This window comes from Microvirga arvi (assembly GCF_016892765.1).
GTDB lineage: Bacteria > Pseudomonadota > Alphaproteobacteria > Rhizobiales > Beijerinckiaceae > Microvirga > Microvirga arvi.
Window position 1 is genome coordinate 57,672 of record NZ_JAFEMD010000008.1, and the last position, 56,426, is coordinate 114,097.

Genomic DNA, 56,426 nt, shown 5'->3' on the forward strand with positions numbered 1-56,426 from the left:
TACGTCGGTGTGAACGCCGGCTACGGCTGGAGCAACAACGACTTCGACGCAGTCGACATCGCCGATGTGGACGATGACGGCGGCTTCGTCGGCGGCGCCCAGGTCGGCTACAACTACCAGATCGGCTCCTTCGTGGTCGGTCTCGAAGGCGACGTGCAGTACGCTGACTTCGGCGCTGACGGCACCTTCGACTTCGACGGCGACGGCGTCTTCACCGACGACTTCGACTCCAGCGACTGGTTCGGCACCGTGCGTGCTCGCGCCGGTGTGGCCTTCGACCGCGCCCTGATCTACGCCACCGGCGGCTTCGCCTTTGCGGACGACGCGACTGGCTGGACCGTGGGCGGTGGTGTCGAGTACGCCTTCACCAACAACCTGTCGGCCAAGATCGAAGGCCTGTATGTCAGCCTCGACGGCGACGACGACGACCTGTTCCCGGGCTTCGACAACGAGACCGACTTCGGTGTGGTCCGCGCGGGCCTGAACTTCCGCTTCGGCACCTACTAAGAGCCGTCGCCCACAACAGACAGAAAAAGGCCCGGGCAAACCCCGGGCCTTTTTCTTTTGGACGATTCAACTTAACAGAGTCCCCTGACATCGGCGTTCAAGGCGCGAGCGAACAGGTCCGAGCGGCGCCTTTGATCGTGCCCCCATCATGCGACGGGAGTGCCGCCTTCGCGGATTGCGCTACCGAGTATGTTTTCACCGAACGCATGACGGCCCGTTTCGACGGGACGGAGGAGCGGGTGGACTTTGAGCGCTCACGCCGAATCCGCCTTCACCAACACCTGACGGCGCATTGCAAACGCCATATCTGGTTCAATGAGTTCCGGTACGCGAACGCGTCATTCCTCTGCGATGCGTCCTATGGTTCCGACCCGGATTTCCCGATCGTTCACGTCGGGGTGAGCTGCCAATTCAGCAGATCCTGACACCAAGTTGTCGTAGCGACACCAAGAGATCCGGCTTGTCCGGGCTTTTTGGTCTCGTGGTCGCTCAACAAAAAAGCCGGAGCCCAAGGCTCCGGCGAAGGAAGGCTGCTGATCCGCAGCCGGGAGGATCTCTGTCCGTTAGACGGAGTAGTACATCTGGAACTCGACCGGATGCGGGGTCATCTCGAAGCGGGCGACCTCGGTCATCTTCAGCTCGATGTAGCTGTCGATGAAGTCGTCGTTGAAGACGCCGCCGGCCTTCAGGAAGGCGCGGTCCTTGTCGAGGCTGGCGAGCGCTTCACGCAAGCTACCGCAGACGGTCGGGATCTTCTTCAGCTCGCGCGGAGGCAGGTCGTAGAGATCCTTGTCCATCGCCTGGCCGGGATCGATCTTGTTCAGGATGCCGTCGAGACCGGCCATCAGCATCGCCGCGAAGGCGAGGTACGGATTGGCGGTCGGATCGGGGAAGCGGACCTCGACGCGCTTGGCCTTAGGCGAAGTCGTCCACGGAATACGGCAGGAGGCCGAACGGTTGCGGGCCGAGTAGGCCAGCAGCACCGGAGCTTCGTAGCCCGGAACGAGACGCTTGTAGGAGTTCGTCGACGGGTTGGTGAAGGCGTTGAGCGCCTTGGCGTGCTTGATGATGCCGCCGATGTACCACAGGCACTCCTGGGACAGGTCGGCATATTTGTTGCCGGCAAACAGCGGCTTGCCGCCCTTCCAGAGGGACTGGTGGACGTGCATGCCCGAGCCATTGTCGCCGTAGACCGGCTTCGGCATGAAGGTGGCCGTCTTGCCGTAGGACTGGGCGACGTTATGGATGCAGTACTTGTAGATCTGCATCTCGTCGGCGGTGCGCACGAGGGTGTTGAACTTCGTGCCGAGCTCGTGCTGGGCGGAGGCCACCTCGTGGTGATGCTTCTCGACGGTCACGCCCATGGCCTTCATGGCCGCGAGCATCTCGCTGCGCATGTCCTGAGCGGAGTCCAGCGGGGGGACCGGGAAGTAGCCGCCCTTGGTCGGGATGCGGTGACCGAGGTTGCCGCCCTCGTAAGGAGTGTCGCCGTTCGTCGGCAGCTCAGCCGCATCGAGCTTGAAGCCGGTGTTGTAGGGGTCGGCCATGAACTTCACGTCGTCGAAGATGAAGAACTCAGCCTCGGGGCCGACAAAGACCGTGTCGGCGATGCCAGTGGATTTCAGGTAGGCCTCGGCCTTCTTGGCGATGCCGCGCGGATCGCGGTTGTAGGGCTCGCCCGTGGCCGGCTCAAGAATGTCGCAGTTGATCGACATCGTGGAGGCCGCAAAGAACGGGTCCATCTGGGCTGTCGTCGGGTCGGGCATGAGGGTCATGTCGGACTCGTTGATCGCCTTCCAGCCCGCGATGGACGAGCCGTCGAACATGATGCCGTCAGCGAACAGATCCTCGTCGACCATCGACACGTCGAAGGTCACATGCTGCCACTTGCCGCGCGGGTCCGTGAAACGGAAGTCGACGTATTGAACGTCGTTGTCCTTGATCGCCTTGAGCACATCCTTGGCGGTCTGCATGGTCTTCTGATCCTCTTCTGCCCTTGAGAGTAGTCCTCGGCGTTTAAGCCTTGGCTTGGATAAGCGAGTTTAGATCGCGTCGGATCCGGTCTCGCCCGTGCGGATGCGAACGGCCTCTTCGACCGTCGAAACGAAAATTTTGCCGTCGCCGATGCGCCCGGTCTGCGCTGCCTTGCGGATCGCCTCGATGGCGGCTTCGGCCATGTCGTCGTTCAGGACGATCTCGAGCTTCACCTTCGGCAGGAAATCCACGACGTATTCGGCGCCGCGGTAGAGTTCGGTATGGCCTTTCTGACGGCCGAAACCCTTGGCCTCGATGACGGTGATGCCTTGCAGGCCGACCTCCTGGAGAGCTTCTTTGACTTCATCGAGCTTGAAGGGCTTGATGATGGCTTCGATCTTCTTCATCCCGTTCAACCGTTCTGGTTCGAGGTTTTGCCGCTTTTAGCACCCGCAGGAGGCGCCTTTCCATGACTTCATCGACTCAAAGGTGGCCATTTTGCCGACTTCATGAGCATATTCTGCTCAAAATGTGTGCAGTTGCGAAAAAGCTCGCCAAATCCTGAAAAACGCGCCCATTTTGCTCTCATGACAGCCCTCGAACTCGTTCTGACCCCCCTTGAAATGAAGCAGGCCGACCGGGACACGATCGCGAGCGGGATTCTGGGGATCGAACTCATGAGGCGCGCCGGGCATGCAGTAGCCAGTTGTGCCGAAAAATTAGCCTCTCCGAGCGGCAGAATTGTTGTAGCAGCAGGGCCAGGTCAGAATGGCGGCGACGGCTTCCTTGCGGCGGACCTTCTAGCCAAGAAGGGATATCAGGTGAGCCTTGGCCTTTTGGGCGCTCCCGACCGGCTGACAGGCGATGCAGCTGTGGCTGCCAGGAGCTGGACGGGTGAGGTCGGGCGCGTCGAAGACCTCTCCTTTCATGAGGCGGACGTCATCATCGATGCGCTCTTCGGTACCGGTCTCGCGCGCGATCTCGATGGCACTGCGCGATTGGCCGTGGAACGCATGAATGCATCGGGGCGGCCGATTCTTGCGGTGGACCTACCCTCCGGCATCGATGGATACACCGGGGCAGTGCGAGGCATTGCGGTCAAAGCCGCCCGGACCGTGACCTTTGCCGCACTCAAGCCCTGCCATCTTCTGATGCCGGGGCGTGCTTATAGCGGCCTGGTCGAGGTAGCGGATATCGGAATCGACCGGAAGACGCTGGAGGCCAAGGGCGGCACGTTGTTCGCCAACAATCCGGCCCTCTGGAATCATCTGCTGCCACGGCCTGGCCTCTCCTCACACAAATACGAGCGCGGCCACACGCTGGTCGCCTCCGGCGGCGCGACCCGGACCGGCGCCGCGCGGCTGGCGGCGCGGGCGGCGCTCCGGGTCGGCTCGGGCCTCGTGACGGTCGCCTCGCCGCCGGAGGCGCTGGGGGTCAATGCGGCGCATCTCACCGCCGTGATGCTGCGGGGCTGCGACGGACCGGAGGGGCTCAACACGATCCTTCAGGACCAGCGCTTCAACGCCCTTGTGCTGGGGCCGGCGCTCGGCATTCATGCGGGCACCCGCGCCATGGTCGCTGTGGCGGTCCATGCCAGACGCAGCCTCGTGCTCGATGCGGACGCGCTGACCTCCTTCGAAGGGTTGGGCTCCGAGCTGCACGGAGCCTTCCGGCATGCGCCGACGGTGCTCACACCGCACGACGGCGAGTTCAACCGCCTGTTCAAGGGGCACCCTGATCTCCTTGATCCTGAATCGAAAATCGAGCGCGTCCGCCGGGCGGCCGCCTATACGGGCGCGGTGGTTCTGCTCAAAGGTGCGGATACGGTGATCGCCGCCCCCGACGGACGCGCCGCAATCAATGAGAACGGCACGCCCTACCTCGCGACGGCGGGATCGGGCGACACGCTCTGCGGTCTCATCGCCGGCCTGATGGCGCAGGGCGTGCCGGCCTTCGAAGCCGCCTGCGCCGGGGTCTGGATTCATGCGGAGGCGGGGGCGAGCTTCGGGCCCGGGCTCATCGCTGAAGATTTGGCGGAACTGGTGCCCGGCGTTTTGCGCGAACTCCTCAGGTAACCTCGATCCAGGTCCACAGGCCTGCATCGAACCGCTCCATGACGGTCGAGGCGAGAAGCCATTTGCCGGGGTTGTCGGCGACGAAGGCGATGCGGATTGTCTTGCTCTCCGGCACCTGCACGGTGTCGAGGAAGTAGGGTTCCCATCCGTCATCCAGAGCATGAAGCAGCCGGAAGCAGTGGCCGTGCAGGTGCAGGGGCTGCATGAAGGCCGTCTGGTTCGTCAGCGTCAGGACGACAGGGCTGCCGCGTTTCACCTTCAGGAGGGGCGCGCCTGTCGGCTGGCCCAGCCCTCCATTGATGGTCCAGGGAACGTTCGGCGCCTTGGGATCGCCCTTGATCACCACATCCTTGCGGGTGGCGTTCTGCAGCTTGATGGCGTCCGGCAGCTTCGTGTTCGGCGGCAGCGGGGCGACAGCAGCCAGGGCCGGGCGTTTCTCGCCTGCGGTCGCGATCTCGACGAGAGGCAGGCCGTCGCCGATGAGGGCCGTCACGGCGCCCGTCGCCCCAGCCTCGGCGGCGAGATCGACCAGAAGGTCGTAACGGGTGCCGGGCGCGAAAGGCAGGGAGGCCTTGAGGGGCTCGAAGGTGCTGGTGGGCTGCCCGTCGACGGCGATCACATAAGCCTTCAACCCATCCAGGCGCAGGCGCATGGCGCGCGCGCTGCAGGCATTGGCGAGCCGCAGCCGCAGCCGACCGCAGGGCGGCGCCTCGATCCGCTGGGGCGTCGGCTTGCCGTTCACGCTGAGCCAGCTCCCGAGCCGTCCGGCGGGGGCGGCTTCCGCCTTCTCGAAAGGCGCCAGCGATCCGTCGTCGTTCAGGCGCCAGTCGTCGATGAGCAGGGTGATGTCCTGATCAACGTGGGGAGAATTGGCCTCCTCTACGATCAGAAGCCCTGAGAGGCCGCGCTCCTGGGGCTCGGCACTGCCGCCGAGCACGCAAGGCCGGATCAGGAAGGTGCCGGCATCGGGCGGTGTGAACCGATATTCGTGGCTTTGGCCCGGTGCTGCCGATTCCTGAGTGAGACCGCCGACGCCGTCCATGGCGTTAGGACCGCGGACCCCATGGAAGTGCAGGGACAGGGGCAGGGCAGTCTCATTCCGCAGCTTCAATCGCAGCTCCGCCCCTTGTTTGACCCGCACCACAGGAGCGAAGGCTCCGTTGAAGGTCCAGGCTTCGACCTCGCCCGCATCCGGGCGAAGTCTCGTCGCAACGGGCTGCGCCGTCAGCTCCTCGGCAAAACCGCCCGAACCCTGCGCCATGCCGAGCCGGGGCAGGCCGATCAGGGAGGTGGCGAAACCGGCGGTCACGGCGCGGCGGGTGATCATTCAGGAGGGCTCGCGAATGGCTTGATGACGCTCGTACGGGTACAGCTTTGAACGTGAATGGCCAAGTTTGGTTGCCATTTGGCCGCACACCAACTTTTTTGATGCACACCTCGTCAACCATGCTATAGAGCCGCGTCCCGGAAGAGGGGCGCGTTCGCGCGCCGCTCCCGCGCGGGCGTGGCGGAATTGGTAGACGCACTGGATTTAGGTTCCAGCGACGCAAGTTGTGGGGGTTCGAGTCCCTCCGCCCGCACCAATCCCGTCAGGGTTGGATCCGGTGGCTCCGTGCGGCCTGGTTGATGGCATGATGCCGCATCGGCCGGAGCCTGGATTGAAGATTTTTTCGAGTGGATGAAGGCGAACAGTACCATGCAGGTGACGGAAACACTGTCCCAAGGCTTGAAGCGAGAGTTCAAGGTCGTGCTCCCGGCCACCGAGTTGGAAGAGCGCCTGAACAGCGAATTGTCGACCCTCAAGGACCGGGTCCGGCTCAACGGTTTCCGCCCGGGCAAGGTGCCGGTGGGACACCTGCGCAAGGTCTATGGCCGCTCCGTCATGGCCGACGTCCTGCAGAACGCCGTCAACGAGGCCAACCGCAAGATCGTCGAGGACAACAGCCTGAAGCTCGCCAACGAGCCTCAGGTTCAGTTCCCCGAGAGCCAGGAAGAGGTCGAGAAGGCCATGGACGCCAAGGGCGACCTGGCCTTCACGGTTGCTCTCGAGGTTCTGCCGGATTTCGAGCTGGCTGACCTGTCCGACGTGGCCGTCACGAAGCCGGTGGCCGAGGTGAGCGACGCCGAGATCACCGAATCGCTCGAGCGCATGGCCAAGCAGAACCGCTCCTTCGAGACGAAGGACGGTGAGGCTGTTTCCGGCGATCGCGTCGTCGTGGACTTCGTGGGCCGCATCGACGGCACCGAGTTCGAGGGCGGCAACGGCCAGGACATTCGGGTCGAGCTCGGCTCCAACACCTTCATCCCGGGCTTCGAGGACCAGCTCCTCGGCCTCAAGGCGGGCGATACCAAGCTCGTGAAGGTCACCTTCCCGGTGAACTACATGGCCGCTCATCTGGCCGGCAAGGATGCCGAGTTCGACGTGACCGTGAAGGAAGTCGAGGCTCCGGGCGCCCTGACGATCGACGACGAGATGGCCAAGGGCTTCGGCATGGAGTCCCTGGACAAGCTCAAGGAAGCGATCAGCGATGCCATAAAGCGCGACTTCGACGCGCAATCCCGCCGCAAGGTGAAGAAGGACCTTCTGGACGCCCTGGACGCCAAGTACAGCTTCGAGCTGCCGCCGACCCTGGTCGAGCAGGAGTTCACGGCCGTGTGGTCGCAGGTCATGGGCGACATGAAGTCGAACAACCGCACCTTCGAGGATGAGGACACCACCGAGGACGAGGCCAAGGCCGAGTACCGCAAGATCGCCGAGCGTCGCGTGCGCCTTGGTTTGGTCCTTGCACAGATCGGTGAGAAGTCCGATATCAAGATCTCCGACGATGAGGTGACTCAAGCCCTCATCGAGCGGGTCCGTCAGTACCCCGGCCAGGAGCGCCAGGTTTGGGAGTTCTACCAAAAGAACCCGCAGGCCCTAGCTGAGATCCGGGCTCCTCTGTTCGAAGAGAAGGTCGTCGACCAGATCCTGTCCCAGGTGAAGGTGAACGAAGCGACCGTTTCCAAGGACGCGCTCTTCAGCGACGAGGATGAGGACGGAGAGAAAGCCGGCAAGGGCGAGTAACGCCACTTTAAGCGTCTCGTTGCTTGCATGAATTGCACGGCCGCGAATCTGCGCGGCCGAACTGGAGCAGTGAGACAATGAGAGATCCGGTAGCGCTCTTTAACAATACGCTCGTCCCGATGGTGGTGGAGCAGTCGAACCGCGGTGAGCGTGCGTTCGACATCTATTCGCGTCTTCTGCGCGAACGGATCATCTTCCTCACGGGCCCTGTCGAAGACTACTCGGCCTCGCTGATCGTGGCACAGCTTCTGTTCCTCGAGGCCGAGAATCCGAAGAAGGAAATCTCCTTCTACATCAACTCGCCCGGCGGCGTCGTGACCTCCGGCCTGTCGATCTACGACACCATGCAGTTTATCCGCTGCCCGGTCTCGACCCTCTGCGTCGGCCAGGCGGCCTCCATGGGCTCCCTCCTGCTGACCGCCGGCGAAAAGGGCATGCGCTTCGCCCTCCCCAACGCCCGGATCATGGTCCACCAGCCCTCCGGCGGCTATCAGGGCCAGGTCACGGACATCATGATCCATGCCCGCGAGAGCGAGGCCCTCAAGCGCCGGCTCAACGAGATCTACGTCCAGCACACCGGCCAGCCCTACGAGGCCGTCGAGCGGGCCCTGGAGCGCGACAACTTCATGACCGCCGAGGCGGCCCAGGAGTTCGGACTGATCGACCAGGTGATCGCCAAGCGCCCCGAGCCGGCAGCCACTCCGACCTAACCCTTAAAACCTGGGGACAAATTCCTTCCGGGTGCGTCTTTTTGGCAGGCAATTTCGTTTCTATTGATCGCGTGGCTTTCGCGTGATTGCATGTGGATTCGCTGGGGCAGGGCGATTTGGACGTTCAATTCTTAGCGACGGAACATTTTATTAGCTCCGTCGCTCATACCTTAAAGGTGTTGGGCAGGCAGGGGCCGTCCCAGCACGGATTGGAGATGTGATTATGACCAAGGCTGGCGGCAACGACTCCAAGAGTACGCTGTACTGCTCCTTCTGCGGCAAGAGCCAGCACGAGGTTCGCAAGCTGATCGCTGGCCCGACGGTTTTCATCTGCGATGAATGCGTCGAGCTGTGCATGGACATCATCCGCGAGGAGTCGAAATCGTCTCTCGTGAAGTCCCGCGACGGGGTTCCGACCCCGAAGGAAATCAGCCGCGTTCTGGATGACTACGTGATCGGCCAGGAGCACGCCAAGAAGGTGCTCTCGGTGGCGGTCCACAACCATTACAAGCGCCTGGCCCACGCGACCAAGCACAACGACGTCGAATTGGCCAAGTCCAACATCCTGCTGATCGGTCCCACGGGCTCGGGCAAGACCCTGCTGGCCCAGACCCTGGCCCGGATCCTGGATGTGCCGTTCACCATGGCGGATGCCACGACCCTGACGGAAGCCGGCTATGTCGGTGAGGACGTGGAGAACATCATCCTCAAGCTGCTCCAGGCCTCCGACTACAATGTCGAGCGGGCCCAGCGCGGCATCGTCTATATCGACGAGATCGACAAGATCTCCCGCAAATCCGACAACCCCTCGATCACCCGCGACGTCTCGGGCGAGGGCGTTCAGCAGGCGCTCCTGAAGATCATGGAGGGCACCGTCGCCTCCGTGCCCCCTCAGGGCGGCCGCAAGCATCCGCAGCAGGAGTTCCTGCAGGTCGACACCACGAACATCCTGTTCATCTGCGGCGGCGCCTTCGCCGGCCTTGAGCGGATCATCGCCAGCCGCGGCAAGGGCACCTCCATCGGCTTCGCAGCCTCCGTGAGCTCGCCTGACGACCGCCGGACGGGCGAGATCTTCCGCGAGGTCGAGCCCGAGGATCTGCTGAAGTTCGGCCTCATCCCCGAGTTCGTCGGCCGCCTGCCGGTTCTGGCGACCCTCGAAGATCTCGATGTGGATGCCCTGAAGACCATTCTGCAGGAGCCGAAGAACGCCTTGGTCAAGCAGTACCAGCGCCTCTTCGAGATGGAGAACGTGCAGCTGACGTTCCAGGACGAGGCCCTGACCCTGATCGCCAAGAAGGCTATCGAGCGGAAGACGGGCGCCCGCGGTCTGCGCTCCATCATGGAGGGCATCCTGCTGGAGACCATGTACGATCTGCCGGGCCTCGACTCGGTGGAGCAGGTGGTGATCGGGCCCGAGGTGGTAGAGGGCAAGGCCAAGCCGCTCTTCATCCACGGCGAGCGCAACGATCAGGCCGCCAGCGCCAGCGCCTGAAGGCGGGCGAGGGGCAACCCATGAACCGATCCGTTGCGGGCAATCGACTTGAAACGATGAGCCCGCAACGCCACATTATCTCTTGCGCCGATGCCGTCCGCTCATCTCCCGAGGGAAGGCCCGGTGTACCGGATGCAGCCCATAAAAAAAGCCTGAGCACTCCGGTTGTCCGTCTGAGGTCCAGCTCATTCGAGGGGATCCCCGGACGCAGTGAAAAGGAAGTCGTCTCATGACACAATCGAAGCCACGTCAGCCTGTTGTTCCAGGCTCGACCGGAACCTATGCGGTTCTGCCTCTGCGCGACATTGTTGTCTTTCCGCACATGATCGTGCCGCTCTTTGTCGGCCGCGAAAAGTCGATCCGCGCGCTTGAGGAGGTGGTCAAGGGGGACCGTCACATTCTTCTGGCAACCCAGATCGATGCGACGGATGACGATCCGGCGACGGATGCGATCTACAAGGTCGGCACCCTGGCCAACGTGCTCCAGCTCCTGAAGCTGCCCGACGGCACCGTGAAGGTGCTCGTGGAGGGCGCGAGCCGGGCCCAGGTGAAGGCCTATACCCGTACGGACGAATATTACGAGGCCGAGGCCGAGGCTCTCCCGGACTCGCTCGGTGACCAGGTGGAGGCAGAGGCGCTTGCCCGCTCCGTGGTGTCCGAGTTCGAGAATTACGTGAAGCTCAACAAGAAGGTGTCGCCGGAGGTCGTGACCGCGGTGACCCAGATCGACGAGCCGGCCAAGCTCGCCGACACGATTGCCTCGCATCTCGCCATCAAGATCGCCGACAAGCAGGCCATCCTGGAGACCCCGACGGTCGCCCAGCGCCTGGAGAAGGTGCTCGGCATGATGGAGAGCGAGATCTCGGTTCTCCAGGTCGAGAAGCGGATCCGCACCCGCGTGAAGCGTCAGATGGAGAAGACGCAGCGCGAGTACTACCTCAACGAGCAGATGAAGGCGATCCAGAAGGAACTCGGCGACGACGAAGGTCGCGACGAGCTGGCCGAGCTCGAGGAGAAGATCGAGAAGACCAAGTTCACGAAGGAAGCCCGCGAGAAGGCGATGGGCGAGCTCAAGAAGCTCCGCCAGATGTCGCCCATGTCCGCGGAAGCCACCGTCGTGCGCAACTATCTCGACTGGCTGCTCGGGATTCCGTGGAACCGCCGCTCGAAGATGAAGAAGGACCTGAAGGCCGCCCAGGATCTGCTGGATTCGGATCATTACGGCCTCGACAAGGTCAAGGAACGCATCGTCGAGTACCTGGCCGTGCAGCAGCGCGCCAACAAGCTCACGGGCCCGATCCTCTGCCTCGTCGGTCCTCCCGGCGTGGGCAAGACCTCGCTCGGCAAGTCCATCGCCAAGGCCACGGGCCGCGAGTTCGTGCGCATGTCGCTCGGCGGCGTCCGTGACGAGTCCGAGATCCGCGGTCACCGCCGGACCTATATCGGCTCAATGCCCGGCAAGATCATCCAGTCGATGCGCAAGGCCAAGACGTCCAACCCGCTCATCCTGCTCGACGAGATCGACAAGATGGGCATGGACTTCCGGGGCGACCCATCGGCGGCGCTGCTCGAGGTTCTCGACCCTGAGCAGAACTCGACCTTCAACGACCATTACCTGGAGGTCGACTACGACCTGTCCAACGTGATGTTCGTGACGACGGCCAACACGCTCAACATTCCCGGCCCGCTCCTCGACCGTATGGAAGTGATCCGCATCGCGGGTTACACGGAGGAGGAGAAGGCCGAGATCGCCCGTACGCACCTGATCCCGTCGTCCACGAAGAAGCATGGTCTGGCGGAGAAGGAGTGGAAGATCGGCGACGAGGCTCTGCTCATGCTGATCAGGCGCTACACCCGCGAGGCGGGCGTGCGTAACCTGGAGCGCGAGCTTGCCAACCTCATCCGCAAGGCCGTGAAGGAGATCCTGATCTCCAAGGTCAAGGCGGTCGAGGTCACCACCGAGAACCTGCCCGAATTCCTGGGTCCGCCGCGCTACCGCTACGGCGAGGCCGAGACCGAGGACATGGTCGGGGCGGTCACGGGCCTGGCCTGGACCGAGGTCGGCGGCGAGCTGCTCACCATCGAAGGCATCATGATGCCGGGCAAGGGCAAGATGACCGTCACGGGCAACCTGCGTGACGTCATGAAGGAATCGATCTCGGCTGCGGCGTCCTATGTCCGCTCCCGGGCCGTCGATTTCGGCGTCGAGCCGCCCATGTTCGATCGTCGCGACATCCACGTGCACGTGCCGGAAGGCGCCACGCCCAAGGATGGTCCCTCGGCCGGCATCGCCATGGCGACCGCCATCGTCTCCGTCATCACGGGGATCCCGGTTCGCCGTGACATCGCCATGACGGGCGAGGTGACGCTGCGAGGCAGGGTCCTGCCCATCGGCGGCCTCAAGGAGAAGCTTCTCGCGGCGCTTCGCGGCGGCATGAAGAAGGTCCTGATCCCCGAGGAGAACGCCAAGGATTTGGTCGATATCCCGGCCAGCGTGAAAAACGGCCTCGAGATCGTTCCGGTCTCGATGATGGATCAGGTTCTCCAGCATGCTCTGGTGCGCACGCCTGAGCCGATCGAGTGGGACGAGGCTACGGTTCTCAAGGGTCCGAAGCCTGCCGTAGAGGACGACTCGACGGGGGTCGTCGCCCACTGAGGCACGAGCTTGACGTAAGGACAGGAGCCCCCGAACGAGAGTTCGGGGGCTTCTTTTTGATAAAAACTGTCAAAAAACGACTGATTTCAGCCACTTCGGGGGTTGCCTACAGACAAGCTTTGCGCCAAACGAGTGGTCCCTGAAACGGTGGACCATTTCTTTTTGCGGCCATCGTGATCACTGGAGGATTAGACATGAATAAAGGCGAGCTCGTTGCGGCCGTCGCCGACAAGGTGGGCCTTTCGCGTGGCCAGGCTGGTGACGCGGTCGACGCCGCCATCGAGGCGATCACCGGCGCTCTCAAGAAGGGCGACGAAGTCAAGATCGTCGGTTTCGGCACGTTCGTGGTGACCAACCGCGCTGCTGGCGAGGCACGCAACCCGCGCACCGGCGAGAAGGTCAAGGTTCCCGCTTCCAAGACCCCGAAGTTCCGTGCAGGCGCTGGCCTGAAGGAAGCCGTCAACGCGAAGTAATCGCTTTTTGGCAGTGTTCGGTTGCCAATAAAGGCCAACAACGCTTGCGTTGTTGGCCTTCTGTTTTTATGTCAGGCCTCTCGGGCGGTTAGCTCAGTTGGTAGAGCATCGGTTTTACACACCGCAGGTCGGGGGTTCGAGCCCCTCACCGCCCACCATTCTCCGATTTTAATCTGATCTTTCGGCGATCGCTCATCGGGACGAGTCTCAACGCCAGAGTTCCGCCATGAAAGGCTCAGCTTGAGCCGTGGGATGGAACGCCGCACCCCGAAACAATCCGTTCTCCGGAGGGTTGGACAAGATCCCTCCAAGGATTGCTCCTGAGACTCGCCCGCTCCAGACCACCTGGAGCGGGCTTTTTCTGTCGTCCGCCGCCTCAGCGCATGGTCTTCTGCATCTCTTCGAGCATGGCGATATGCTCGCGGATATGCCCGCGGGCCATCTTGGCGACGTTCATATGCTCGCGGTTCTGCGGGTTCGACTGGAGATAGCGCTCCTGGACCTGGAGGAGGTCGCGGTGGCCCTGCAGCTGCGCTTCCAGGTACATCTTGTCGAATTCGGCGCCGGCCTGCTGGTTCTGCATCTTCTGCATCATGTCACGGGCACCGGCATCCATCTGCATGGGGGGCATGGTCGTCGCCGATGGCTGGCCCGCTTGGCCGCTGGTAGTGGAGCCTGTCGCCGCGGTGGCAGCCGGCTCCATCATGGAGCGCAGAACTTCGGAGAGGGTGGTCTGCTCCTGCACCTCGAAATTGGCGAAGCGCTTCAGGTCCTCGTTGCGGACCTTGTTCATGGCGATGCGGCTCGATTCCAGGGCCACCATGCCGAGCTGCATGGTCTGCTGCATGTGCTGCATGCCGGCCTGACTCATCTGCCCGCCCATGCGGTTCATGGGCATGCTGCCGGATGAGCCTGAAGGCATGGCAGGGGAGGAGCCGCTCGTCTGGGCAAGGGCAGGGCCGACAACAAGCGCGGCGGCCAAGCCGCCGAGAAGGGCACGACGATCCATCAATATCTCCTGCTGAAACATTCCGGCTCGGCCGCGACACGCTGAGGAAGCGCTCGACTCTGGGCCACCGATGGGATGCGAACGTCGCTGAAGTCGGATTGTTTCAGCTGGACCGCAGATGGATCAAGAGCTTATGAAAAGAGGCACGAGATGCCTCTGCGGAGGCCATGTGCGGCCTATTCTTCAAAGCGGCTCGCGGCGTCACGGTCGCGCTCGTATCGCTTCGTGAGCGGAAACGGCGGCAGCCAGGACTCGCGCCGCACGGTCCAGAGTTCGTAGGTTGGCTTCAGTTGGTCAGGGCCATCCAGGGATCCCAGGTTCACTTCGATCTCGTCGGCTGTGCGTGCGAAAACGGGCGAGCCGCAGCGGGGGCAGAAAAACCGCCCGGCATAGTCGCGTGTCTCACCATCGATCGTCACCGCATCCTGGGGGAACACCGCGGAAGCGTGAAAAAGTGCCCCATGATGCTTGCGGCAGTCGAGGCAGTGACATAGGCCGACCCGGTATGGGAGCCCGGACGCCACAATTCGGACGCCGCCGCACAGGCAGCCGCCCGTGAATCGGTCCATGCTGCGTCTCCTATGAAATCAAGCAGGCGGAACCTTTGATACGAACAACACTGTCCATCTCGGGCCAATATGCCTTGGCCGGCGCTTCCCGTTTCATCTTAGCTTAGATGCGAACGATGCCAACCATACCCAAGCACACGGCGTTCGCCGAGGCGGCCCATGCCTTCCAGAAACTGTTGCGCTTCAGGCGGGCAGCCGGATGACCGAACCTTGCGGATGTCTTGCGAGTTTCGTTGGCATTCTGGGGTGCAAATGAGAACGGCGCCCGAGGGCGCCGCATCCAGATCCTGCTTTGTTTTCAAGGGGTTTAATGGTCGGAGCGAGAGGATTTGAACTTTATATGCGGTGCGTCTGTTCAGTGTGTATGTTCATTGGCCGCTTGTCCTTGACGACTCCTGCCCAGCCCCCGCCTGGGAAGAGGCAAGCTGCGAATCAGGGACCGACGCGGAACCCGGCGGGAGCGCGGGGCTCCACGGTTCGCTTCTTCCAAACTCGGCATGAACCTCATGATCTTTGATCCGGATCTTGAAGAGGCGGAGCCGGAACATCGCGATCCCAAGCAGCACGACAATGGCGAGCAGCAAGAGAGGTGACCAGTTCGCCTCAACCAGTTTCACCGCTACTTCAGCCATGGTTGTCCTCCGAAGCGTCGTCACGGTGGTGAACTCTTGTCCTGTACGGAGCCCGTGGCAGGGCCGCGATCAGGCGGTTGGCGGCCAGCTTGCAGTCGAAGATGACCTTCACCGGTTCGGGGCCGATTTCCTCGGCAGGAGCCTCATCGAGAACGGCCAGGCTATCGACGCGATACAGCTGTTGCCCACTGACCACCACGAAGCGGCCAATCCGGTGCCCTGGGCTTGTTCCGACAAGAGGACCGGTCGCGCCTCCCCACCGTGAGGCACTTGCCTCCGCAGCGAAGTGGAGCATCGGAAGGCGACACATGTGAGCCGCCGTTTCCGCGTTGAAAAGGTCATCCTTCGTCAGCGGTCGAGGCTGCCCAGGCTCTTCAGAAGATGCCGCGGTAAGGCGCTTGATGCGGAGGCCGGCGTCCGAAAACGACTTCAGCGCCATCATCTCGCACAGGTCGTCGAAGGTGAAACGGGAGTGCTGTCCAGCCGGGCCGGCGCGCCCGATGATCCCCCGGCGGCGCCAATCGCGCTGCAACGCCGTGGACACTCCAGTCGCATCGCTAGCCTCGGCCGGGGAATACTCCTCCTGCTCCCTCGTAATGATCATTCCCATCACCTGAATCCAATCCGTGAGAACTCTCACGGTATGTAATCACGGCCATGAACCGTGTCAACTCCCACGGTATCGGTTCGCAGGGTTTCTTGCTCAGGGCTCACCAGGGATCAGGCCCGCCTGATCCGCTCCACCCCCGTCACGGCTCTTTCCCTGGCGCAGCCGTGCTCGCCGGCAAGGGCCGCTCCTTCGTCGCTCTACGCCCTTGCCGGCTGTGCGCGTCAGCGCTGGCGGGACGCCGCGACGGCGGCTCCGGGGATCAGGCTCAGTTGACCCCGAATACGGACGGGACGTCCGGGGCAACAAAGGTCCCGAGGCGGCAAGGGCTTATTCCACGGGCTGTGGGCGCAAGGGTCTCCTCGCACTGAAGGAGGACCTTGTAAAATCTGGTCAGTTGCGATTCGGAAGCCAGCGCCCCGCAGCTCTCCTTGCTGGCCGCAAAGAACCTCATGACCTCCCTGCACGCCGACAGTCCCATCACGCACAAGGAAGAAGACCGGCTCCATTACCACCCATTCGCCCGTGCTTTAGCCAAAGGCATCGTCGAGCGGGCCCCAAGCGACGGCTTCGTTATCGGGGTGCAGGCGCAGTGGGGCATGGGCAAGAGCAGCGCCATCAACCTCGCCCTGGAGGCCATCGACGAGTTGGAGAGAGGCAAGGAGCCTCGCCAGAAAGTCAAAGTCCAAACGTTCAACCCCTGGCTGTTCTCCGGTCTTGAAGCTCTCGCCCGTGGCTATCTCTCGCAGCTGGGGCGCGTCATCGATGAAACCCTCGAACAGGGTACGCCACAGGCGACCCGCAAATTCGTCGAGCGCATGATCAAAGGCGGCGCCGAGGTGGCCGGCGGGCTCGCCGCCTTGGGCGCCGTGGCTGTCACGGGCGGCGCCGCGGTCGGCCCCATTGCCACGGCCGTCAAATCGACAGTCACTGGCGCGCTCAACCTCGGCGCGCACTACATCGACACGCGCTCACTCGACGGCATGGTCAACGACCTCAAGGAGCATCTCGCCAAGATCGACACCAAGCTGCTCGTGATCGTTGACGACCTTGATCGCCTCCAGCCCGACGAGGTTCGGCAGGTCCTCACGCTGGTGAAGACCTTCGGCAACCTACCGAATGTCATCCACCTCCTTGTTTACGACCGGGACATCGTGGACCGCGCCTTGGGCACGTCGCAGGCCAGAGAGGACGAGGCGCGGACGCTGCCAACGTTCCTGGAAAAGATCGTGCAGGTCGAGCTCGACCTACCGCCGCCGAGCAGCACCGGCCTCCGGGGGATGACCGTTGACCGGCTCACCACGATCCTTGGCCCCAATCCGCCCATGTCCCAAGAGCATTGGTGGACGGTTTCGCACGTCGCATTCAAGCATTACCTCACGTCTCCCCGGGACGTCATCAGGCTCTGCAACGCGCTTTCGGTGGCATGGCCGGGAGTATCCGGGGAGGTCTATGTTCCCGATTTCGTCGGCATTGAATTGATCCGCCATTTCGAGGATCGGACCTACGAACTTCTCAGGGACAACAAGGCGTTCCTGACGGGCGTCGGTGGGCCGATTGGCGACCAACCCCGCGAGGAGCTGGCTGGGAGGATCAGGGACAGCATTCCGGAAGGACGGCGCGGCGACGTCATCGATCTCTTGGTGCAGATGTTTCCACAGGTCAATGATCTGCTGAAGCCGAGATCCTGGGGCGGCCGCGGGCAGGCCCCTTCCGGCTCCGGCCGACGGATCGGGGCGCACCGGGGGTTCGACGCCTACTTCCGGTTCGCTCCTGCTCCAGACGAGATCACCGTCGAGGAATTGCGGACGCTTGAGGAACGTTTGACAGATGCCGATTTCCTCAAAGCTTCGATCCAAGGTGCGATGGGCCGTCGACGTGCCGCGGACGGCCTATCCTATGCTGCGCCTTTGCTGGAGGAGTTGCGCGCCATCGTGCGCCGGAAGGACAGCCTTGACCCGGGTTTGTTCAATGTTCTCCTGGAGCTGGGTGATGACCTGATCGCTCTGCACGATGAGGTCGAAGACTTCCACACGATTGTCAATCGTGAGCGGCTTGTATGGCTTCTTGAAGATGTCGTGGGCCGCCTGCCGGAGGACACCCGGTTTGGTGTAGCCTCTGCGGCTATCGCCGGTCCAACGGCTGGGTTGCATACGGCTGCCACGCTGGTTTTCGAGCTTGCCCGCCCCTTCAATCTGCCTTGGGCTGGCCAAAGCGATGATGATGGGCAACCACTCCTGACACTTGACCAGGTAGAGCAACTCGGACGGAGCCTGGTCGCGCGCATCGATGCCGCGGCCGAAGACGGAACGCTTGCCACCCGCCCGCAGATCGACCTCGTTCTACGCGTCTGGGCTGCGTTTGCCGGACCAGCCACGCCCCGTGGGTGGGTTGCCTCAAAACTTGGAGAACCCGGGGCCCTCCTCGACATCGTATTTGGGGAGATGGCGAACATATCCTCATCCGCACCACCCTACCGCTACAGGCAGCTTCAGAGGCTGCCTAATGCGGAAGTTTTTGATGTGGAGGCGATGATCGCGGCGCTTGAGGAGCACATGGCGGAGGGGCGGATTGACAATGATGCGCGCCCTGACGTCGAGCGCTTCATCAATCGGGCCAGACGGTTTCTGGGAGGACAGGTTCCAGCGCAGATTGAAACCATAGTTGATGACGAAGATGCCGACGATGACGCAACAGGGTGAGCCGGGCGTGGCAGGTTAATGTCTGGCGAGAGGAGGAGTGCCGTTATTGATTTCCTTGGGTCGAAAACGCTCGGAATGAGGCGGCAGCCATTCGTGTGATGATGGTCGGCGACCACTCACTCCCTACGCCGACGGCATTGGAGGCCATCTGAAGCCCACCTTACGGGCTTCGGACGCCCACGGACGGGTCAGGGCAATCTGGATCGCCTCTGGATCCCCGATCAGTACGACCTGCTTCTCGGCCCGCGTGATGGCCGTGTAGAGCCAAGCCGGATTGAGAAGTACCGTGCGGTAGACCGGCACGATGATGCGCTCGGCTTGTGAGCCTTGGCACTTGTGGCAGGTGACCGCGTAGGCCAGCGCGATGTCGATCAGGCTCCCCTCGGACGCGTCCGGATCCGAAGGTCCCTCGGCCGAGAACGTGATCTCCCGCTCATCGAACCGAGCCACGACCCGACGGGCGCGCTCGTCGGCGGAGACGACCCGGCCCATGCTACCGTTAAAGAGGGCGAGGCTGTAGTCGTTCCGGAGGTGGATGCACGGGTCGCCCGAGCTGAACCACTCGCCCAAATGCCCTTTCACGCAGGCGAGGTTCTCTTCATCCACGCGCCTTCTCTGAAACAGCCGGTTGAGGGTTGAGACGCCGGCTGGACCTTCGTTGGTGGCGGTGACGATCAGAAGATCTGAGCCTTCGAAGCCGCCGAGGTCCGAGGCGACCTTTTCGACGGTGGCGGCGATCTCATCCACGCCTGCCTCAACAAGGGAGACGCCATCGGCCAACCCGGCATACGGCGAGAAGGCCGGCCAGGCCCGATTGCGGATGGCCGCGGCCACAGCCGGGATCCCCGATGCCTCCGTCTGCCGGTGCACGACCGTGAGACGGGCCGTGATGGCTGGATCCTCAACAAGCCGATGGTAGACGAGGCCGAAGGAAATTGGAGGCAGCTGCGCGTCGTCGCCCACGAGCAATAGCTTGGCGGTCTCAGGGACGTGCTGAAGCAGCCTGTAGAGGGTCGAAAGGTCGACCATGCTCGCTTCGTCGATCACGAGGAGCGTCCTGTCCTCAAGCGCCGCCAGATCTTTCAGAGCAGCCTCGATCTCCCGCACTCGGCCCGGCTCCGCATCATGGATCTCGGCCTCCAGCTTCCGGCGCTGCTCCAGTTCGGCGAGCAGCCGGGCGAGCGTCTTAGCCAGCCGCCCCGAGGCCCGGCTCAGGCGCAGGCTCGCCTTCCCGGACAAGGCGGTGAGGACGACCGAGCCGCCGAGGGCCTCCCAGGCCGCGCAGATCACCTTGGTCGTATAGCTCTTGCCGACCCCGGCGCCGCCCTGGAGGCAGGCGACCGGGTTTGCCAAGATGCGGAGGACGGCCAATATCTGTTCCGGGTGCAGGGATCCGGTTTCGACCAGACTCCCCTTCTGGAACGCCTTCAGCTCGCTCCGGGAGGGCATCGCGCCGGCGGCCTGGATCCTGGCCAGCATCGCCGAGACAGCGTCCTCCATGAGGGCGCATCCGGGGAACCGGAAGCCGTCCTCGTCGGGGAGCACCGCGCCGTTCCGGACGCCGGCCTCGACAGCCGTCGAGACAAGCTCCCCGTCTGGGGTGGCTCCGAGCCGCTTCGCGACTTCCGCCCTCAGGGCGTCGGGGTCGATCATGGTATGCCCGCCCTCGGCGATCCGCGCCTTCACCACCGCATCCACCGCCCCAACCAGTCGGCGGCGGTCGCTGCGCGGATCCGTGATGCCGGCCTCCCCCAGAACCCTTCTCCCAAGGAGGTCGACCTTGGGCCATTCGGCCAGTGCAACCAGGCTGTAGGGGTTCGCCTCCAAGTGAGCGACCGCATCCGAGCCCAAGATCCGCATCAGGCGCCTGGCGAAGCGGAGGCTGTCGACGCCGCGGGCGTCCAGCCACTCGACCGTTGCCACCTCCGCGGCGGCTTGTTTCCAAGCGCCCACGGCCATGGCAGCCAGCCGGAGCGCCATGACGGGCCGGTCACCGTCCAGGGCGGCCGCGATCCGGGGCACGTTCTCCTCGCTGCTCAGGATGGCGCCGAGATCGTGCCCGTCCTCCGCGAAGGCGGCCCAGAGCCGCCGGGCGCGCTCCGGGCCGATCCCGGGCACCTGGCCGGCGATGAAGTCCTGGATGAGGCGGCCTGAGGATTTCCGGCGGATGCACCGGGAGGCCTCCATCTGCTCCCCATACTTGCTTGTCTGGAAATCGCCCTCGACCTCCCAGAGCTCGCCTATTGATGGGACGCCAGGCAGAACCTTGGACAGAGCACGGATCCTGATGCGCGTGCCATGCCGTGGATGCTCCTCGTCCTCGACGGTACCGGAGAAGATGCAGCCGATGGCGTTCTCGCTGACGATCCGCTGGACGACCACCCGCATCAGGTGACATCCCCCGTGCGGACGACCATCCCTGTCTCCTGAAGCAGGCGAAGCTGCTCGGTCAGGGACAGGATCTGGAGGCGTTGGCGCTCGATCACCGCCTCGCGTTCCGCCAAAAGGCGGGCGTGGTCGTCACGCTCGCCCTGGGCTCGGACGAGGCGGTCTTTGACGGCCTTGTCGGCCACGTCGGACAACGCCCGGCTTCCGATGGGCTTTACGCCCTGGCGGGCGGCGATGGCGTTCACGAGCGCGGCCAGGGACGGCTTCTTGTAGAAATGTTGCTCTTGGGCTCGCGGCAACCCACAGACCGTTACGGCGAGCTCCCGGACATTGACCTTGCCGTCATCGGTCAGCGGCAGGGTCGGGCGACGGTTGCCCTCAGGCTGGGCATGCCACCGAGCATCGAGTTCTTCGAGCTTCTCCGAGACCAGCGGCTCCAGCGTTTCCAGGATGGACCGACGCGCCATCAGTTCTCATCTCCTTTATCGCGTACCACGGTGCTCCGACCGACGATCTGGTTCGGATGCGACCGGCGCAATTCGATGAGTTTCCCTTTGCGCCCAGCCTTGGCGAGCTTCTTCTGCAAGTCCCAGGCCACGTTGATCGCATCCTGCAGCCTCGTTGCCAGCACGGCTTTCTCGGATTTCAGGATTGCGTTCTCCCGGCGCAGGTCGCCGATGATCTCCCGTGCATGCTTGCGGGGCGCTTTCGGATTTTCATTGACCACGGCAACTTCCGCTGCCGCTAACACCTCGGCACGGATCTGGGGGTAAGCGCACTTGTTCGAACCGATGAGGGTGCGGCTGCGGCGGGCCTCCTTCGCAACGGTCGCAACATTGATGCGCAGTTTTCCTTCCTCCTTCAGCTTTCGGAGATCAGGATGGATCGGGCTGCCCCTCCTCAGCCGGTTGAGGGCGTCAAGAAGATCTCGGGCTGCGTCGTCCGACTTGGCAATCGGGCTCTCAGGAAGACGCGGCATGCTCCCTCCGGTTTCTCTTGGTTCCACTGATCATGCTCAGCCTTCTCAGGATGGTCTCTGAGGTGCGGACGCGTTCGGCCGCCACAGCCGCCGCAGCCCTATCTCCTGCGGCGAGGTTTTCGGTGTGCAGGACGATGTTGTCGGCGTGTCGCTTGGCCCAGAAATCGACGTGGACCTCGGAGATGAGGAGGTTGGAGCAGCTGCAGCACACGTTTGGCTGCCGTTGACCATAATGAGGCTGCCTTGCCTGTAGGTCGAAATCGCCCTTGGCCTGGTGATGGCAGCGGGCCGTCTCCGCCCGGAACAGACACTTGCCCCAATCCGCGGGCCATACCCGGACATCATCATCCCTGAGGGTTTCGGCCAGACGTTCGATCTTTTGCTCGTCAGTGCCCTCGCTGCCGATGAGAGCCTGGATTTGTAGGGCTTGGGCTTCGACCTTTTCGGCCATCTTTCCGGCAAACGCCGCCGTGTCGTTGATGGCCTCGAACAGGAACCGGGCAGCTTCGCGGGTGGCGACGTCGTTCATGACGCCCAAGAGCGCCGCGTCATTGCCGAGATAGCCCTGCTCAGTCATGGCCAGGGACATGTGCTTGAAATGGTCCGAGACCGCCGGCAGAAGCCTCCCGTCGGAGCCGACGATGTAGAGGCAGAAGGACTTGCGCCACTGGTGCGTCGTCAAGTTCCAGGACTGGTAACCTGCCGGCAGGTTCACAAAGTGTCGAACGAACTCCTTCTGACCATCACGGAGGCTGTCACTCAGGATCCGGCTCACGTTGCCGTTGCTTCGTGGCATGCCTTGGGACTGGCCTAGGGTCACGATCAGGTCATCGGTCTCGCCTAGGGGTCGCCAAGGGGCATAGAGATTCTGAAGTACAGCGAGCGCTCGGACGGGTGGGGGCACATACTCCGTTCCGGCTGGACGGGATCCCGCCACCCACTCCACCTCGTCCCACTGATCCCGCTGCTTGAACAGGCGGCCCTTGATATAGAAAATCTCATTCAACCCGCTCAGAGAAGGGCGCACCTCGATGCAACTCGGCCAAGCACCAGGGTGGTGTGCGGCTCCAGCCTTCAGGCCCGCTATCTCGCTGATCCGAAGACCGACCAAGCCTTGCACAACGATCACGCAGGCATCCCGCAGGTCTTGGATCAGCCGCCGGTACCGCTGCAGGGGCGCTCTCTTTCTGTCGACGGTTCCCAGTTTGACAAACCAGCGCGTTTCGGAGCCATCGGCCAAGCCGGGGTGCCATGGACGGCCAAGAGAACCACCATCGTCGAACCGGAAGCGCTCCAAGACCTTGTTCAGGTGATAGCTGTAAGAGTTCGACCGGTTCTGTTGCGACCGCTCATTCGCGGAGGCGAACTGCTCTCCCAAGCGCGCAAGGTCCCGGGCTGGGGCCTCTAACCAGGAAAGAGCTTCGCTCATCACGGCGGTGAAGACGGGATCCGGAACGGGAGGGATGAACCCGGCAACCTTGCGGGACAATTCATCGGCTACCTCCTGGGCCGCGCGGCCGCCAAACGGGTGCCGTCGCATCACAGCCGCCGGGTCGCTTGCGAAGAGCGGGGACTGCTCATGGATGCGGACAAGGACATCGAGATACCGAGCCAACGTCTCAGCCGTTATGCCTTCGTCATCGTCGCTCGCCGCCTTTTCGCGCGCGAGATGGTCGCAGAACTCCTCCGCGGCGTCTTCGTCCAATTCGGCAAACGTCCGGTAGCCTTCCAGCGCCATCCAGCGCAGGAGATACCTCACGCCGGTAAACAGGCTGCCCAGGCCGGTGTCCTTGGGGTTCTTTCCCCGCTGACTGTCGACCCGAATGGACCAGAGCAGACGTCTGCCGAGTTCGAGCAGTTCACTCCATTGGGCGTCGGTCGACATGCTCCCGTCGAACATCTCGAAGCTCCAGATGAGCGCGATGTCCTTCTTGCCGGCAGTGGTGGATTTGAACCGCCAAATTGGTTCGCCCCAGAGACTGAGGTCGGAAACAGGTCTGCTCGCGGCATCCCCCGGCGTCAGCAGATGGAGGGTTCGTTCGGTAAGGCGGGCTGATCGTGTGGCCATGGCGGTCATTCGAGCGGAGGGATGGGCGGCAAGGTGATGGCGGCCGCCGCGCCGGCAGCACCTGGTGCGAACGCGGGCAGCCAAACCTCGTCCAAGGCGGCGAGCTGCGGCTTCCAAACCTCCAGCCAACGGGTCGGAGCGACTTGGGTCCTGGCCTCCTCAATTTTCTGGCGAAGCTGCTGAAGGCGTATGAATGCCTTGGGATCCTGCGCATTGACCCAGGCTAGCGGGCAACCTGGACATGCTCCGTAGGCCGAGCACAGCTTGCCCTCGACTTGGCCCGGGATGGGCGAGAAGCTAGGTTCAAAGCACCCGAAGCCCGGCGTGGCGGCTGAGTTCATCCCGGGGGACAGTCCTCCGCCCCGAGTGTCCGCTCGCCCTCCGGTGGTTATGAAACGTTCACGCCACGCCATTGCCTGCGCCATGGCCTCCCTGGCGCGTTGCTTTGCGGGGCCGGATTGGTAACTGCGGTCCGTAGTCGTGGTGCTGGCATGCCCAAGGGCAACCTGCTGCGCCTTGATGTCTCCGCCCGTTATCTGGTGGACCAGGTCAGAACCAGTCGCCCGCAGCTGGGAAAGGGTAAAGGGGGGTAGCCGATGGTCTTCGATGAAGCGTTGGAGAGCGCCTTTCCAGGCCTGATCCCCCGCCGCGCTGCGGTCGTCCTCAAAACCGGAGAAGGGTTCACCGCGCATATGCCAGAACAGGAACACTCTGTCTCGATGCTCCAGCGGAACCAAGGGGCGCGTGATTGTGCTATACTGTTCCAATGCCTTTAGGAGCATGACCGGGCTTTCCGGCGCCGTCACGGCCGCGGCGAATGACCGGTAGTGGACCCGTCCGGCTCGCCTCTTCTGCGCGCCGATGCGCCACCGGTCCTTTCCGTAGATCGGATGGTCACGCTCGATCTCCGACCAGCGGAGGGTCAGCAGCCCCTGCGCATTGAAGGATCCATCGATGGCGAGAAGGACCGCGAAGGGAACAAGCGACCTTGGCGTGAAGTGCAGGTGAGCGCCTGTTTCGGACAGCAGGCCGTAGGGAGCCGTCATCGACCGGGCGAGACCGGGATCGCTCCGAGCGAGTTCATCGCGCTGTAGTATCCGGCCACCATAGCGCGCGAGTATTGTTTTCAGGCGCACCCGTAGCTCCCCGAAAGCGCCGGGTTCCGCGGTTCCCTTGGCGGGTACAAGGATGCTTTGGTCGGCCGCGACCTCCGCCCCAATCTTGAGCTTGCCAATGATCTCGGGAAGCTCCCCGATGCAGGCCTTCCTGATGCTGGCCAAGTCCAACGCCGACAGCGCCTCCCGCGATTTAACGACGAGGTGGCGTCCCGGCCAGGGATTTCGGCGGAATTTCAGGTTGGCATGGACCTGCGCCTTGAACGCGCGGGATCCGTAGCAATGTTTCATGAATTCCCGCAGCGCGTTATAGCGCTGGGCCTTGGTGTTCGGCGACCAAGGTGATCCTTCCTTTTCTCTATCTGACGGTTTGGAGCGCTGCTGGTCCAGCCAGGCCTGGTACTCATTGATGACCTCCGTCGAGATGTCACCAAGGCCCCTGACCGGGGACAGGCCCATGTCGTCCCGGAAATCCAAGTAGGTCCGAAAGATCCTCAACGCCTCACTGACCTTCTCCCGCCTGCCAGCGACCACATGGGCCCCCCATGAGGCCAAGTAGTCTGCGACCGCCAGCGCCAGCGGGCGCCGGCTGAGCCAAGCTGTGAGATCGATCTCGTGAAAGCCTGGGCGGGAGGGCTCATTCTTCAGCCGCACGATCAGGGACTGGTCTGTCTCGATCACGCCGAACGCACGTCCAACCTCGGCCAGGTGGCGAACATTGGACTCCCCGGCAACCGACGGACGCCGCGTCAGGTGCGCTCCGAGGGGACGCTTCCCCTCCCTCGCGATGGGCTTAGGGGGCTTCATCCAACTGTCTCTTGAGCGCGTGGGCAAAATCGTCGGAAATCTTCGGCTCAGCCACGTTGACGTGGCGACCATAGATGTCCGTGGTGGTGCTGAGGTGTTTGTGCCCAAGGAGGGCCTGTAGCTTCTTCCAAGGTGACGGATTGCCCGCCCGGATCTGACCCCAGTAGAACTGGACGGCGAACGTGTGCCTCAAGTCGTGAAAGGTGTGCTTGGGGACCCGGATGGGCTTCAGGATCGGCCTATCTGTCTCGGGATCGACTGCTGGCGCACCCGTTTCCGGGTCGATCTCATATCCTTCCAAGACCCTCATGAGCCCGCACCGGCGCACGGCCTTTGTGAAGGCGCGCATCGCGGTCGCCTCTGAGATTGCCTCGCCCACGTCGCGCCTCGACGATGTCACGCCGTTGACGAACAGAGCGCTCGGCTCGCGCCCGGATCTGAACTTCCCGCGATTGCGGGCGTCCTCCATCGACTGGTTGCGCTCGCCGTCAATGTAGGCAAGGAGAGATGCCACAAGGAACGAGTACATCGCGACCGTTCGAGCAGCGTTCCCCTTCGTGACGGTGATCGTCAAAGGGATGGTCTTCCAACGGTCCTTCGGATCGACCTCGTGCCGAAGGTCCAGGATCTGGTAGACCGTCAGCTTGCAGACCTCCTCCACGCGCATGCCGGTGAAAAGGGACGTTTCGGCGATCAGGCGATCCCGGACCGGGCGCTTGTCATTGTTGTCGGGGGTGCCCGGCGCCGGACCGAGAGCGGCTAGGATCGTCCGCAGGTTGCCGATGCTGATCGGATCAACGTCTTCGTCGGCCTGACGCGAGTGCCTGGAGCTCCTCTGGCGTCCGTTGGTCTTCCCCCCGACATGCGGCAACATTCGCCTGTCCAGATAGAAGTGTCCCTTTTCTGCGGGATCACCTGCGATGGGGTCAGCGACGAGCTTCTGTCGGTGGGCCCATCGGTAGAACTCGTTGATGGTGCCAATCCGGCGTTCGATGGTCGCCGGGGCGAACTCCCTTGATGTCTTGACCGAGACGCCTTGCGTCAGAGCTTCTCTGAAGGCTTCGATGTCTTCGTTCGTGACCTCGTCCCAAGCCAGTTTGCTGAAGTGGAGGTACGTCCACCATTGGGCCAGATCGTCTGCGTAGGACTTCTGAGTGTTGTGCTGCTTGTAGCCCTTGCAACGGTCGATGAGAAAGAGGTTGGCAGGCTCGACTGGGTGGAAGGTGGCCGTGAAGAGCAGCACGAAGCCTTGGCGGGTTCTCCTACCGTTGATGAGTTCCGGCGGGAAATCGGGCGTCGTCTGGTAGGCGACGGCTCGGATCCTGTGAATGACAGCGGCGTTTGTGTGAGTTTCGTCCAAGGCCAACCTCGAATTCAAGACCGAGGTTGTCCGAAGGCCTTCACTCCTTGGCCCTGTAATACACGCCCCTTCGCTTGCTTCGAGCAACACTGACTCGACTCCGTTGAGAAAACGCTAACAAAGGTCGCCCTTCGCCCCAGAAGGTCACCTCCATGGGGCGTGAGTTATACGTTCCGGTGCGCCGCCCCGCTGTCTTGCGCGGGGGCAGGTTCAGGATGGATTTGCGGCTAGTACCTCAGTCGGCCCGAGCCGCCTCCATCGGGGGCCGCAAGTTCCCTGAGGTGCTCCATGGCCAGTTTCATGCTGTGGGTGAAGCCATCCTCCCAGTGCTCGTGGATGATCTCGCTGGTGGCCTCCGCGCGGTCCCACGCGGCGGCATGTGCATCCTCTCGGTCGTCGCTCAGGACAGGCGTGAGAAGGGAGAAGGTTCGCGGATCAACCGCCTGCAGGGCGACGAGGCTTCCATCACGTCCGATGGCGACGGCTTCAACCGGCTGGAGCTCTAAGGCCTCTTCGAAGGCACGGCGGACGCCTCGGGGGAGATCCTGGGCCTCCAGTCGCGCCTCGACGGCGGTTCGGTTGATGAGGTCGAGGGTGGATCCGTCCTCGCACTGGAGACGGAAATGCCCTGGCCCCAACTCATCGAGCCCAACATCGGCATGCTTCGGCATGAACAGGCTCCCGACACTCAGCGCGAAGCCAATGTCGATGTGAACGCCATCCCTCACGTACAGCACGGGGCCCATGTCGTCCCGGAGAACCCGCGGCGGCACCATGATCCTGGATTTGGCTTCGTACGCGATGAGGGCATTGGCTCCGAGCAGACTCAGTGGGCCGTCTCGACAGAGGAGCCCGCGAGCCCAGAGATTGCGCAACCCTTCAACCTGACGAGCCGGAATACGACCCAAGCGCAGCGCCTTCGCGACCCGACCGGCATCCTCAACCTCGGGCGCAAGGGCCGCGAGCCCCGCCTGCACCTCGCTGCGCAGGCGCATGAAGTCGGCGTACATCTGTTCGGTTTCAGCGGAGCGGCGGCCAAGTGAGCGAGCGGTCTTCTTCCCAGTCTCCGGGTCAGGACGGTAGCGGGTGAGGTACTCATATCCGGCCGCAGGCTTCCACTGCATGCCCCCGACAATCTGGTCGCGTTGGCGCAGGAGCTGGCCGTATCGGGTCCATAAGGCGTTCACAACCTCCATGTGAAGGCGCTGTTCCCGAGACATCAGGATGAGGTTGATTGCCATGCCCTAGCTACCATTGTTTCCAACTTGAGTTCGAAACTAGGGATTTTGGTATCAAAAACCAGATGACTCAGCCGTAAGGGGTAGGGATGCTGCTCTCGGGCACAGGTTCGATCCCTGGGCGGTTATGTCCGCCCAATATCTCCAGGTTGCAGGGCAAAGGCTTTGAGGACCATCGCAAGAACGAGTTGGATTGTGGTGGTCAGCGCAGGCCTAAGGGCGGCTTCGTGGGCCACCTATGGCCGCGGAGAGTGTCCAGTCCCTTCAGCAATCGGCTGGCTCCGGTGAACAGCCGCTTTTTCCGGAATGCCTTACAGCGCAGAGGTTTGACGCCGACTGAACAGTGCAAAACAATGCTTGATAAGATGCCACCTTGGTGCGCTCCTTGCGTCTTTCACGAAGGCGACTGCGCAAGCTGCGCCAGGAACGAAGGGAGGCCGGAACGCGAACATTCCGGCCTCCTGCAGAGCGGGCGAAACAAGCTAAGTGCTTGAAATCGCTTAGGAATTTTTGGTCGGGCAGAGAGGATTCGAACCTCCGACCCCAAGTCCCCCAGACTTGTGCGCTAACCTGGCTGCGCTACTGCCCGTCACATCCGCTCTGAACACCTCACCAACGCATATAATGAACCTCCGACCCCTAGTCCCCCAGACTAGTGCGCTAACCGGGCTGCGCTACGCTCCGACGCCTTGAACGGCTTGTGTCAATTAGCTCCGGCAGTTGCCGTGTGCAACCCCTGAAATTCACTTTGGCCATCAAACTCGCCAAAACGTGGGAGAGGGGGTCTAGCGTACAAGAGGCGACTTTGCGATGCGAACCCGTGCTGTGGTGGGGCCTGCCACATTGATCCGGGCCGCCTCGAAGGAGGGCGGGGCGGTGCGGCCGGTGCCATTGCTGAAGCCGTAGGGTTCCTGCGGCAGGCCTTTAGGATCGCGGTCGAGGCTGTTGTTGCCGTTGAGATCCTGGAACACGGCGATGGCATAGGAGCCTTCCGCCACCTCAGGAAACACGATCCGGAACTCCTCCGCCGGAGATTGTACGGTCTGGCTGTATCGGCACGAGCCAAAATCCAGGGAGCCCAAGCATATGCCAACCATCACGGCTCCCTTTCCCGGGCTGGCGCCTTCCACCTGAACGGTGAGGGGGGCCGCCTGCGCTGCGCTCAAGATGAGCAGGGCGGCGAGCAGTCCGGTGATCGTCCGAAGCATGGTTTTCGCCCCCTTATTGGTCCTTCGCGCCTACAAGCCGACCTGCACAAACCTGGCGTAGCCGTTCAAGATTGCGAGATGCCTTTGTACCTCCATCCTATCACATCCGCGCGCGCTCTTTCCGAAAGCGGAAATCGGGATAGGTTCATGAGCGTGGCGAGGCCTTTGTTGGCAAGGGCCGTGGGTCTGCACCTAACATCCATCCGATGGAGGCACACATCTTCGCACGCGAGAGCCCGTCGATGCTCCAACCGCAGCAGCCTGCACATCCGGGGTCGACGGTCGCGGTTCTCTCCGATGTCCATCTCCGCTTCGGCACCCGAACGGTTCTGGAGGGATTGAACCTCTCCCTGGCGCAGGGAGAGATCTTTGCCCTGCTCGGCCGCAACGGAACGGGCAAGACGACCCTGATGCGCCTTCTGACCGGGCAGATCCGACCGACATCGGGTGCGGTTCAGGTCTTCGGAGCCGATCCGGGCCATGAGGCCGCGCCCCGCCGGCTGATGAGCCTGGTCCCGCAGGACATCGCCCTCTATCCGCGCCTGACCGTCCGGGAGAACCTGGAGGTCATGGCTGGAATGGCGGGGATGCGCAGGGCCGAGATGTCCGGGCGCGTCGATGAGGCCATGGCCCTGACCCATGTCGAGGACCGGCAGAACGACCTGGTCGAGCATCTTTCCGGCGGCTACCGGCGCCGGGCCAACATTGCCGCAGCCCTGCTGACCCGACCCCGGCTCCTGCTCCTGGACGAGCCCACGGTCGGAGTGGACGTGGATGCCCGATTGTCCCTGCACCGAACCCTGAGGCGCCTGCGGGACGATGGCATGGCGATTCTGCTCACGACCCATGACCTCGACGAGGCCCGTGCCTTGGCGGACCGCATCGGGATCCTCGCATCCGGCCGTCTGGCCGAGGAGGGGCCTGTGGGCGAGATCCTCCAACGCATGTTCGGAGAGAGACGGGAGGTTGTGGTGACGCTGAGCCGCGAGCCGGATCATGGCGTGCAGGCCGTTCTGCAGCGGCTGGGCTTGAACCGCACGGACAATCCCCTTGAATGGGCCTCCTGGTCGACGGGCCCGGAGAGTTTCGCATCCTTGCAGGCCGCTCTTCGCCGGCATGACATCGGCCTGCACGAGATCCGACTGCGGGAGCCCCGGCTCGAGCATGTGCTGGCCCATGTGGAGGGGGTGCGCGCATGATCTTTCCGGCGGCCCGTGTCATGTTCCTGACCCTGCTCAGGGATCGCGGTGCGCTGGCGATGGCGTTCGTGCTGCCGCCGCTCATCTTCCTGATCTTCGCCGCCATCTTCTCGGCGGCTGGCGGCGACCAGCTGCGGCTGCATGTGGGAATCGCCGATCTGGCGCGTACCCCCACGACCTCGCGCCTCGTCCAGGTGATCCTCGAGGAGCCGACCCTGCGCGTGACCTACAGCAAGAACGCGACGGCCGGGGATGTCCGCGGGCTCGTCAAGGACGGCGCCGTCGATCTGGGTCTCATCATTAGAGGCGATCTTAATGCGCGCGAGGCCGGAGCTCCCGTCCTTCTCGTCACCCACGAGGCGAGGGCGATCGCCGGTGCGATCATGGCAGGCCATCTGCAGCGGCTGCTGGCGGTCCACATGCCCGATGTCGCTTTCGCCCAGGTGCTTGCGGATCTGGAAGCGATCGGAGGGATCACATCCGAGCAGCGAGCCTGGATCGACGAGACGTTTAAGGAGAAGGCGGACGAGACGCGCGGCGATCCGCGTTCCCGGACCGCAGGACTGGTGGCGAGCGAGTCGGCCCTGCCGCGAACGGCAGGATGGGCCGTATCCTATTACGCCGGAGCCGTCGCCGTGATGTTCCTGCTCCTGGCCGGCATCCAGGGAGCCGTCGGCCTCATCGAGGAGAGGCGCCTCGGGGTCTATGACCGTCTGCTGGCCGGGCCGGGAGGCATCGCCGCCATCATCCTGGGCAAGTTTCTGTTCCTCGTGGCGCAGGGAACCGTGCAGGCGGCCCTCGTGTTCCTGACGGCCTATCTCCTTTACGACGTCGATTTCATCGCCGCCTTCATCCCGTGGCTCATGACGACCCTCGCGGTCGCCGCGGCAGCATCCGCCCTAGCCCTAGGCCTGTGCGTCGCGTGCTCCTCGCGCCAGCAGGCGCAAGTTCTGTCCACCTTCGCGGTCCTCATCGTATCTGCGGCCGGCGGCAGCATGGTGCCACGCTTCTTCTTGCCGCCCTGGCTGCAGGAAGCGGGCTGGTGGACGCCGAACGCCTGGTCGATCCAGGCCTATTCATCGGCGCTGACGCCCGGAGCGTCCTTTTCGTCGCTTGGTATGGCCTGGGCGATCCTGATCGCGATGGCAGCCCTGGCGCTCCTGTTCACGCTCGGCGTCTCGCTCAGGCGACGCTCCGTCTGAGCCGACGTCTCAAGCCCGCTGCCGGCGCCACGCGTCGAGATCGTCCAGGGACAGGTTGGAGCCGCACAGCACAAGGCCGATCACGCTCTCATCGGGCAGGGAAGGGGCGATCGTCTCGGCCGCGGTCAGCACGCAGGCGGCGGCCGGCTCGCAGAGGAGCTTCTCCTTCTGCAGGATCCAGCTCACATCCGCGATCACCGGTTCGTCCTCTACGAGGATGATCTCCTTCAGGAAGAGCTTGGCGCCGGCAATCGTCCTGTGGGTTGCAAACGGTGCTCCGAGGGTCCGTGCAATCGAGGTCGGGCGGATCGTCACCGGCTCATCGGCCTTGAGCGCCTCGGTCATGGTCGGCGCGCCTGTGGTCTCGACGCCATAGATCGTCAGCGAGGGCCGCTTCGCCTTCAGGGCTGCCGCGACACCCGACATGAAGCCGCCGCCGCCTATGGAAACGAAGACGTGGGTGAGATCGGGGATGTCCTCCAGGAATTCGAGCCCGAGGGTGCCATGGCCCGCGATGATCGCCGGATCGTCGTAGGGATGGACGAAGAGCCGTCCCTGGCGCTGGTAGTCCTCCGCCTTCGCGAAAGCTTCTGCCGCGTCGTCACAAAGTTCGATGCGGGCTCCGTACTTGGTGGCGAGATCGACATTGAACCGAGGGGTGACCTTCGGCATCAGCACAAGCGCATCGAGACCGAGCGTTCCCGCCACCCGCGCGACCGCGATGGCGTGATTGCCGCCCGACACGGTCACGAGACCGCGCCGGCGCTCCTCGTCGCTCAAGGTCAGGACCTTGTTGAAGACGCCCCGGACCTTGAACGAGCCTGCAAGCTGCAGCGCCTCCATCTTCAAGGCCGTGCGCCGGCCGAGCCGAGCCGAGACATCCGCACTCTCGAAGGCAGGCGTACGCCTGACGCGTCCGGCAATGCGGCTGCGGGCGGCTTCAATGTCGGCAAGCGTCACGTCGAAGGTGGTCATTGTGTCTCCGTCGGAGCGGAATTGGAGGAGGGGCGGATCATGGTCGCGCGCAGCGTGCCGCGTCAACAGGCGCGGCATCGGTTGATGGGCGATAATCCGGCTTGACCCGTCACACCATAGGATCGGATGCTCGCGCCTGACCCTGGGAGAATTCGCACATGCCCTTATCGCCCCGCGAGATGCTCGCGCGTCTGGTTGCCTTTCCGAGCGTTTCGACGAGCAGCAATCTCGACATCATCGGGTTCTGCCGCGACTGGCTGAACAGCCATGGGGTCGAGAGCCATCTCGTCATGAGCCCCGAGGGCGACAAGGCGAATCTCTATGCCAGCATCGGGCCGCAGGTGGAGGGCGGCATCGTGCTCTCCGGCCATACGGACGTGGTGCCGGTGGAAGGGCAGAACTGGACCACGGATCCGTGGATTCTGACGGAGAAGAACGGCCGCCTCTATGGCCGCGGCTCGACCGACATGAAGGGCTTCGACGCCCTCGTGCTGGCGCTGGTGCCGGAGATGGTGAAAGCGCCCCTGAAGCGGCCGATCCATATCGCCCTGTCCTATGACGAGGAGATTGCCTGCCGGGGAGCGCCGTCCATGGTGCATGCCATGGTCCGGTCGATCCCAAAGCCATCCGCCGTGATCGTGGGCGAGCCGACGCGCCATGCGGTGGTGACGGGCCATAAGGCCTCGGTGCAACTGCGCACCCAGGTGACCGGCTATGCGGTGCATTCAAGCCGGATCGACCAGGGGGTGAGTGCCGTCATGAACGCTGCCCGCCTCATCACGTGGCATGAGGACGTGATGGAGGAGAACCGGCGCCGGGCCGACCCGGCCAACCGCTTCGAGCCGCCTTATACCACGGTGCATTGCGGCATGATGGCAGGCGGGATCGCCGCCAATGTGGTGTCCTCGTCCGCTTGGTTCTTCAGCGATATCAGGGCCATACCCACGGAAAGCCCACAGGATTATTCGGAGCGCTATCAGGCCTATATCCGCGAGGTCATCGAACCCCGGATGAAGGCGATCGCTCCCGAGACCGGCGTTGCCGTGGAGTTGATCGCCGAGATCCCGGGGCTCAGGCCCGAGACGGAAGGTGAGGCCGAGCGCCTCATGCGCCGCATCACCGGCGACAACGGCACCCACGTGGTCTCCTACGGGACGGAGGCCGGGCTGTTCCAGCGGGTGGGCTGGTCGACCGTCGTCTGCGGCCCAGGTGATATCGCCCAGGCCCACCAGCCGGACGAATATATCGAAATCAGCGAGTTGGAGGCTGGAGAGCGCGTGTTGCGCCGCATCATCGGCGAACTCTGTGCCTAAATGCTGAGCAGGGAGGCTGAACTCGGGACTAGACCACCAGCCACTTTCCTGCCTAACTTCATCCCGGACGGAAGCAACACGGCGAGAAGCCGGTCTTCCGACAAGAAGAACCTCGCGCAAAGACGCGGGGCTTCCAGAGGAGAAAGACACAATATGACGATGCGTTCGAAATTTTTCGTCGCCACGGTTGCGACGCTTTTGGCCGGCGCAGCGCTTCCGGCCATGGCCGTGACCCTGCGCTATGCCAACCAGGGCGACCTGAAGTCGCTCGATCCCTACACCCTCAACGAGACCACCACGATCGCACATCACGGCCATGTCTACGAAGGCCTGACCAAGCGCGATAAGGACATCTCCATCATTCCGGGCCTCGCCGAGCGCTGGGAGATCAGCGAAGACGGCATGACCTGGCGCCTCTTCCTGCGCAAGAACGTGAAGTTCCACAACGGAAACCCGTTCAACGCCGACGACGTGATCTTCTCGGCCAACCGGGTGAGAGCACAAGGTTCGAACTTCCAGACCCGCGTTCCGAGCGGCTCCGAGTGGGTGAAGGTCGACGACTATACGGTCGATGTGAAGCTCAAGTCGCCGAACCCGATCATGAATGCCCAGTGGGATACCTGGTACATCATGGACAAGGAGTGGTCGGAGGCGAACAACAGCGTTGCGCCGACACCCGCCGCCGCGACGACGCCCAGCTACGCCTCTCTGAACGCCAACGGCACCGGCCCGTTCAAGATCGAAAGCCACCAGCCCGGCGTGAAGACCGTCTTCAAGCCCAACAAGGATTGGTGGGGCAAGGTCGAGCATAACCTGGACGAGATCGTCTTCACCCCCATCGCATCCGATGCCACCCGCGTCGCCGCGCTGCTCTCCGGTGAGGTCGACATCATCGAGCCGGTTCCGCTGCAGGACGTTCAGCGCGTCAACAGCACCGCCAACGCGAAGGTTTTGGCCGGCCCCGAGCTTCGCACCATCTTCCTCGGCTTCGACCAGACCCGCGACGAGCTTCTGTTCTCGAACGTGAAGGGCAAAAACCCGTTCAAGGACAAGCGCGTGCGCGAGGCCTTCTACAAGGCCATCGACATCGAGACCATCAAGTCCCGCGTCATGCGCGGCATGGCCACGCCGTCCGCGCTGATGATCGCGCCGCAGCTCTTCAGCCTCTCGAAGGATTTCGAGCGTCCGAAGTACGATGTCGAAGGCGCCAAGAAGCTTTTGGCAGATGCCGGCTATCCGAACGGCTTCGAGGTCGGCATGGACTGCCCGAACGACCGCTACGTCAATGACGAGGCGATCTGCCAGGCCGTAGTCGGCATGCTCGCCCGCGCGGGCGTCAAGGTGAACCTGATGGCCCAGCCCAAGGCGCAGTACTTCGCCAAGGTGCTGAAATCCGGCAACTACAACACCTCGTTCTACCTGCTGGGCTGGACGCCGGGTACTTTCGACAGCCACAACGTGCTGTTCGACATCGAAGGCTGCCGCAACGATCCGCAATCCTCACGCGGCGAGTCGAACCTCGGCAACTTCTGCAACAAGCAGCACGACGAGCTGACCGACAAGATCCTGGTCGAGAGCAACAAGGAAAAGCGCGACCAGCTGATCAAGCAGGCCTACCAGATCACCTTCGACGAATACGGCTACATCCCGCTGCACCAGCAGGCTCTCGCCTGGGGTGTGTCGAACAAGGTGACGATGACCCAGCGCGCCGATAACCAGGTGCTGCTCTACTGGGCGCAGAAGAAGGAATAGTCAGCGCCTGATCGCTTGTCCCGGGCAGTCCGCTGCCCGGGACGATTCTTTCGAAGGTCTCGGGTGGCGGTGTCACTCGAGGTGCAGCGATCCAGAGATTGTACATGTTTGCTTTCATCATCCGGCGAGCCCTCCAGGCCATCGGCGTTCTTCTGGCCGTCGGGATCATTTCCTTTGCCATGTTCCGCTTTGCCGGCGATCCGGTAAACCAGATCGTCTCCCTCGACACGCCGGCCGCCGAGCGGGAGCAGGTCCGCCGCTCTCTCGGCCTCGACGACGCGGTTCCCGTGCAATTCGCGCGATACCTCGGCCAAGCCGTTCGCGGCGAATTCGGCGTATCCTACCAGTTCCGGCAGCCCGTTTCTGATCTCCTGGCGGAGCGAATGCCGGCGACGCTGGAGCTGGCCCTCTGCGCTACGCTCTTCGCCACCGGCTTCGGCGTGCTGATGGGCGTCTATTCAGGCCTGAAACGGGACAGTCTCCTGGCGAAGGTGTTCCAGACGATCTCCCTCATCGGCATCTCGCTCCCGACCTTCCTGATCGGCATTCTGCTTATCTATCTGTTCGCCGTCACTCTCGGCTGGCTCCCGTCCTACGGGCGCGGCGATACGGTGCGCCTCGGCTGGTGGTCGACAGGGCTCCTCACCACCTCAGGCCTCAAGGCGCTCATCTTGCCGTCCATCACCCTTGGCCTGTTTCAGATGACCCTGATCATGCGCATCGTACGGGCCGAGATGCTGGAGGTGCTGCGCACCGATTACATCAAGTTCGCGCGGGCGAGGGGGCTGACCACCCGAGCCATCCATTTCGGGCATGCGCTCAAGAACACGCTCGTTCCGGTGATCACCATCGTGGGCCTGCAGTTCGGCTCGGTGATCGCGTTCGCGATCATCACCGAGACCGTGTTCCAGTGGCCGGGCATGGGTCTTCTGTTCGTGCAGGCCGTGCAGAATGTCGATATCCCGATCATGGCGGCCTACCTCATGCTGGTGGCCCTGATCTTCGTGGTCATCAATCTCGCCGTCGACATCCTCTACACGATCGTCGATCCCCGCCTGAGAACGTCGATCCGGCAGCCGGCCTGAGGAGGGATTCATGGCAGACGCAATCCAAGCGGCCCCCGCGCCTCACACCGCACCGACGACCTGGGCCGGCCGCTTCTTCGACAGCGACGTCTGGGCGAGCTTCAAGCGCTCGAAGCTCACGATGGCGGCGGCCTTGCTGACGGCCCTTTTCATGGCCTCCGCCATCCTCGCCGGGATCCTGTCGCCGCAGGACCCGTTCGACCCGGCGCAGCTGGAGTTGATGAACAGCCGTCTTCCGCCCATCTGGGATGCGGAGGGGCAGATGCCCTTCATGCTCGGCACGGACGAGCAGGGCCGCGACATCCTTTCGGCTATCCTCTACGGCCTGAGGATATCGCTTACGGTCGGAATTCTTGGTGTCGCCTTTTCCGCCACCCTTGGGATCACCCTGGGGCTCGTCGCCGGCTATATCGGCGGCACCGTTGATGCCATCATTATGCGCATTGCCGATGTGCAGCTGACTTTCCCGGCCATCCTGATCGCCCTTCTCGTCGATGGCGTGGTGAAGTCCGTTCTCGGCGGTCAGCTCGATGAGATGACGACTTTATCGGTCCTGGTCTTCTCTATCGGCCTCAGCTTCTGGGTGCAGTACGCCCGCACCGTGCGTGGCTCGGTGATGGTGGAAAAGAACAAGGACTACATTGCCGCCGCCCGTCTTATCGGCCTTCCCGCGCCGGTCATCATGCTGCGTCACGTTCTGCCGAACGTCCTGGGGCCGGTGCTCGTGATCGCCACCATCAACCTGGCACTGGCCATCATCACGGAAGCAACACTCTCATTCCTCGGCACCGGCATGCCTGAGACGATGCCGTCAATCGGCACGCTCATCCGCATCGGCAACAACTACCTGTTCTCCGGCGAGTGGTGGATCGTGGCCTTTCCGGGCATCGCGCTGGCGGTTCTCGTGCTGGCCATCAACCTTCTGGGCGATTGGCTGCGTGACGCGCTCAATCCGAAGCTGCGATGAGAGAGGCGGCACCCATGACTCAACCTGTCCTCTCCGTCCGTGACCTGCGCGTCGAGTTCGTCACGCGGCGCGGCATCCTCAAGGCTATCGACGGCATCTCGTTTGATATCGGCAAGGGCGAGGTACTCGGCGTTGTGGGTGAATCCGGCGCCGGCAAGTCAGTGACGGGCTCCGCCGTCGTCGGGCTCATCGACCCGCCGGGCCGCATCGCCGGAGGCGAGATCTGGCTGTCAGGCATGCGCATCGACAACCTGCCGCCGGAGGAGATGCGCCGGGTGCGCGGCAAGCGCATCGGCATGATCTTTCAGGATCCGCTCACCAGCCTCAACCCGCTCTACCGGGTCAGCGAGCAGCTGATCGAGACCATCCGCACGCACACCAATCTGTCCGCCTCCGGGGCACGCAAGCGGGCCATCGATCTGCTGGCGGAAGTGGGCATTCCGGCGCCGGAGAGGCGCATCGACAGCTATCCGCACGAGTTCTCCGGCGGCATGCGCCAGCGCGTAGTGATCGCCTTGGCCTTGTGCGCGGAGCCGGAACTCATCATTGCCGACGAGCCGACGACTGCGCTCGACGTGTCCGTCCAGGCGCAGATCATTTCGCTGCTCAAGCGCCTCGGGCGCGAGCACGGCACGGCGATCATGCTGGTCACGCACGACATGGGCGTGATCGCCGAGACCGCCGACCGCGTGGCCGTGATGTATGCCGGCCGCATCGCCGAGATCGGCCCCGTGCGGGATGTGGTGCAGAACCCGCTGCATCCCTATGCCAAAGGCCTGATGGGTGCGATCCCGTCGCTTGAAAGCGATGCGAATCGCCTCGTGCAGATTCCGGGCTCCATGCCGCGCCTCTCGGCCATTCCACCCGGCTGCCCCTTCAATCCGCGCTGTCCTTACGTCTTCGACCGCTGCCGGGTCGAGCGTCCGGAGCCGATCCAGCACAGTGAGCACCGTGTGGCCTGCCATCTCTACGATCAATCCCCCGTCCGGTCGGAGGCCGTCGCGTGACCGAGCGTTCCTATGTCGAAGTCAAAGACCTCCGCCGCGTGTTCGACGTGTCCAAGCCCTGGCTCAACCGGGTGCTGGAGGGCGGCGAGAAGCAGTATCTGAAGGCAGTCGACGGCGTTTCCTTTTCGATTGCCAAAGGCGAGACTTTTGCGCTCGTCGGCGAGTCCGGCTCGGGCAAGTCGACGGTCGCGCGCATGGTCGTCGGTCTGCTGCCGCCCAGCGGCGGCGAGGTGGTGATCGACGGCGTCTCCATGTCCAGCAAGGCAGCCCTGGCCGAGCGCCAGCGCCTGCGGCGGCGCATCCAGATGATCTTCCAGGATCCCTATGCCAGCCTCAATCCACGCTGGCAGGTGGACCGCATCGTGGCCGAGCCGATCCGGGCCTTCCGGCTGATCGAGAGCGAGAAGGAGATTGTCGCGCGGGTCGGCGAGCTTCTTTCGCTGGTCGGCCTTCACCCGGCGGACGGCGGTAAGTATCCGCATGAGTTCTCCGGCGGCCAGCGGCAGCGCATCGCGATTGCCCGCGCACTCGCCTCGAATGCGGAGTTCATCGTCTGCGACGAACCGACCTCTGCGCTCGACGTGTCCGTTCAGGCCCAGATCCTGAACCTCATGCGCGATCTGCAGGATCGCCTCGGCCTGACGTACCTGTTCATCAGCCACAACCTCGCCGTTGTCCGTCACATGGCGAGCCGCATCGGTGTGATGTATCTCGGGCGCATCGTCGAGATCTCGAACGGGCGCGAGCTCTTCGCACAGCCCAAGCACCCCTACACGCGCATGCTGCTCGATGCCGTGCCGGATGTGGGCATGACCGGACGTCAGCGCATTCCTGTGAGCGGCGAGATCCCGAACCCGATCAATCCGCCCTCCGGCTGCACCTTCAACCCGCGCTGTCCCTTCGCCAACGAGCGCTGCAGGGCCGAGATCCCGCCGCTCCTCGGGGGAGTGGCCTGCCACGCCATCCATGAAGGGCGTCTGTCGGTGGATGCCGCTGCATAACGACGAAGGCGGCTTCGGACCGCCATCGGCAGAATTAGTTGACGCAGTCAACAATATACCCGAAGCTGTTCGGCAGGGAGGGGCTCATGTCTCATCTGCCAGAACGGCCCACGGACGACCAGATCGGGAAAGTCCGGAGCTTCAATCGCTTCTATACGCGCCAGATCGGATTGCTGAACGAGGGGCTGCTCGAAAGTGATTATTCCCTCACCGAGGTTCGCATTCTCTATGAACTGGCTCATCGCGACCCAGTGACCGCGGCGGAACTCGGACAGGAGCTTGGTCTCGATCGGGGCTATCTCAGCCGCATGCTGAAGAGATTCGACAATCGGGGCCTCATTCAGCGCTCCCGATCCGGGGAGGACAGGCGCCAGGTCTTCCTCACCCTCACCGATGCCGGTCGCGCCGCTTTCGAGCCCCTCAATCGGGCTTCAGCCCAAGAGGTGGCAGCCATGCTGTCCGCACTCTCCACCAGGGAGCGGGAGGGGCTGGTGCAGGCCATGGCAATCGTCGAGCGCCTGATCTGCAACGCGCCGGAACCTGAGATCCCTTACATCCTCCGTCCGCACCGGCCTGGAGACATCGGCTGGATCACGCATCGGCAGGGGCTCCTCTATGCTCAGGAATATGGCTGGGACGAAACCTTCGAGGCGCTCGTCGCCGAAATCGCAGCCGCCTTCGTCAAGAACTTCGATCCGGAATGGGAGCGCTGCTGGGTTGCGGAACGAGGCGGCGACATCGTCGGCAGCGTCTTCCTCGTGCGCCATTCGGACGAGGTTGCGAAGCTCAGGCTGCTTTATGTGGAGCCCTCGTCCAGGGGGCTCGGCATCGGGCGGCGGCTCGTCGGCGAATGCATCGCGTTCGCCAGGGCCAAGGGCTACAAGACCCTGACCCTCTGGACCAACGACGTGCTCGTGGCAGCGCGCACGATCTATCAGACCGCCGGCTTTCGGCTGGTGAGGGAAGAGGCTCACCGTTCCTTCGGCAAGGATCTTATCGGGCAGACCTGGGATTTCGACCTGTGAGGCGCACCGAAACGCTTGCCCTGATGGCAGCCGCAGCGACGGGCGTGCAGGTCGGCGCCGCTCTGGTGGCAAGCCGTTTCGTGATCCATGACATCGGCCCGGCGTCGCTGGCATTCCTGCGTTATGCCATCGCCGTCTTCTGCCTGATTCCGTTCGTTCTCATGTCTGCCCGGACGCGGTTCGTGCCCCGTGATCTTCTTGCGGTGATGGGGCTCGGCATCGTTCAGTTCGGCATTCTCATCGCGCTTCTGAACCTCGGCCTCCAGTTCATCTCCTCCACGCGCGCGGCACTTCTCTTTTCCACCTTTCCGCTGATGACCATGGTCATCGCAGCCCTGCTCGGGCGCGAACGCCTGAGCGCCATGAAAACCGTCGGCGTGACCCTGACGGTCATCGGTGTCGGCATCGCCCTGGGCGAGAGGCTGCTGACGGACAATGCGACGGGCGAATGGATCGGAGCGCTCCTGGTTCTCGCAGCGGCTCTGTGCGGAGCCGTGTGCTCCGTGCTCTATCGGCCTTATCTTTCCCGCTATCCGACGCTCCCCGTCGGCGCCTGGGCGATGCTGGCTTCCGTCGTGTTCCTATCGGGTCCGGCAGGCATGGAAGGGCTCTTCACCCAATGGCCCGATCTCAAGCCTCAGGGCTGGATGGCGGTGCTCTTCATAGGCTTCTCGAGCGGCATCGGCTACGTTCTTTGGCTCTGGGCACTCAAGCATACCACGCCGACGCGGGTGACCGTCTTCCTCTCGCTGAGCCCCATCACGGCATCGCTGCTCGGCGCGCTCATCCTCAACGAAACCTTCACCCTTGGCATCCTCGTCGGGCTCATCGGCGTCGTGAGCGGGCTGTGGCTTGCGACAAGAACCAGCCCGATGGAAACGCGGTGAGATGGGGCTCGGGCATTCGTCGCCTCGAAACCTGGCACCGTATATGACGGCTCTGATGTTGGTTTCTGTAGGGGCGGTCTTTTCAGATGAGCTCCTATAAATCTCGAACAAGAAAAGGTGGCGATCGCGGTACTTTAGAATTTTTATAGATTACGATCTTACAACGATTGCGGCTGCATGAGATTTCACCGCAATTTTCTTTATAAACAACAATTTTAGGCTTGGCCATAAACAAGCTTTGCCTTTTGTAATGCCTCGATCACAACTCTGTGGGTTGATAATACGTTCGGAAACCATCGGCAATGAGCGCGTTGAACCTGTGTTCCTATGGCGAGAAGCCATGCCCGAACCAAGCACAGGAGACTTCTATGAAGAGGATCGCACTCATTGCTGGCGCTGGTCTGATGGCCCTCGGGGGCATCGGCTCCGCGGCTGCGCAACCGGCTTCCGGAACGCCGAACTCACCGTTCCCGTATGCGGCTCCGCATGAGATCCGTTGGATCAACGGCGTGCCGTGCCGCACCGTTCTGATGCCTAACACAAACACGCGCGTGCCCGTCGCCTGTGCGGGTCCCGTCGCCGGTGTTGCCGGCCCCGTAGCTCCCATCCCTGGCGACGTGGTTTCGACCGGCAGCATCGCTCCCGCTCCCGTAGGGCCGATGATGGGCGCTCCTGTGTCCGGCACCCCGGGCTCCCCGTTCCCCTATGCGGCTCCGCATGAGATCCGTTGGATCAATGGTGTGCCGTGCCGCACGATCTTTGCTGAAGGTGCCCGGATTCCGGTTGAATGCGCGCAGTAAGTGCATTGTCGCTGAACAAAAGGCGTGGGTCTCGTACCCACGCCTTTTGCTTTGGCGAATATGGACCGCGCCGAACCGCTTGCGGGACCATCATCGATCCATTCGAGTTCGTGCATCACTCCGCCGCCTGCCTGAGGGGCAGGAAACCGATGGCCTGACGCTGCGGGCCCTCCTGCTTCAGGGTGCGGACCATATCCTCGTATTCCCGCTCCATTTCGGGTGTGACCGACGGGCGTGTTTCGCGCAGGGCCTGCTCGAAATGCGCCATGGTCACCTGCTGCGCCTCAAGGGACTCGCGCAGGGCCAGCAGGCCGGCACGACGGGTCAGGTCCTCGAGGTCCGCTCCGGTATAGCGGTCCGTCCGCTCGGCAATGCTGTCCAGATCGACGTCGGGAGCAAGCGGCATGCCCTTGGTGTGGATGCCGAGGATATGCCGTCGGCCCTGTGCGTCCGGAACGGAAACGTAGACCAACTCGTCGAAGCGGCCCGGCCGCAACAGGGCGGGGTCGATGAGGTTCGGCCTGTTCGTTGCCGCCATCACGACGACGCCCTGCAGTTCCTCAAGGCCGTCCATCTCGGCGAGGATCGTGTTGACCACTCGCTCCGTGACCGCGGGCTCGCCGAGACCGCCGCCGCGGACAGGGGCAAGGGAGTCGATCTCATCGATGAAGATGACGGTCGGCGCGACCTGGCGGGCGCGAGCGAAGAGACGGGAGACCTGCTGCTCGGATTCGCCATACCACTTGGACAGAAGGTCTGAGGATTTCGTCGCCACGAAATTGGCCTGGGCCTCCCGGGCGACCGCCTTGGCCAGCAGGGTCTTGCCGGTGCCGGGAGGGCCGAAGAGCAGAAACCCCTTGGCCGGGCGGATACCGATGCGGCGGAAGGATTCGGGGCTCTTCAGGGGAAGCTCCACGCCCTCGCGCAAGCGGGTCCGCGCCTCCTCCACGCCGCCGATATCGTCCCAGGTGACGTTGGGCACCTGGATCATGATCTCGCGCAGGGCCGAAGGCTGGACGCGCTTCATGGCATTGACGAAGTCCTGGCGATTGACCTGCAGGCTCTCGAGCACGTTGGTCGGAATGCCATCCCTCAGATTGACCCCCGGCAGGATGCGCCGCAGGGAGTCCATCGCCGCCTCACGGGATAGGGCTGCGAGATCGGCGCCAACAAAGCCGTAAGTGATGCGCGCGACCTGATCGAGATCGACATCCTCAGCCAAGGGCATGCCGCGTGTGTGGATGCCGAGGATCTCGCGGCGACCGAGCTCGTCCGGAACGCCGATGACGATCTCGCGATCGAACCGTCCTGGGCGGCGCAAAGCCTCGTCGATCGCCTCACGCCGGTTCGTGGCACCGATCACCACGATGTTCTGGCGTGGCTCCAATCCATCCATGAGGGTGAGGAGCTGCGCCACGATGCGCCGCTCGACCTCGCCCGTCACCTCCTCGCGCTTGGGCGCGATGCTGTCGATCTCGTCGATGAAGATGATGGCAGGCGCATTCTGCTGCGCCTCCTGGAACACCTGACGCAGGCGCTGCTCGGACTCGCCGTAGTGGCTGCCCATGATCTCTGGACCGGCGATGTGGTAGAACTGCGCTTCCGTTTCGTTGGCTACGGCTCGTGCCAATCGGGTCTTGCCGGTGCCTGGAGGGCCATAGAGCAGCACGCCTTTAGGCGGATCGATGCCGAGGCGCTGGAACAGTTCGGGATGGCGAAGCGGCAGCTCCACCATTTCGCGCAGCTGATCCACCGTGTTGCCCAGGCCGCCGATATCATCATAGGTGACATCGGCGCGGCGGGCTTCCCTCGGCTCCTCGAATTGCGGGCGAAGCTCGATTTCGGTTTCCGCCGTTACATGAACAATGCCGCGCGGTTGGGTCGTGACCACGACGAGACGAATCTCCTGCAGACCGTAGGCCGGAATGTTGAGCAATCCGCGCAGCTCCTCCGGCAGGCGCTGATCCGCCGAACGCTGCGAATAAACGGAGGTCGAGATCACGTCGCCGGCCGTGAGCGGACGCTGATGGAAGGTGCGCTTCAGGGCATCGCCCGAGCCCTGCAGGCGCAGCCCCTTCTGGGCCGGGGCCAGCACGACGCGGGTGGCTGGTCGGACGTCCGCTCGCTTCACCTCGACGTGGTCGCCGCTGCCGACGCCGGCATTGACACGCTGAAGGCCATCGAGGCGAACGATGTTGAGGCCTTCGTCCTCGGCGTAGGGTGTGACGGCGATGGCAGTGGTGTGGCGCTTGCCGATGATCTCGATGGCCTGGCCCTCCTGCACGCCGATCTCGGCCAGGGTCTGCCGGCTCATGCGTGCTATGCCCCGGCCCGAATCGTCAGGCCTGGCATTCGCGACTTGGAGCCGTACATTCTGCCCATCCTCTGCCATGGCATCGTTCCCGTCGTTCCAGTGGTGGCTCATGCGGTGGCATGTGCAGGGAAGGGCCGAGGGCTCAGGTCTTCCGGGTGCCACGCGTCGGAGGTTTCGCAAAAGCGTCAGGCAACGAAACCGCAGGGCAAACGCAAGATGCCTGGAATTGTTGCAGACCCGCGGGGCAGGGCTGCGCCCTACGACGAAGCGTCTTTGGACGACGTCCAAAGCTTTTGGAGCGAGAGCTCGATCTCGTCATCGGCCGGTGGCCGGCTGAGCGGAGGCCTGCTCATCGTCAGAAAGGGGGCAATCGTCGGAAGGCGTAGAGCCCCTTCGGTCGTTTCCTGTGCTTCGCTGCCGCTCGAAGGCGGGTCGATCAATTCCCAGCTGTCGTAAAGATCCATGGCCGAGTGGCCGGGCAGGTCGGGGCCTAGATAGGGAATGATCTCGATCCAGGGGCGTCCGCTTGGACGCGGCGTGACCTTCGTGACCCGTCCGAAGAAATTCGTCAGGGGACAGCGGACGAAGTCGCCGGGAGCAGGAAGACGCGTTCTTTCCCGCTCCAGCTCCGCTTCGGCCTGCTCCAGTTCCGCCCGCAGACGCGCGATCCGGGCTTCGAGTTCCGTCGCGCGTTGCGTGCAGGAGTGTTCATGCTCCTGGCTCAGGGTGGAAACCAGAGCCAAGCTCCTGTCGGAGCCAATATCCGTCACAGGGAATGCCCCCATCGCGGGCCCTCCATACTCCTATGAATTTTGGAGCATCTGGCTCAGAGAACAAGACGCGCAGAAGGCTGAGCGGGAACTCAAGCTCGGCGCATGGGAGTTATAGGATAGGGAAGCGGGTGCATCGGGGGCTTTATGGTTCTTCAACGCCGCAGAGTAAGGCGGATCCTCGGCATCGCGGCTCTGATGCTGACGTTTGCGCCTGTTGCCTGGGCTCAGGTTCCAACCCCGCCGCTGCCGCCTCCACGGCCGGACCGCCCAGTGACTCCAGAGCCCGAGGGACGAGCCGAGAAGCCGCCATCGCAAGAGACCCCTGTCGAGCAGAAGGCTGCCGAGGGCGACAGCGCCAGGACGGCCTGTCTCGACCGCCTCACGCAGCTGGGGCTGCGGTTCGAGTCACGCCCTCCTGTGCAGGACAACAGCTGCAGGATCGAGAATCCGGTCCTGGTGTCGGCTCTGCCGGGCAGTGTCGAGGTTGCTCCTCCCTCCCTCATGGCTTGCCCGGTGGCCGAGAGCCTTGCCCGCTGGATGGGCGAGGTCGTTTCTCCCGAAGCCGAGCGTCAGTTCAAGTCGGCTCCAAAGAAGCTTTTGATCGGGACCTCCTATCAGTGCCGGGACCAGCGCAATGGCGCCAAACTGAGCGAGCACGCGTTCGGCAATGGCGTCGATGTCATGGGCTTCGAATTCGCCAAGCGCCCTCCGCTGGCGGTCGCCGCGCAGCCTGAGAACTCGCCGGAGGCGACCTTTCAGTCCGCCATTCGGAAGGCGGCCTGTCCCATCTTCAACACCGTCCTCGGACCAGGCTCCGACGCGGACCATGGCGATCACCTCCATCTCGACCTGCGCCAGCGCAAGGGAGATTACCGGATCTGCCAATAGATTTCGGGAACAGGGATGAGGCCAGCGGTTTGTTTGTTCACGACAATGCCGTGGAGTACCTCATGAAACCTTTTGCCTATGCCGCCCTCGGCTTCTTCAGCCTTCTAGGGCCTGTTCTCGCTGCGCCTCAAGAGCTTGATCTGGAAACCGTGAACAAGGCCGAGTGGACCGACAAAAGCGGCAAGGGGAAGGAGATCGACCCGGCCCTCATCAAGGTGCAGGTCTTGCTTGACCGAGCACGCTTCTCGCCCGGCGTCATCGATGGGCATAACGGCGAGAACCTTCGGAATGCCATCAAGGCCTTTGAGAAGGCCCGCCAGCTCAAAGCCGACGGCGCTCTGGATAAGGAGGTCTGGACGAAGCTCAACGAGACCTCACCCGAACCGGTCCTGACCGAATACACGATCCGGGAGGAGGATGTGAAAGGTCCCTTCGTCGAGATCCCCGACAAGCTGGAAGATCAGGCGAAGCTCGACCGTCTTGGTTATTCCGACCCTGAAGAGTTGCTGGCCGAGAAGTTCCACATGGACGTGGATTTGCTCAAGGCTCTGAACCCTGGCAAGCCTTTCGACAAGGCCGGTACGGCTATCGTCGTCGCTCATGTGGACGCGAAGGCCGAAGGCGGCAAGCAACCGGACAAGGTCGCCAAGATCGAAATTGTCAAGAGCGAGCACGTCCTGCGCGCCCTGGCCAAGGATGGTGCCTTGATAGCGGTTTACCCGGCCTCCATCGGCAGCGAGGAGAAGCCCGCACCCAGCGGTTCCCACACCGTCCGGGCCGTCGCCAAGAACCCGAACTACACCTACAATCCGGATTATGCCTTCAAGGGCGTGAAGGCGAAGGAGAAGTTCGAGGTCAAGCCGGGCCCGAACAACCCGGTCGGGAGCACCTGGATCGACCTGTCCATCGAGTCCTTCGGAATCCACGGCACGCCCGATCCGGAAAAGGTGGGCAAGGCCTATTCACAGGGCTGCGTGCGGCTGACGAACTGGGATGTGGAGGAACTTTCCAAGATGATCGAGAAAGGGACGCCGGTGGAGTTTATCGACTAGGACCGGGGCTCTGGTGGCTGAGCTCAATCGTCGTTGGCGGAGTTGAGCTGTTCCGGTCTCAGGCCTTCGTCCACCTCCGCATCGTGGGCTTGGACGAGCCATTCCAATTGCTCCTGGACGAAGTCGGGATCGCTGTGAAAGCGCATGGCGCAGGCGACCAGGAAAATAGCGATTTCGGGCAGATCGCTGTCGCCCATATCCGGAAGGATCAGCTCGAGATCCGTCATGTTGCCGGAGGTCAGGATGGCGGCCTCATTGGGAGGAATGATGGTTCCGCTGTTGTCAGAATCTTGAGTCATGAAGCTTTTCCCGAGCCTTTCGTTTTGTTGCTGTGCGTCTTGGCGCTGGCTTCGTGGGTCATGTGTGTTGTTCTAAGGCATGCCCTTGCGAGGTAAAGGCTGTACCGGGGCAGGGAGGCGAATTGCATACGCAGAAGCCCTGCGGCAGATGTGCTGCCGCAGGGCTTGAGAGGGGAGTAAGGATCAAAGAGCTACGGATAGGTGCAGACGTACCGCATCCCGTTCGCCGCAAGGAAGGTTCCACTCGCAGGGTCATATGAGCGGTACTTGCGGGCGCAATAGGCCGCGACCTGCGGGTCGGTCACCCCGGGAGGTTGAGGAGCGGCTGCCTGGGCCTGGCTGGAGATCGCGCCCGCGATCAGGGCACCTGCCGCGAGGCCAGCAACGCCGGCAGCAACGGCAGCGCCATTGTTGCGGCGATAGTAATAACGGTCATGGTAATATGGGCGATAGCCACGCCGGTAGTACTGCGCATAGCTTTCGTTCGGATAAGCCTCCTCCACCTGGGGGAGGGCGCGCGTCTGGACGGGGGTTGCGCTGGCCGGGATGGCGGAAGCCAACATGGCCACGCCTGCCAGGGCCGTCATGAACTTTTGCATAGTCATCTCCTCTTCCGATTTGCCGACGGCAATTGGTATTGATCTGACAGCACTATAACCTCTGCGGCCAAGCTTGCAAATATCAACAAGGGTGATCTCAAGGTGGATTCATCAGACATACGAGGATGTTCGTCTTTGACGTTAGAGTGCAATTGATCATCTAGAAGAACTTATGATTATCTAACATAGATAATAGATAAATATTATGATTTATGCTCATAATTAACTTATAAGCTTTGGAATTTTTAGTAAAATTACGTTTATTAAATGCACAAGAAAGGATTTTGCATCAACGTCAGTGGCAAAATCTTTTCTCTCGCAGCCTTCTGGATTTTTCGAGCAAAATCAGAGAAGATGCAGTCGTTCTATTATAATCTGTCGCAGAACGGGAACCCATGCGTGCTCTCATTGGCACAATCTATTTCATGGTCGCGATAAGCCTGAGTGGCCTGTCCTATGCAATGGAGCCCTTGCCGTCACCCAAGGGACCTGTCGTGCTGTCAGTTTCCGGTAAGATCGAGCAAACCAATGGCGCCGGTGTGGCGCTGTTCGACATGGATATGCTGGAGGCGCTCGGCAAAGCATCGTTTGCGACGAAGTGGGAGTTGTCAGAGTCACCCCAGCTTTTTGAAGGGGTTCCTCTTAGGGCGCTCCTGGAAAGGGTAGGGGCGCAGGGCAAAAGCCTGAGAGCGTCTGCCTTGAACGACTACGTCGCAGTCATTCCCACGGAAGATCTCAAGTTCGAGCCGATCCTCGCGACAAAAGTGGATGGACGTGTGCTAACTATGCGCGACAAGGGACCTCTGTGGATCGCTTATCCAAGAGACGCTTACAAGGTTCTACAGGACGCCCGGTACGATTACCGCTGGGTCTGGCAGCTCAACAAGCTTCACGTCGAGTAGACATGCGGTTCAGCTTTCACAATTATAAGACCGCTGTGGTCGCACTTCTTGCGACTGCAAGCCTCGTCGTGTGCCTCGGTTTTACTGTCGCTCGACTATTCGAGATGGAGCACGAATTTCGGAATGATGGGTCCTTCACCACAATTTGGTATGTGACCCAAGCTCAATTCGAAGCAGCCGTTCTCGCGGAGAACCTAGCCCGTGTCGCTACGAACGAGAGCTTCACCACGCCGGAGCAACAGCCGGGCTTTCGAACCAACATCCTGATCAGCCGCTTGTCGGTTCTGCTAGAGGGGCGCCAAGGCAAGCTGATGGACAGTCTCGGCGTCGCGGGCGACCTCAAACATGCTTACCTTCAGCTCACGATGGCGGAACCGCTCCTCAGGAACGGGATCGATGCTCAGGCTGCGGTGTTGCTTCGCGATCAGATGAAGCAACTCGCATACAAGCTCAGGGACGCTGCCAATCAGATTGTCCTGCTCAGCCACGATCAGGCAGCGCTGAAGCGCACCAGCTATTTGCAAGTCGTCTTCGAAGGTTTCGCCTTTCTGATGGGCATTGTCCTGAGTGCAGCTTTCCTTCTGGTGCGTCTCTTCAAAGGGGTTCAGGAGGCGAGTCAGGCCAAGCAATTGCTCAAGCAGGAGCAGGAGTTGTCCGATTTGGTGATCAGCAATATCAGCAACCAGGGCATCGTTATGTTCGACAGCCAACTCCGATGTCTGCTGTGGAATCCAGGCATGGAGGATCTGCTGAACGTCAAGCCGGATCAGGCCATCGGTCAGCGGATGGAAAACCTGGATCAGTTGTTCGATAAGCCTGAGATCATCGACGCCCTTACCCGGGCGACCGAAGGAGCCAGCTCGATCCTGGAGCATGAAGCGCTGACTTCGGAAGGCCATGAGCGCTGTCTGGAGATCAACTGCTTCCCCGTCTACATGGCCGAACGGAAGCTCGGTATCGCCTTCGTTCGTGACGTGACGGAGCAATGGCTCGCGCGCAAGCAGGCGGAGCGGCAGAACTTCGATCTGGAGATCAAGGTCCTTCAAAGGACTGCGGCTCTGCGTCAGGCCGAACGGCGTCTGATTGCCGCCATCAATTCCGCCTCGGAAGGCTTTGCGGCTTTTGACTGGACCGGGAAACTCCTTTTCGCCAATGAGCAGATCTGGGCAGCCGCTCCCATATCCTTGTGGTGCACCGAGGACATGAGCCTCCCCGTGTTCCTGCGGTGCTTCTCCATGTGCGAGGGGGGTGACGAGCGGCTCCTCAACGCCCAGTCGCCCTTCGAGGAGCTTGAATATGATCTGCTGGTAAGGAAAGACACTTGGCACCGGCTCTCCCTCACGAAGGCCGACGGAGCTACGATCTTCGTTCGCTTGACGGATATCAGCGGCTACAAGCAGGCCGCGAAGGCGCTCGAGTCGGCTCTCGAACGCGAGCGCGAGACAACGAATGCCTATAGGAGCTTCGTCTCGATGGTGTCCCACCAATTCCGGACACCGCTTGCCATTCTGGACTCGAGCGCCCAGCGCATCCTGCGGCGTGGTTCCGCTCTTACCCAAGACGAACTCGTCACCCGAATTCAGAAGATCCGCAACGCGGGAACCAGACTCACCCGCCTCGTCGACAGCGTTCTGAATGCGGCCAAGCTCGATGCCGGCACCATCGAATTGAACCCGGCCTCCCATAACCTTGTCGACCTGGTGATGGACATCTGCGAGCGTCAGCGGGAGGTCAGCGCCCAGGCCGACATTCACTTTGATGTGCCGGAGCTTCCTGCGCGCGTGTATTGCGACAGCATGCTCATCGAGCAGGTCGTCGTGAACCTGCTTTCGAATGCCATCAAATATTCCGGCACCTCTCCAGTCATCGAGATCAAGATCTGGATGGAAGGCTCCCGCGCCTATTGCTCGGTGCGTGACTGGGGCATCGGGATTCCTGCGGACGAACTGCCGAAGATCTTCGACCGCTTCTACCGTGCGCGCACGGCTTCCGGCATTGCCGGTACAGGCATTGGCCTGAACTTCGCCCAGCGGATCATGCACCTGCATGGGGGCGATATTCAGGTCGAGAGCTACGAGGCGGCAGGCTCCCTGTTTACCTTCGACCTACCTATAGCCAATGCGGATCAGGCGCAGCAGGCTGCATGAGTGACCAAATCCCATGACAACACAAAAAACAATTCTCTGCGTTGAAGACGAAGAAGACCTGCGGGTCGACATTGCCGAGGAGCTGGAGGCCGCCAGCTATCGCGTGTTTCAGGCAGCCAACGGCAGCGAGGCGTTGGCTCTTCTCGAAAAGCACCGCCCGGACCTCGTGCTTTGCGACATCACCATGCCTGGCCTTGGCGGCTACGACGTTCTCAAGGCTCTCCGCGAGCAGGAGGGCATGGCGGATGTACCCTTCATCTTCCTCACGGCTCTGGCCGAGCGCAACGATGTGCTCACCGGAAAACAGGCCGGAGCGGACGACTATCTCGTCAAGCCCATCGATTACGAAATCCTGCTCGCGACCGTTGCCGCACGTCTCGATCAGGTGGTCCGTGTACAGACGAGCGCCGTGCACCGCGCCGAGGAGTCCTGGCAGGAGATTCTGAAGGCATCCAAGGGGCGCACGGTCGAGGCCCTCTACAAGGCGACCTTTGCGTTCGACCGCTTCCTGGTCGGCGTCGTGGTCGTCGACGAAGCAGGGACCGTTCGGGTGATGAACAAGGAGGCGCAGCGCATTCTCTCCGAGGAGGATGGTCTTGGCGTCTCGCAGGGTGTCCTCAAGGGTTCCGTTGCCAAGCAGAACAGCAAGCTCTATGCCTCCATCGAGAAGGCCTTTGAGGAAGAAGCCCTCGACGAGATCATCTCCTTCCCGCGCGTGTCGGGTGGAAGACCCTACCTCGTCCTGATCCCCGGCCAGCGCTTCTCGATCGACGACCGGCCGGAGGCCGTCGTTCTGCTCGTCATCGATACGGAGCAGCGCGCCAAGGTTTCCGGGGACACCCTGGTCCGGCTTTACAACCTGACACCGTCCGAGACGCGGGTTGCCCTCATGCTCATCGACGGCAAGCGGCTGGATCAGATCGCCGAGGAACTCGAAGTGGCTCAGACCACCGTCGTCTTCCACCTCAAGAACCTGTTCCGCAAGACCGACACCAACCGGCAGGCGGATCTGGTGCGCGTGCTTCTCTCGGTGCCGTTGCGAACCGCTGGTGACTGAGCCTGTCGCAGGACCCTTGTTAAGATGTTGCTCACCATTCCGGCAAGTTCGGCCCAGGCCCAAGCTTTGCCACATTCTGTTCAGCTTTCAGAGAGGATTTGAACAGTATATCTCAGGACATGAAGAAGGGGCACGTAGCCTCCTTTCGTCGGGGTGATGATCATGAAGATCTTCCGTCTTGTTTCCGGTACAGCCGCGGCTCTGGCGCTGGTGGCTGGCCTGGCTGTCGCCGAGCCGGCTGCAGCGCGCGATCGCCTGTCACCCGGTGCCGCCGTGGCTCTCGGGGCCTTGGGCGGTCTTGCCGTCGGTGCCGCCGTCGGCGCGGCTGTCGCTCAGCCTCAGCCTCCGGTTGTCTACCGTGCTCCACCTCCGCCGCCGCCGGTATACGTGGAGGAGCGTCGGGAGCCGGTTTATTACGAGCGCCCGGTCCGCGAGCGGGTTTATGTGGAGCAATGCTCGACCGAGCGCTACCGGGAGTGGGTTCCCGGCTGGGGCTGGGAGCACCGCACCCGCAGGGTGTGCCACTGATGCATGCGATCAGGCCCGCCTTCCGGCGGGCCTTTTCTTTTGGCCAGTTGAGAACCGGGATTCTGCTGCCGCGTTGATCGCATGAGACATCATGCGAGCTTCGGCCATGACCAGCACACCGAAAGACCAGCCTGCTTCCGATCAGACGAAGCTGAACCCCGGCGATCAGGCCGAGCCGGGTACTCCCGGTGCTGGCGAGAACGTGTGCCCGGAATGCAAGGGCAGCGGGCGCATCGGTGCTAAGCCATGTCAGACCTGCGGCGGCACGGGCACGATCATCGAAGGCATCGGCGGAGCTTAAGGACTCAGGCCTTGTCCGGCTTCGCCATCCAACGGATGAGCGGCATCAGCGGAACGATCCAGATCAGGCCGAGAACGATATAGGCCAGGGTCTGGACGAGTTTGGGCGCCTGGGTGATGCGGCCCTCGGCGATGACCATGGCGAAAAGCGCATAGAAGATGATGTAGGCCAGCATCACCACTGTCCCGATCAGCTTGCGTATGCGCATGCCCATGGCCGAAATCCTCACGCTGACGATCTCTCATCATCCGGTGCGTCACCGGCATGAATTGCCTCGACGAGGCACAGCCTCTATCTGACGTCCGTACCCTGGGTTCAAGCCCTAATCGATGATGAGAGTGAGCATGGCTGTCGCAGCCTCCACCGAGGGCATGCCTCTGGCGCGCGTGTCCCAAGCCCGATCCCTGACGGCCGTCCGCATCTGGATATATGTCCTCGCTGCCTTGGTCGTGCTGATGGTCGCCGTCGGCGGCGCCACCCGCCTGACCGGTTCAGGCCTTTCGATTACGGAATGGAGGCCGGTCACAGGGGCCATCCCGCCGCTGACCGAACAGGCTTGGCTGGTCGAATTCGAGAAATACAGGCAGATCTCGCAATACGAACTCGTCAACAAGGGCATGACCCTGTCCGAGTTCAAGTTCATCTATGCCTGGGAATGGGGCCACAGGCAGCTGGGCCGCCTGATAGGACTGGTCTTTTTCCTGCCCCTGGCCTGGTTCTGGGCGAGGGGTGTAATCAAGGGCAGGCTTGCTCTGACACTCCTCGGCATCGGTGCCTTGGGAGGCCTGCAGGGCGCCATTGGCTGGATCATGGTGGCCTCGGGCCTGGAGCCGGGCATGACCGCCGTCGCCCCCATCAAGCTCGCGCTGCATCTCACGATCGCCAGCATCATCCTGGCCTGTCTCGTCTGGGTGGCGGCTGGGCTCAAAGACCGCTCCGCTGCCGCGCCGGAGGCGCGTACCGGCATGGCGCCACGCATTCTAGTCGGCTTGATCCTGTTCCAGATCGCGCTCGGCGGCCTCGTCGCGGGATCGAAGGCTGGTCTGACCTACAACACCTGGCCATTGATGGATGGCAATCTCGTTCCGCCCGCCTCGGCCCTGTTCATGGTGAAGCCCTGGGTCGAGAACTTCGTCGACAACGTGGTCCTGGTTCAGTTCAACCACCGCCTCGTGGCCTATGTCATCGTTGCTTTTGCCCTGTGGCATGCCTGGACCATGCGCCGTCAAGCGCGAAGCTCGAGGGCTGCCAGCCGGGCGACGGCCATGGCCGGCTTGACGCTGGCCCAGATGGTGCTTGGGATTGTGACCCTGCTGCTCGTCGTGCCCCTCTGGGCCGGCTTGGCGCATCAGGTCTTCGCCATGGCGGTTCTTGCCATGGCGGTGGTCCATGCCCGTGTGAGTGCCGCCTGACATAAGAAAAGGGCGGCCCATAAGGCCGCCCCGTAACCTGAACCGCTCTTATCGATTAGCGGATGACCTGGACGATGCGGCGGGTGCCGGGCTCGACCAGAACCGGGGTGTCATTGACGACCGTGTAGCGGTAGTTGCTCACGCCGTACTGGGCCGGAACCTCATAGTACTGCACGCCGGAAGCCGGGAGGGTCGCACCGACACGAACCTCTTCCTGATAGCGGTAGGACGGAACGCCCTGGGTCACCACATACTGGCGGAACTGCGGCTGCTGCTGGTCGGCAAGGCCGCCCACGATCGCGCCCGTCACGCCGCCGACTGCCGCGCCGATGGGGCCGCCGACAATGGCGCCGCCGACGGCACCGGTGGTCGCACCGGCCGCTGCGCCGCCCTGAGCGAAGGCGCTCACCGGGGCGAGAACCGCAAGAACAGCGCCTGCAAACAAGATCTTCTTCGACATTTGTCAGCTCCTTACTTGTGAAGTCTGGAGCTTAACGGCCAAGCAGGGGGGTGGTTCCGTCCCCCGGAAGCAGTTTCAGCACACGAATTGTGAATAAGACAGTACGGATTTTACAGGTCATCGTGCAGCTCCGGGCCGAAAGCTTGAGGTTGGTCGCATCGCGGCAGGGAAGTCATGCCAGCGCCTGCGCTCGTCTATGAAGCTGGCGAACCGTCGAGCGAGCTTGGCCTCTGGCAAATCAAGACGAGGGATGCCAAGGCGGAGATGTATCCATCTGTTATTGACGACCGTCGCAGCCCTGAGGAAAGCCTGTAAGCCGGCTCTCCTGTGCCTTAAACCCTGCATTCTGGGGTGTTTCACCGAGAGAATGACAAAAAACACGGTGGGAAGAGGGCAGGAATTAGGAAATCAGTACTTGCTCTGATACAGGTGAACAATATTAAGATGTCTTCAACCCTCAAGCGCAGTGCTGCAGGAATAGGCTGATAAGGAGTCAGGCATGAATGTGCTGGTCTTTGCTTCGCGGAAAGGCGGCTCGGGAAAGAGCACGCTCGCTGCTCATCTCGCAAGTTATATCGCCAACCCTTCACGCCCTACGTTGCTGATCGACAACGATCCGCAGGGGTCCTTGTCCTTGTGGCACAGGATCCGCAATCAGGACTATCTTGGCCTCAAGCACAACGTCCGCAACATTGCGGATGCGATCAGGGACGCCAAGCGCGAGGGCTACGAGTGGGTTCTCGTCGATACGCCCCCGAACAAGTCCTCCATCGTTGCCGAGGCGATCAAGCAGGCCACCCTCGTGATCATTCCGACGCGGGCGAGCCTGTTCGACATCGCTGCCTTGC

General features: G+C 62.6%; 50 protein-coding genes and 3 tRNA genes (2 of these 53 cut by a window edge). 30 read left to right on the top strand and 23 right to left on the bottom strand.

Annotated features, from left to right (window positions below):
- On the top strand, positions 1-507 hold the 3' portion of the coding sequence (locus tag ILT44_RS06910) for an outer membrane protein (RefSeq protein WP_204238843.1). 135 nt of this gene lie to the left of the window's left edge; only the last 507 of its 642 coding nucleotides appear in the window; its start codon lies off the left edge, out of view; it ends in the stop codon at positions 505-507.
- Between the two features lie 563 nt (positions 508-1,070).
- Here ILT44_RS06910 and glnA read toward each other — a convergent pair.
- A complete protein-coding gene (gene glnA, locus ILT44_RS06915; protein ID WP_204238844.1) occupies positions 1,071-2,480 on the bottom strand; it encodes a type I glutamate--ammonia ligase in 1,410 nt (469 codons plus the stop codon).
- Between the two features lie 69 nt (positions 2,481-2,549).
- On the bottom strand, positions 2,550-2,888 hold the full coding sequence (locus ILT44_RS06920; RefSeq protein WP_204238845.1) for a P-II family nitrogen regulator: 339 nt from the start codon (positions 2,886-2,888) through the stop codon (positions 2,550-2,552).
- A gap of 180 nt (positions 2,889-3,068) precedes the next feature.
- On the opposite strand from ILT44_RS06920, the gene ILT44_RS06925 reads away from it, so the two are divergent.
- Complete coding sequence (locus ILT44_RS06925; RefSeq protein WP_204238846.1) at positions 3,069-4,556, top strand: NAD(P)H-hydrate dehydratase; 1,488 nt, start codon at positions 3,069-3,071, stop codon at positions 4,554-4,556.
- Here the strand turns inward: ILT44_RS06925 and ILT44_RS06930 are convergent.
- A complete protein-coding gene (locus ILT44_RS06930) occupies positions 4,549-5,883 on the bottom strand; it encodes a multicopper oxidase family protein (RefSeq protein ID WP_204238847.1) in 1,335 nt (444 codons plus the stop codon). The two genes, ILT44_RS06925 and ILT44_RS06930, sit on opposite strands and share 8 nt — an antisense overlap.
- Positions 5,884-6,054: 171 nt before the next feature.
- Here ILT44_RS06930 and ILT44_RS06935 point away from each other — a divergent pair.
- The 7 genes from ILT44_RS06935 (at position 6,055) to ILT44_RS06965 (ending at position 13,109) form a co-directional block, all read left to right on the top strand.
- A tRNA-Leu gene (locus ILT44_RS06935) sits at positions 6,055-6,139 on the top strand.
- Positions 6,140-6,252: 113 nt separating this feature from the next.
- On the top strand, positions 6,253-7,620 hold the full coding sequence (tig, locus tag ILT44_RS06940) for a trigger factor (protein ID WP_239467977.1): 1,368 nt from the start codon (positions 6,253-6,255) through the stop codon (positions 7,618-7,620).
- A gap of 77 nt (positions 7,621-7,697) precedes the next feature.
- On the top strand, positions 7,698-8,330 hold the full coding sequence (locus ILT44_RS06945) for an ATP-dependent Clp protease proteolytic subunit (RefSeq protein WP_204238849.1): 633 nt from the start codon (positions 7,698-7,700) through the stop codon (positions 8,328-8,330).
- Positions 8,331-8,553: 223 nt separating this feature from the next.
- Positions 8,554-9,822: an ATP-dependent Clp protease ATP-binding subunit ClpX gene (clpX, locus tag ILT44_RS06950; RefSeq protein WP_196265508.1), complete on the top strand. Its 1,269-nt coding sequence runs from the start codon at positions 8,554-8,556 to the stop codon at positions 9,820-9,822.
- Positions 9,823-10,051: 229 nt separating this feature from the next.
- A complete protein-coding gene (lon, locus tag ILT44_RS06955) occupies positions 10,052-12,478 on the top strand; it encodes an endopeptidase La (protein ID WP_204238850.1) in 2,427 nt (808 codons plus the stop codon).
- Between the two features lie 194 nt (positions 12,479-12,672).
- Positions 12,673-12,951, top strand: coding sequence for an HU family DNA-binding protein (locus ILT44_RS06960; protein WP_204238851.1), 279 nt, complete (start codon positions 12,673-12,675; stop codon positions 12,949-12,951).
- Between the two features lie 82 nt (positions 12,952-13,033).
- Positions 13,034-13,109: transfer RNA gene (locus tag ILT44_RS06965), tRNA-Val, on the top strand.
- Between the two features lie 218 nt (positions 13,110-13,327).
- Here the strand turns inward: ILT44_RS06965 and ILT44_RS06970 are convergent.
- The 4 genes from ILT44_RS06970 to ILT44_RS06985 form a co-directional block, all read right to left on the bottom strand.
- Positions 13,328-13,960, bottom strand: a complete 633-nt coding sequence (locus ILT44_RS06970; RefSeq protein WP_204238852.1) for a DUF4142 domain-containing protein — start codon at positions 13,958-13,960, stop codon at positions 13,328-13,330.
- A 176-nt stretch (positions 13,961-14,136) separates the two neighbouring features.
- On the bottom strand, positions 14,137-14,529 hold the full coding sequence (locus tag ILT44_RS06975) for a GFA family protein (RefSeq protein ID WP_204238853.1): 393 nt from the start codon (positions 14,527-14,529) through the stop codon (positions 14,137-14,139).
- A 368-nt stretch (positions 14,530-14,897) separates the two neighbouring features.
- The gene (locus tag ILT44_RS06980; protein WP_204238854.1) at positions 14,898-15,161 is read right to left on the bottom strand and encodes a hypothetical protein; all 264 of its coding nucleotides are present in this window, start codon (positions 15,159-15,161) and stop codon (positions 14,898-14,900) included.
- Complete coding sequence (locus ILT44_RS06985) at positions 15,154-15,765, bottom strand: MerR family transcriptional regulator (protein ID WP_204238855.1); 612 nt, start codon at positions 15,763-15,765, stop codon at positions 15,154-15,156. Before ILT44_RS06985 ends, ILT44_RS06980 begins: the two co-directional genes overlap by 8 nt.
- 455 nt (positions 15,766-16,220) lie before the next feature.
- Here ILT44_RS06985 and ILT44_RS06990 point away from each other — a divergent pair, with 455 nt between their 5' ends.
- Entirely contained in the window at positions 16,221-18,470 is a 2,250-nt protein-coding gene (locus ILT44_RS06990) for a KAP family P-loop NTPase fold protein (protein ID WP_204238856.1), read from the top strand.
- Between the two features lie 123 nt (positions 18,471-18,593).
- Here ILT44_RS06990 and ILT44_RS06995 read toward each other — a convergent pair whose 3' ends face one another.
- The 9 genes from ILT44_RS06995 to ILT44_RS07035 all read right to left on the bottom strand — a co-directional run bounded on the left by ILT44_RS06995 (position 18,594) and on the right by ILT44_RS07035 (position 29,633).
- The gene (locus ILT44_RS06995; protein WP_204238857.1) at positions 18,594-20,858 is read right to left on the bottom strand and encodes an AAA family ATPase; all 2,265 of its coding nucleotides are present in this window, start codon (positions 20,856-20,858) and stop codon (positions 18,594-18,596) included.
- Complete coding sequence (locus ILT44_RS07000) at positions 20,858-21,325, bottom strand: hypothetical protein (RefSeq protein ID WP_204238858.1); 468 nt, start codon at positions 21,323-21,325, stop codon at positions 20,858-20,860. The genes ILT44_RS06995 and ILT44_RS07000 overlap by 1 nt, the downstream gene beginning before the upstream one ends.
- The gene (locus tag ILT44_RS07005) at positions 21,325-21,837 is read right to left on the bottom strand and encodes a hypothetical protein (RefSeq protein ID WP_204238859.1); all 513 of its coding nucleotides are present in this window, start codon (positions 21,835-21,837) and stop codon (positions 21,325-21,327) included. Before ILT44_RS07005 ends, ILT44_RS07000 begins: the two co-directional genes overlap by 1 nt.
- Entirely contained in the window at positions 21,821-23,905 is a 2,085-nt protein-coding gene (locus ILT44_RS07010) for a hypothetical protein (RefSeq protein ID WP_204238860.1), read from the bottom strand. The genes ILT44_RS07005 and ILT44_RS07010 overlap by 17 nt, the downstream gene beginning before the upstream one ends.
- 5 nt (positions 23,906-23,910) lie before the next feature.
- On the bottom strand, positions 23,911-25,827 hold the full coding sequence (locus ILT44_RS07015) for a site-specific integrase (RefSeq protein WP_204238861.1): 1,917 nt from the start codon (positions 25,825-25,827) through the stop codon (positions 23,911-23,913).
- Entirely contained in the window at positions 25,814-27,187 is a 1,374-nt protein-coding gene (locus ILT44_RS07020) for a tyrosine-type recombinase/integrase (protein WP_204238862.1), read from the bottom strand. Before ILT44_RS07020 ends, ILT44_RS07015 begins: the two co-directional genes overlap by 14 nt.
- A gap of 227 nt (positions 27,188-27,414) precedes the next feature.
- Complete coding sequence (locus ILT44_RS07025) at positions 27,415-28,428, bottom strand: nucleotidyltransferase family protein (RefSeq protein WP_204238863.1); 1,014 nt, start codon at positions 28,426-28,428, stop codon at positions 27,415-27,417.
- Between the two features lie 508 nt (positions 28,429-28,936).
- Positions 28,937-29,014 (bottom strand) — tRNA-Pro (locus ILT44_RS07030).
- Positions 29,015-29,210: 196 nt separating this feature from the next.
- Entirely contained in the window at positions 29,211-29,633 is a 423-nt protein-coding gene (locus tag ILT44_RS07035) for a DUF2141 domain-containing protein (protein ID WP_204238864.1), read from the bottom strand.
- Positions 29,634-29,875: 242 nt separating this feature from the next.
- Between ILT44_RS07035 and ILT44_RS07040 the strand changes: the two genes are divergently transcribed.
- Complete coding sequence (locus ILT44_RS07040) at positions 29,876-30,832, top strand: ABC transporter ATP-binding protein (protein WP_204238865.1); 957 nt, start codon at positions 29,876-29,878, stop codon at positions 30,830-30,832.
- Positions 30,829-32,034: an ABC transporter permease gene (locus ILT44_RS07045; protein WP_204238866.1), complete on the top strand. Its 1,206-nt coding sequence runs from the start codon at positions 30,829-30,831 to the stop codon at positions 32,032-32,034. The genes ILT44_RS07040 and ILT44_RS07045 overlap by 4 nt, the downstream gene beginning before the upstream one ends.
- Positions 32,035-32,043: 9 nt before the next feature.
- Here ILT44_RS07045 and ILT44_RS07050 read toward each other — a convergent pair whose 3' ends face one another.
- Positions 32,044-33,009 carry a threonine ammonia-lyase gene (locus tag ILT44_RS07050; protein WP_204238867.1) on the bottom strand — a complete coding sequence of 322 codons (966 nt, stop codon included), beginning with the start codon at positions 33,007-33,009 and terminating at the stop codon, positions 32,044-32,046.
- Between the two features lie 158 nt (positions 33,010-33,167).
- On the opposite strand from ILT44_RS07050, the gene argE reads away from it, so the two are divergent.
- From argE to ILT44_RS07095, 9 genes are all read left to right on the top strand, one after another.
- The gene (argE, locus tag ILT44_RS07055; RefSeq protein ID WP_204238868.1) at positions 33,168-34,322 is read left to right on the top strand and encodes an acetylornithine deacetylase; all 1,155 of its coding nucleotides are present in this window, start codon (positions 33,168-33,170) and stop codon (positions 34,320-34,322) included.
- 153 nt (positions 34,323-34,475) lie between these two features.
- Positions 34,476-36,074, top strand: a complete 1,599-nt coding sequence (locus ILT44_RS07060) for an ABC transporter substrate-binding protein (protein ID WP_204238869.1) — start codon at positions 34,476-34,478, stop codon at positions 36,072-36,074.
- Positions 36,075-36,178: 104 nt separating this feature from the next.
- The gene (locus ILT44_RS07065; protein WP_204238870.1) at positions 36,179-37,159 is read left to right on the top strand and encodes an ABC transporter permease; all 981 of its coding nucleotides are present in this window, start codon (positions 36,179-36,181) and stop codon (positions 37,157-37,159) included.
- 10 nt (positions 37,160-37,169) lie between these two features.
- Positions 37,170-38,126 (top strand): ABC transporter permease, encoded by a 957-nt coding sequence (locus ILT44_RS07070; protein WP_204238871.1) that lies wholly within the window; start codon positions 37,170-37,172, stop codon positions 38,124-38,126.
- Between the two features lie 14 nt (positions 38,127-38,140).
- The gene (locus ILT44_RS07075; RefSeq protein WP_204238872.1) at positions 38,141-39,133 is read left to right on the top strand and encodes an ABC transporter ATP-binding protein; all 993 of its coding nucleotides are present in this window, start codon (positions 38,141-38,143) and stop codon (positions 39,131-39,133) included.
- Positions 39,130-40,134: an ABC transporter ATP-binding protein gene (locus ILT44_RS07080; protein ID WP_204238873.1), complete on the top strand. Its 1,005-nt coding sequence runs from the start codon at positions 39,130-39,132 to the stop codon at positions 40,132-40,134. Before ILT44_RS07075 ends, ILT44_RS07080 begins: the two co-directional genes overlap by 4 nt.
- Before the next feature lie 86 nt (positions 40,135-40,220).
- A complete protein-coding gene (locus tag ILT44_RS07085; protein WP_204238874.1) occupies positions 40,221-41,159 on the top strand; it encodes a bifunctional helix-turn-helix transcriptional regulator/GNAT family N-acetyltransferase in 939 nt (312 codons plus the stop codon).
- Positions 41,156-42,046 (top strand): DMT family transporter, encoded by an 891-nt coding sequence (locus ILT44_RS07090; RefSeq protein ID WP_204238875.1) that lies wholly within the window; start codon positions 41,156-41,158, stop codon positions 42,044-42,046. The genes ILT44_RS07085 and ILT44_RS07090 overlap by 4 nt, the downstream gene beginning before the upstream one ends.
- 368 nt (positions 42,047-42,414) lie before the next feature.
- Positions 42,415-42,846 (top strand): hypothetical protein, encoded by a 432-nt coding sequence (locus tag ILT44_RS07095; protein ID WP_204238876.1) that lies wholly within the window; start codon positions 42,415-42,417, stop codon positions 42,844-42,846.
- A 115-nt stretch (positions 42,847-42,961) separates the two neighbouring features.
- On the opposite strand, the gene ILT44_RS07100 is transcribed toward ILT44_RS07095, so the two are convergent.
- Positions 42,962-45,238 carry a CDC48 family AAA ATPase gene (locus ILT44_RS07100; protein WP_204238927.1) on the bottom strand — a complete coding sequence of 759 codons (2,277 nt, stop codon included), beginning with the start codon at positions 45,236-45,238 and terminating at the stop codon, positions 42,962-42,964.
- A 179-nt stretch (positions 45,239-45,417) separates the two neighbouring features.
- Positions 45,418-45,945, bottom strand: a complete 528-nt coding sequence (locus ILT44_RS07105; RefSeq protein WP_204238877.1) for a hypothetical protein — start codon at positions 45,943-45,945, stop codon at positions 45,418-45,420.
- Positions 45,946-46,077: 132 nt separating this feature from the next.
- Between ILT44_RS07105 and ILT44_RS07110 the strand changes: the two genes are divergently transcribed.
- The gene (locus ILT44_RS07110; protein ID WP_204238878.1) at positions 46,078-46,821 is read left to right on the top strand and encodes an extensin-like domain-containing protein; all 744 of its coding nucleotides are present in this window, start codon (positions 46,078-46,080) and stop codon (positions 46,819-46,821) included.
- Between the two features lie 62 nt (positions 46,822-46,883).
- Complete coding sequence (locus ILT44_RS07115; RefSeq protein ID WP_204238879.1) at positions 46,884-47,873, top strand: L,D-transpeptidase family protein; 990 nt, start codon at positions 46,884-46,886, stop codon at positions 47,871-47,873.
- A 23-nt stretch (positions 47,874-47,896) separates the two neighbouring features.
- Here the strand turns inward: ILT44_RS07115 and ILT44_RS07120 are convergent, their stop codons facing one another.
- Complete coding sequence (locus ILT44_RS07120; RefSeq protein WP_204238880.1) at positions 47,897-48,172, bottom strand: hypothetical protein; 276 nt, start codon at positions 48,170-48,172, stop codon at positions 47,897-47,899.
- A gap of 191 nt (positions 48,173-48,363) precedes the next feature.
- Positions 48,364-48,771: a BA14K family protein gene (locus ILT44_RS07125; protein WP_204238881.1), complete on the bottom strand. Its 408-nt coding sequence runs from the start codon at positions 48,769-48,771 to the stop codon at positions 48,364-48,366.
- A gap of 395 nt (positions 48,772-49,166) precedes the next feature.
- Between ILT44_RS07125 and ILT44_RS07130 the strand changes: the two genes are divergently transcribed.
- The 5 genes from ILT44_RS07130 (at position 49,167) to ILT44_RS07150 (ending at position 53,706) form a co-directional block, all read left to right on the top strand.
- A complete protein-coding gene (locus ILT44_RS07130; RefSeq protein ID WP_204238882.1) occupies positions 49,167-49,673 on the top strand; it encodes a putative pterin-binding protein in 507 nt (168 codons plus the stop codon).
- 152 nt (positions 49,674-49,825) lie between these two features.
- A complete protein-coding gene (locus ILT44_RS07135; protein ID WP_204238883.1) occupies positions 49,826-51,820 on the top strand; it encodes a sensor histidine kinase in 1,995 nt (664 codons plus the stop codon).
- 13 nt (positions 51,821-51,833) lie between these two features.
- A complete protein-coding gene (locus ILT44_RS07140) occupies positions 51,834-52,877 on the top strand; it encodes a helix-turn-helix transcriptional regulator (protein ID WP_204238884.1) in 1,044 nt (347 codons plus the stop codon).
- Between the two features lie 162 nt (positions 52,878-53,039).
- Complete coding sequence (locus ILT44_RS07145) at positions 53,040-53,405, top strand: hypothetical protein (protein ID WP_204238885.1); 366 nt, start codon at positions 53,040-53,042, stop codon at positions 53,403-53,405.
- A 106-nt stretch (positions 53,406-53,511) separates the two neighbouring features.
- Positions 53,512-53,706, top strand: a complete 195-nt coding sequence (locus ILT44_RS07150) for a hypothetical protein (protein WP_204238886.1) — start codon at positions 53,512-53,514, stop codon at positions 53,704-53,706.
- A gap of 4 nt (positions 53,707-53,710) precedes the next feature.
- Here the strand turns inward: ILT44_RS07150 and ILT44_RS07155 are convergent, their stop codons facing one another.
- On the bottom strand, positions 53,711-53,920 hold the full coding sequence (locus ILT44_RS07155) for a DUF2842 domain-containing protein (protein ID WP_204238887.1): 210 nt from the start codon (positions 53,918-53,920) through the stop codon (positions 53,711-53,713).
- A gap of 157 nt (positions 53,921-54,077) precedes the next feature.
- On the opposite strand from ILT44_RS07155, the gene ILT44_RS07160 reads away from it, so the two are divergent.
- Positions 54,078-55,118: a COX15/CtaA family protein gene (locus ILT44_RS07160; protein ID WP_239467981.1), complete on the top strand. Its 1,041-nt coding sequence runs from the start codon at positions 54,078-54,080 to the stop codon at positions 55,116-55,118.
- Positions 55,119-55,173: 55 nt separating this feature from the next.
- Here the strand turns inward: ILT44_RS07160 and ILT44_RS07165 are convergent, their stop codons facing one another.
- Positions 55,174-55,578: a DUF1236 domain-containing protein gene (locus ILT44_RS07165; RefSeq protein WP_204238889.1), complete on the bottom strand. Its 405-nt coding sequence runs from the start codon at positions 55,576-55,578 to the stop codon at positions 55,174-55,176.
- A 499-nt stretch (positions 55,579-56,077) separates the two neighbouring features.
- Between ILT44_RS07165 and ILT44_RS07170 the strand changes: the two genes are divergently transcribed.
- On the top strand, positions 56,078-56,426 hold the 5' portion of the coding sequence (locus ILT44_RS07170) for an AAA family ATPase (RefSeq protein ID WP_204238890.1). Its footprint extends 326 nt past the window's final position; the window shows 349 of its 675 coding nt (coding positions 1-349); its start codon is at positions 56,078-56,080; the stop codon falls past the right edge of the window.

What these genes read in the sequence shown, in the direction of transcription:
- ILT44_RS07125 (WP_204238881.1), bottom strand. Translation starts at nt 48,771, where the DNA reads ATGCAAAAGTTCATGACGGCCCTGGCAGGCGTGGCCATGTTGGCTTCC.
- ILT44_RS07060 (WP_204238869.1), top strand. Translation starts at nt 34,476, where the DNA reads ATGACGATGCGTTCGAAATTTTTCGTCGCCACGGTTGCGACGCTTTTG.
- ILT44_RS07085 (WP_204238874.1), top strand. Translation starts at nt 40,221, where the DNA reads ATGTCTCATCTGCCAGAACGGCCCACGGACGACCAGATCGGGAAAGTC.
- ILT44_RS06980 (WP_204238854.1), bottom strand. Translation starts at nt 15,161, where the DNA reads ATGGCTGAAGTAGCGGTGAAACTGGTTGAGGCGAACTGGTCACCTCTC.
- ILT44_RS07150 (WP_204238886.1), top strand. Translation starts at nt 53,512, where the DNA reads ATGACCAGCACACCGAAAGACCAGCCTGCTTCCGATCAGACGAAGCTG.
- ILT44_RS06985 (WP_204238855.1), bottom strand. Translation starts at nt 15,765, where the DNA reads ATGATCATTACGAGGGAGCAGGAGGAGTATTCCCCGGCCGAGGCTAGC.
- ILT44_RS06920 (WP_204238845.1), bottom strand. Translation starts at nt 2,888, where the DNA reads ATGAAGAAGATCGAAGCCATCATCAAGCCCTTCAAGCTCGATGAAGTC.
- ILT44_RS07120 (WP_204238880.1), bottom strand. Translation starts at nt 48,172, where the DNA reads ATGACTCAAGATTCTGACAACAGCGGAACCATCATTCCTCCCAATGAG.
- ILT44_RS07065 (WP_204238870.1), top strand. Translation starts at nt 36,179, where the DNA reads ATGTTTGCTTTCATCATCCGGCGAGCCCTCCAGGCCATCGGCGTTCTT.
- lon (WP_204238850.1), top strand. Translation starts at nt 10,052, where the DNA reads ATGACACAATCGAAGCCACGTCAGCCTGTTGTTCCAGGCTCGACCGGA.
- ILT44_RS06945 (WP_204238849.1), top strand. Translation starts at nt 7,698, where the DNA reads ATGAGAGATCCGGTAGCGCTCTTTAACAATACGCTCGTCCCGATGGTG.
- ILT44_RS07145 (WP_204238885.1), top strand. Translation starts at nt 53,040, where the DNA reads ATGAAGATCTTCCGTCTTGTTTCCGGTACAGCCGCGGCTCTGGCGCTG.
- ILT44_RS07095 (WP_204238876.1), top strand. Translation starts at nt 42,415, where the DNA reads ATGAAGAGGATCGCACTCATTGCTGGCGCTGGTCTGATGGCCCTCGGG.
- ILT44_RS07070 (WP_204238871.1), top strand. Translation starts at nt 37,170, where the DNA reads ATGGCAGACGCAATCCAAGCGGCCCCCGCGCCTCACACCGCACCGACG.
- ILT44_RS07015 (WP_204238861.1), bottom strand. Translation starts at nt 25,827, where the DNA reads ATGAAGCCCCCTAAGCCCATCGCGAGGGAGGGGAAGCGTCCCCTCGGA.
- ILT44_RS07115 (WP_204238879.1), top strand. Translation starts at nt 46,884, where the DNA reads ATGAAACCTTTTGCCTATGCCGCCCTCGGCTTCTTCAGCCTTCTAGGG.
- glnA (WP_204238844.1), bottom strand. Translation starts at nt 2,480, where the DNA reads ATGCAGACCGCCAAGGATGTGCTCAAGGCGATCAAGGACAACGACGTT.
- ILT44_RS07050 (WP_204238867.1), bottom strand. Translation starts at nt 33,009, where the DNA reads ATGACCACCTTCGACGTGACGCTTGCCGACATTGAAGCCGCCCGCAGC.
- ILT44_RS07110 (WP_204238878.1), top strand. Translation starts at nt 46,078, where the DNA reads ATGGTTCTTCAACGCCGCAGAGTAAGGCGGATCCTCGGCATCGCGGCT.
- ILT44_RS07035 (WP_204238864.1), bottom strand. Translation starts at nt 29,633, where the DNA reads ATGCTTCGGACGATCACCGGACTGCTCGCCGCCCTGCTCATCTTGAGC.
- ILT44_RS07040 (WP_204238865.1), top strand. Translation starts at nt 29,876, where the DNA reads ATGCTCCAACCGCAGCAGCCTGCACATCCGGGGTCGACGGTCGCGGTT.
- ILT44_RS06960 (WP_204238851.1), top strand. Translation starts at nt 12,673, where the DNA reads ATGAATAAAGGCGAGCTCGTTGCGGCCGTCGCCGACAAGGTGGGCCTT.
- ILT44_RS06995 (WP_204238857.1), bottom strand. Translation starts at nt 20,858, where the DNA reads ATGCGGGTGGTCGTCCAGCGGATCGTCAGCGAGAACGCCATCGGCTGC.
- argE (WP_204238868.1), top strand. Translation starts at nt 33,168, where the DNA reads ATGCCCTTATCGCCCCGCGAGATGCTCGCGCGTCTGGTTGCCTTTCCG.
- ILT44_RS07045 (WP_204238866.1), top strand. Translation starts at nt 30,829, where the DNA reads ATGATCTTTCCGGCGGCCCGTGTCATGTTCCTGACCCTGCTCAGGGAT.
- ILT44_RS06925 (WP_204238846.1), top strand. Translation starts at nt 3,069, where the DNA reads ATGACAGCCCTCGAACTCGTTCTGACCCCCCTTGAAATGAAGCAGGCC.
- ILT44_RS07155 (WP_204238887.1), bottom strand. Translation starts at nt 53,920, where the DNA reads ATGGGCATGCGCATACGCAAGCTGATCGGGACAGTGGTGATGCTGGCC.
- ILT44_RS06930 (WP_204238847.1), bottom strand. Translation starts at nt 5,883, where the DNA reads ATGATCACCCGCCGCGCCGTGACCGCCGGTTTCGCCACCTCCCTGATC.
- ILT44_RS07105 (WP_204238877.1), bottom strand. Translation starts at nt 45,945, where the DNA reads ATGGGGGCATTCCCTGTGACGGATATTGGCTCCGACAGGAGCTTGGCT.
- ILT44_RS07000 (WP_204238858.1), bottom strand. Translation starts at nt 21,325, where the DNA reads ATGGCGCGTCGGTCCATCCTGGAAACGCTGGAGCCGCTGGTCTCGGAG.
- ILT44_RS06990 (WP_204238856.1), top strand. Translation starts at nt 16,221, where the DNA reads ATGACCTCCCTGCACGCCGACAGTCCCATCACGCACAAGGAAGAAGAC.
- ILT44_RS07100 (WP_204238927.1), bottom strand. Translation starts at nt 45,238, where the DNA reads ATGGCAGAGGATGGGCAGAATGTACGGCTCCAAGTCGCGAATGCCAGG.
- ILT44_RS06975 (WP_204238853.1), bottom strand. Translation starts at nt 14,529, where the DNA reads ATGGACCGATTCACGGGCGGCTGCCTGTGCGGCGGCGTCCGAATTGTG.
- ILT44_RS07075 (WP_204238872.1), top strand. Translation starts at nt 38,141, where the DNA reads ATGACTCAACCTGTCCTCTCCGTCCGTGACCTGCGCGTCGAGTTCGTC.
- ILT44_RS07165 (WP_204238889.1), bottom strand. Translation starts at nt 55,578, where the DNA reads ATGTCGAAGAAGATCTTGTTTGCAGGCGCTGTTCTTGCGGTTCTCGCC.
- tig (WP_239467977.1), top strand. Translation starts at nt 6,253, where the DNA reads ATGCAGGTGACGGAAACACTGTCCCAAGGCTTGAAGCGAGAGTTCAAG.
- ILT44_RS07140 (WP_204238884.1), top strand. Translation starts at nt 51,834, where the DNA reads ATGACAACACAAAAAACAATTCTCTGCGTTGAAGACGAAGAAGACCTG.
- clpX (WP_196265508.1), top strand. Translation starts at nt 8,554, where the DNA reads ATGACCAAGGCTGGCGGCAACGACTCCAAGAGTACGCTGTACTGCTCC.
- ILT44_RS07005 (WP_204238859.1), bottom strand. Translation starts at nt 21,837, where the DNA reads ATGCCGCGTCTTCCTGAGAGCCCGATTGCCAAGTCGGACGACGCAGCC.
- ILT44_RS07130 (WP_204238882.1), top strand. Translation starts at nt 49,167, where the DNA reads ATGCGTGCTCTCATTGGCACAATCTATTTCATGGTCGCGATAAGCCTG.
- ILT44_RS06970 (WP_204238852.1), bottom strand. Translation starts at nt 13,960, where the DNA reads ATGGATCGTCGTGCCCTTCTCGGCGGCTTGGCCGCCGCGCTTGTTGTC.
- ILT44_RS07160 (WP_239467981.1), top strand. Translation starts at nt 54,078, where the DNA reads ATGCCTCTGGCGCGCGTGTCCCAAGCCCGATCCCTGACGGCCGTCCGC.
- ILT44_RS07025 (WP_204238863.1), bottom strand. Translation starts at nt 28,428, where the DNA reads ATGGCAATCAACCTCATCCTGATGTCTCGGGAACAGCGCCTTCACATG.
- ILT44_RS07010 (WP_204238860.1), bottom strand. Translation starts at nt 23,905, where the DNA reads ATGGCCACACGATCAGCCCGCCTTACCGAACGAACCCTCCATCTGCTG.